The sequence below is a fragment of the Variovorax sp. GW460-12-1-14-LB1 genome (assembly GCF_059423605.1).
This window is the reverse complement of record NZ_JBWKYF010000033.1, coordinates 1-52,282: the sequence shown is the minus strand read 5'-3', so window position 1 is coordinate 52,282 and position 52,282 is coordinate 1. Positions and strand designations below refer to the sequence as shown.

Here is a 52,282-nt window from a genome sequence, read left to right as displayed (position 1 = left end):
CCGCGAGGAAGCCGCGCGCTGGGGCCGCCTGGCCTACGAAGCCGCGCTGCGTTCGGGCCAGCCGCCGAAGCCGAAGAAACCCAAACCCAAGACAACCCCCAAGGCCGCGAAAGCGAAGACCCGGTGAACGCCCCCCACAACAACAGCCACCGGCTCCCTCCGCTTCCCGAGCGCGAACAAATCGCACTGCTCGACCCCTTCGACAGCCTCGACCTGAAAGACATCGTGGTCGTCAGCTCGCTCGCCGAAGCCGAGCGCGCCGCGGACGAATTGCTCGACGCCGGCGTGGCGGGCTTCGACACCGAGTCGCGCCCCACCTTCGCGAAGAACGAAGTCTCGACCGGCCCGCACGTGGTGCAGTTCGCCACGCGCGACACGGCCTGGCTGTTCCAGCTGCACCGCGACGAATGCAACCCCGTGGTCGCGGGCCTGCTCGCGTCCACCGAACTGCGCAAGGTCGGCTTCGGCCTGTCGAGCGACCTGTCGCTGATTCGCCTGCGGCTGGCGATTGCGCCGCAGGCCGTGTTCGACATCGACGACGAGTTCCGCCGGCGCGGCTACCGCCGCTCGGTGGGCGTGAAGACGGCGGTGGCGCTGATGTTCAACCGCCGCTTCGCCAAGTCGCGCAAGGCGACCACCTCGAACTGGGCGCACAAGCAGCTCACCGAATCGCAGATCCGCTACGCGGCCAACGACGCCTATGCGTCGCTGCGCGTGTTCGACGCGCTCTTTCCCAACGGCTGACCGGGCGCCTTCCGTCAGTCGCGCCCCGCTTCGAGGATCGCCTGCGCCAGCCGCTGCGGGTTCGAGAAGAACATCTCGTGGCTGCCCGGGCACTCCACGAGCCGGAACAACCCCAGCCGCTCCGACAGCCGCGGATGCCACGGCAGGCTGTGCGGCAGCGCCGTGTCCTGCTGGCAGTTGACGTACGACTTGCCCAGCGCCAGCGCCGCCAGCGGCTGCTTCAGCTGGATCTTGTCGGTGAAGGTGCGGTACGGGTGCGGGTTGAGCTTGTCGTAGGCCGACTGCGCCAGCGCCAGGTCGGCGTCGTTGATGAAGGCCTCGCGCCAGATCTCGAAGGGCAGCATCACGGCGTTCTTGTTGGCGGCCGCCACCGCGTCGAACATGGTCACGTAATGCGGCGGCACCATGTCGTTGAGCGCCTCGCCATCGAGCGGCACGAAGGCGTTGATGTAGACCAGCCGCCGCAGCCGCGCCGCGATGCGGTCGGCCACGCCCGAGATCACCATGCCGCCGTAGCTGTGGCCCACGAGCCGCACCTGCGTGAGGTCCTTGGCCTCGATGAAGCGGACCACCGAGGCGATGGCGTCGGCCAGGCCGGTGCCCGCACGGTCGTCGCCGGGGTTGTTGCCTGCCACGGTGGGGCAATGCACGGTGTGGCCGGCCGCGCGCAGGCCGTCGGCCACGGCCTCCATTTCGGCGCCGGTGTGCCAGGCGCCGTGAACCAGAACATAGGTGTCGGACATGGATGTCTCCTTCGTTGGATGCGTCGTTGGGGAATGAACCGAGGGCGACTGTAGAAAAAGCGTTGCGTCGCGGATGGCCGCTGCCTGCCAGGGCGATGGCCGATTCGTGCCACCGGTCTTTTTGCGCCGAGGGTTGCCTCGATTCAATAATTCAAAGATACTTGAATAATGGAAGAAAACGATGTGGTCCGCGCCTTGGGCGCACTCGCGCAACCCGTGCGCCTGCGGGTGTTCCGTGCCTTGGTGGTCGCGGGGCCCGACGGGCTGACGCCGGGTGCGCTGACCGAAGCGCTGGCGGTTTCGGCCACCGGGCTGTCCTTTCACCTCAAGGAGCTGGTGAACGCGAGTCTCGTCTCGCAGGAGCGCCAGGGGCGCAACCTCATCTACCGCGCGTCGTTCGAGCGGATGAACGGCCTGCTCGGCTACCTCACCGAGAACTGCTGCCAAGGCGAGCCCTGTCTTCCGGCGACCACCTGCGACTGCTGACATGAAAGCCTGTGCTGTTGCACGCAGCGTGCGAGCGCTCTGGCGTGCTCCCGCCGACGGGGCACCTTGCTCCGCGAATGTCCCCCGGGGCTTCGCCCCTCCTCCTTTATTTCGCTGCGCAAGGCACCCCATCGACGTGAGCGTGTTCAGAGCGGTCGTTGATCGCCTGCACACCACCGCCGCGTCCCGTGCACAGGACACCGGGTGCTTCCCGCAGCGAAATCAAGGAGGAGGCCGCAGGCCGGGGGACATTCGCGGAGGGAAGTACCCGGTGGCCTGTGCACACGCCCTGAACAGAAGAACATGATCCCCGCCCTCCTCATCTTCATCTTCACGCTCGTGCTCGTCATCTGGCAACCACGCGGCCTGGGCATCGGCTGGAGCGCCTCGCTGGGCGCCGTCATCGCCCTGCTCTTCGGCGTGGTGCAGCTCACCGACATCCCCGTCGTCTGGGCCATCGTCTGGAACGCCACCGCGACCTTCATCGCCGTCATCCTCATCAGCCTGCTGCTCGACGAAGCCGGCTTCTTCGAATGGGCTGCCCTGCACGTGGCCCGTTGGGGGCGCGGCAACGGCCGGCGGCTGTTCGCCTTCATCGTGCTGCTGGGCGCCGCGGTCTCGGCCCTCTTTGCCAACGACGGCGCGGCGCTGATCCTCACGCCCATCGTGATGGCCATGCTCGTGGCGCTCGGCTTCACGCCGGCGACCACCCTGGCCTTCGTCATGGCGGCGGGCTTCATTGCCGACACGGCCAGCCTGCCGCTCATCGTGTCGAACCTCGTGAACATCGTGTCGGCCGACTTCTTCGGCATCGGTTTCAACGCCTACGCCTCGGTGATGGTGCCGGTCAACGTCGCGGCCGTGCTCGCGAGCCTGGGCGTGCTGCTGTGGTGCTTCCGGCGCGACATTCCCGCGCACTACGACATGGCCCGCCTCAAGAATCCCGCCGACGCGATCCGCGACCGCGACACCTTCCGCGCCGGCTGGGTCGTGCTCGCGCTGCTGCTCGTGGGCTTCTTCGGCCTGGAGCCGCTGGGCGTGCCGGTGAGCGCCGTGGCCGCCTTCGGCGCGGTGATCCTGCTCGCGGTGGCGGCACGCGGCCCGGCGATCGGCACGCGCCAGGTGCTGCGCGGCGCGCCCTGGCAGATCGTCGTCTTCTCGCTGGGCATGTACCTCGTGGTCTACGGGCTGCGCAACGCCGGACTCACCGGCCAGATCGCCACGCTGCTGAACCTGTTCGCGCAAGGCGGCGTCTGGGGCGCGGCCATGGGCACCGGTTTTCTCGCGGCGGTGCTCTCCTCGGTCATGAACAACATGCCGACCGTGCTGGTCGGCGCGCTGTCGATCGAGGCCTCGGGCGCGGTGGGCCTCGTGAAGGAGGCCATGGTCTATGCCAACGTGATCGGCTGCGACCTCGGGCCGAAGATCACGCCCATCGGCAGCCTCGCCACGCTGCTGTGGCTGCACGTGCTCGCCAGGAAGGGCATGACCATCACCTGGGGCCACTACTTCCGCATCGGCATCGTGCTGACCCTGCCCGTGCTGGCCGCGACGCTCGCCGCGCTGGCGCTGCGGCTCAGCCTGGGCTGATCCATTTTTCTTTCTTCTTCTCTCAACGAGCCTGCCATGAGCGACATCACGATCTATCACAACCCCGCCTGCGGCACCTCACGCAACGTGCTCGCGCTGATCCGCAACACGGGCGACGAACCCACCGTCATCGAGTACCTGAAGACCCCACCCGACCGCGCCACGCTCACGCAGCTGATCGCGGCGATGGGCGTGCCCGTGCGCGACGTGCTGCGCCAGAAGGGCACGCCGTACGACGAGCTGGGCCTCGGTGATCCGAAGTGGAGCGACGAACAGCTCATCGACTTCATGTTGCAGCACCCGATCCTCATCAACCGCCCCATCGTCGTCACGCCGCTGGGTACGCGCCTGTGCCGCCCTTCGGAAGCCGTGCTCGACATCCTGCCCAGGCCGCAGCAAGGCGCGTTCGCCAAGGAAGACGGCGAAGCCGTGATCGACGCGAAAGGCCAGCGTGTCGCCAAGCCCTGATCTGCCACACGTCGACGCCGATGCGTTCCAGGTTCCCCGCCTGCAGGAGCTTCTGCCCGCCGCACGCGCCACGCATGCACCACGCATCCTGCTGCTGTACGGATCGCTGCGCGAGCGCTCCTACAGCCGCCTGCTGACCGAAGAAGCCGCGCGCCTGCTGCGCGCGATGGGCGCCGAGCCCCGCATCTACGACCCGCGCGGCCTGCCGCTGCCCGACGGCGAACCCGAAGACCATCCGAAGGTGCAAGAGCTGCGCGATCTCGCGCAGTGGGCCGAGGGCATGGTGTGGACCTCGCCCGAACGCCACGGCGCGATGACCGGGATCATGAAGGCGCAGATCGACTGGATTCCGCTGGCCGTCGGCTCAGTGCGGCCCACGCAGGGCAAGACGCTCGCGGTGATGGAAGTGTCGGGCGGCTCGCAGTCGTTCAACGCGGTGAACCAGCTGCGCGTGCTGGGCCGATGGATGCGCATGATCACCATCCCCAACCAGTCGTCGGTGGCCAAGGCCTTCCTCGAGTTCGACGACGCGGGCCGCATGAAGCCCTCGCCCTACTACGAGCGCGTGGTCGACGTGATGGAAGAGCTGGTGAAGTTCACACTGCTCACGCGCGACTGCGCGGACCACCTGGTCGATCGCTACAGCGAGCGGCGCGAGAGTGCGGAAGCGCTGTCGAAGCGGGTCAACCTGCGCAGCATCTAGGGCCTGTTCACCCTATTTCTGGCGTCGCGAAGGTCTGCCACGGCGGGCCAATCAAGGCGCGTGACGCCGCGTGTGCATGCGCACACGCAAGGAGCGCAACGCCGAGTGGCCCGCCGTGGCAGACCTTCCCTTCGGGTTGGCCGGCAAAGGGGCCGTCTGCGGCGTTGCCCGCGCTTGCAAGGCAGAAGCCTTGCTGCGCACGGGCGCCTTGCAGCCAGCCCCTTTGCCGGCCAACGCGACGCCAGAAATAGGGTGAACAGGCCCTGGACACAAGCCAGGCAGGCTTCTTGCAACGGGGACGCCCGTTGCCCGGGCAACTCCCATGGCGGCGCGCGGCGCACCCACGTAGATTCCAGCGTAGAAAAAAGCGTCCGTTTCCGTCGCTTTCCCCACTTTGGCCCCGCAGGAGTGTCCATGGACGCATGGTCGAGTCAGCAACTGTCCCCGCTGTACAGGCGCGAGGTCTTCCGCTCGCGCGAGGCCGAAGAGACAGACGCGCGCGTGGCGCGCGAACTGAAGCCGCACCGCAGCGCGTGGGGCGCGGGCGATGTCGATGCCGTCTTCTGTCGCGCCGAGATGAGCGCACTGTCGCTGTGCATCCTGCGCTACGGCTGCGACGTCGACATCGAGCCCGACGCGCTCGGCAACTTCGTGCTGGTGCAGATGCCGCTGCGCGGCCGCGCCGACATCCACACCGGCGGACAGACGCTGCAGATCCACCCCGGCCAGGGCGCCATCATTTCCGCCCACAAGCCGGTGCGCCTGCGCTGGCACGCCGACTGCGAACAGCTGATGCTGAAGATCGAACTCAGCCGACTGCAGGAGGTGGCGCGCCATGCCTTCGCGCTGCGCGGCGGCGACACCGTGGGCGAGATCGATTTCGACATGCCCCTGCGCCTGGACGACGCGGCGGGCACGCAGTGGTGCCGCATGGTGGCAAGCCTGGCCTCGCTGCTGCCGCCCACGGAGTTCGAGCACTACGACCCGCGCTGGCTCGCGCACTGCGAAGACAACCTCATGCTCTACCTGCTGTGCCACCGGCCGAATTCGGTGCTGCAGCGGCATGCCGACGCGCAGCGCGGCACCGAGGAAACCAGCCTGCGGCAACTGCGGCGGGCCGAAGAATTCATGCGCGAGCGGCTCGACTCGCTGCTCTCGCTCGAAGAGGTGGCGCAGGCCGCGGGCGTCACGCGCCGCGGCCTCGCCCTGCTCTTCAGGCGCCACCGCGACCTCTCGCCCGGCGAAGTGCTGCGCAACATGCGGCTCGATGCCGCGCACGCGCAACTGGCGCGGCACGACGGCGCCAGCGTCACCGAGGTGGCGCTGAACTGCGGCTTCTCGCACCTGAGCCGCTTTGCCGCCTGCTACCGCGAGCGCTTCGGGCAATTGCCGCGCGACACCTCGCGCGACCCCGCGCGGCTGCCTGCCGCGCGGCACTGAACACACCTCCTCAGGACTTCATCGCGCACTGCACAGCCGTGCGGTCCTGGTAGCGCTCCAGCACGGTGCCGATCACCTTGTTGGCGATGCGCCCGCTGCCGTCCTTGGCGACCACGCGCAGGTAGTAGTTCTGGATCGGGAAGTTGTTGGGGCCGTAGCGGAAATCGCCGCGCACCGACTTGTAGTTGGCCGCCTTGATCGCCTTGAGCAGCGCAGGCTTGTCGGCCACCTTGCCGCCGACGTCGCGCACGGCCGCATCCATCGCCATCAGCACGTCGTAGGCCTGGCCGGCATAGAACGAGGGGTTGCGCCCGTTGTTCTGCTGGCGGAACGCGGCCACGAAGCGCTGGTTGGCCGGGTTGTCGAGGTCGAACGACCAGTGCGCGGTGTTGAACAGGCCCAGCATCGGCTCGCCGACAGCGGGGATCATGTCCTCGTCGGCCGAGAAGGCGGTGGAGATCAGTGCCACGTCCTTCGACAGCCCCGCGCCGACGAACTGCTTGATGAAGCTCACGCCCATCGCGCCGGGCAAAAAGAAGTACAGCGCATCGGGCTTCGACGCGCGGATCTGCGCCAGCTCCGCCGAGTAGTCGAGCTGCCCGAGCTTGGTGTACAGCTCGTCGCCCACGGCGCCCTTGAAGGTGTGCTTGAAGCCGTTGATGGCGTCCTTGCCGCCGGGGTAGCTGGGCGCGATCATCGCGACCTTCTTGAAGCCCTTGTCGCTCGCGAACTTGCCGGCCGACTCGTAGTACGCGTCGTTCGGGTACGAGGCACCGAAGAAGTACGGATTGCAGCGCGCACCCGAATAGTCGCTCGGGCCGGTGTTGCTCGACAGGTAGGGCACCTTGGCGGCGAAGAGCGGCGGGCCGACGGCCAGCGCGACCGACGAGCCGACGGGCCCGGTGAACAAATCGATCTTGTCGCGCAACAGCATGCGCTCGACCACCTGGCGCGCCATCTCGGGGTTGCCTGCCGTGTCGGCCTCGACGAACTCCACCGGCACGCCGCCGAGCTTGCCGCCCAGCTGCTTCATGGCCACGGCAAAGCCGGCCTTGGCCTCGGCGCCGCCGACGGCAAACGGGCCGGACAGGTCCATCGCCAGGCCGACTTTCACGGTCTGCGCCTGCGCGGGTAAAGCCAGCGCGCCCACCAGGACGGTGAGCGCGCACAAGACGGATCGGGGCGTGGCCTGCGACATGAAAGGTCTCCTCGGGGTGAGTTCGTTGAACGTGGGGGGCAGCAAATGCAGGGCGCAGTCTCTGTGCCGCGGCGGCGCCCCGCTATCCGTTTCGTGCGACCGAAACCGCTGCACGAAATGGACAGACAACGCCCCGGCGCGCTCCACAGAATCGCCGCCGACCCCACCACTTCAAGAGACGAACCGATGAGCAACACCATCGACATTCCCACCGGCGACGGCACCCAGACCTTTCGCGGCTACCTGGCCCTGCCGGCCTCGGGGCGCGGCCCCGGCATCGTGCTGTGCCAGGAGATCTTCGGCGTCAATGCCTACGTGCGCGAGGTGGCCGACCTCTATGCGCAGGAAGGCTACGTGGTGCTCGCGCCCGACCTGTTCTGGCGCATGGAGCCCGGTGTCGATCTGGGCTACTCGCCCGAAGACTGGCAGCGCGCTTTCGGCTTCTTCCAGAAGTTCGACATCGAAGCCGGCGTGGCCGACGTCACGGCGAGCGTGAAGGCGCTGCGCGCGCACCCGGCCTGCACCGGCAAGGTCGGCGCACTGGGCTTCTGCCTCGGCGGCAAGCTGGCCTACCTGGCCGCCGCGCATTCGGGCGTGGACGCGGCCGTGGGCTACTACGGCGTGGGCATCGAGGGCGCGCTCGACCTCGTGCCGCAAATCAAATGCCCGATCGCCCTGCACTTTGCGGAGCTCGACCAGTTCTGCCCGCCCGAGGCCCGCGCCCAGGTGCTCGAAGCCTTCGCCGGCCGGCCCGATGCGCAGATGTACGTGTACCCCGGCGTCGACCATGCGTTTGCGCGCACCGGCGGCGACCATTTCGACAAGCCCTCCACGCTCATGGCGCACCAGCGCTCGATGGCGCTGTTCAAGGACGCGATCGGCCCGGTGTACGACCTCTCTGCGCTGTGGGACAAGCATTGCGAGTACGAATTCGCCACGCGCGACGTGGTCGCCACCATGGCCACGATGGTGAGCGAGCCCTACGTGAACCACATCCCGACCATGACCGGCGGCGTGGGCGCCAAGGAGCTGTCGCGCTTCTACAAGCACCACTTCATTCCGAGCACGCCGCCCGACACGCGGCTCACGCCCATCTCGCGCACCGTGGGCGCTACGCAGATCGTGGACGAGATGCTGTTCTGCTTCACCCACACGGTCGAGATCGACTGGCTGCTCCCGGGCATCGCGCCCACCGGCAAGCCGGTGGAGATTCCGCTCGTGGCCATCGTGAAGTTCCGCGGCGACAAGCTGTACCACGAGCACATCTACTGGGACCAGGCCAGCGTGCTGGTGCAGATCGGCCTGCTCGATCCGAAGGGCCTGCCGGTGGCCGGCGCCGAGACGGCGCGCAAGCTGGTCGACGAGACGCAGCCGTCGAACACGCTGATGCCGCGCTGGGAAAAATCGACCGGCCTCACCATCGCCGATCCGGCGCTGCCCTTGGGATGAACGGCGCCTCCGACATGCTGGCGCTGGTCGTGGACGCGGTCACGCCGCTCACGCCGGCCATCAAGGCCTTCGTGCTGCGCTCGGCCAGCGGCGAGCCGCTGCCGCCGTTCGCGCCGGGCGCGCACCTGGGCGTGCAGGTGGTACAGGCCAACGGCCACACGGGTCAGCGCGCCTACTCGCTCGCCCGGCCGCACGACGGCTCCGACCGCTGCGAAATCGCGGTGCTGTGCGAACCGCAGGGCGCGGGTGGCTCGGCCTGGATGCACGCGCTGCAACCCGGCACCGCGCTGGCCGCGCACGCACCGCGCAACGACTTCGCGCTGCACGCGGGCAGCGCGCCGCCGCTGCTCATCGCGGGCGGCATCGGCATCACGCCGCTGCTGTGCATGGCGCGGTCGCTCGCGGCCGAAGCGCGCCCCTTCGACTTCGTCTACGCCACGCGCAGCGAAGAAGCCACGGCCTACCTGCATGAGGTGCGCGCGCTCGGCGGCACGGTGGTGCACGACGGCGGCGTCCCCGCACGCGGCCTCGACCTGCGCGCGCTGCTGGCCGCGCCCGTGCCCGGTCGCCACCTGCATGTGTGCGGCCCGCGCGGCATGGTGCAGGCCGTGGTCGACACCGCCCGCGCGCTCGGCTGGCCCGACGACCACGTGCACTTCGAACTCTTCGCCGGCGCCATCGAGCAGGCAGGCGACGCGCCCTTCGAGGTGCGCACGCTGCGCTCGGGCAAGACGCTGACCGTGGCGCCCGACCAGAGCCTGCTCGACGTGCTCATCGCCGCCGGCCTGGACCCGCTGTACGACTGCCGCCAGGGCGACTGCGGCGTGTGCGTGGTGGACGTGGTCGAGGGCGTGCCCGACCACCGCGACCACAACCTCAGTCCGCGCGAGAAGGCGGACGGCAAGACCCTGTGCACCTGCGTGTCGCGCGCCAAGACGCCGCACCTGGTGCTCGACATCTGATGACGTTTCAGGAGACCCACCCGATGAATTCCGTGATCCCCATCATCCCCATCGCGGCGACAAGCCCGATCGACATCCAGTCGCTCGTGCAGCCCGACCGCGTGCACAAGCGCGTCTACACCGACCCCGCCATCTTCGAGCTGGAAATGGACCGCGTGTTCGGCCAGGCCTGGATCTACATCGGCCACGAAAGCCAGGTGCCCAAGCCCGGTGACTACTTCACCACCCGCCTGGGCCGCGAGCCCGTGGTGATGGTGCGCCACACCGACGGCCAGGTGCACGTGATGTTCAACCGCTGCCCGCACAAGGGCGCCAAGCTCGTGCCCGACGGCAGCGGCAGTGCCGGCAAGTTCCTGCGCTGCCTGTACCACGGCTGGACCTTCAAGTGCGATGGCAGCCTGCTGTCGGTGCCGCTGCGCAGCGGCTACGAATGCACCGCGCTCGACCTGAAAGACCCGCAGTACGGCGTGCGCAAGGTGGCGCGCGTGGCTTCGCACCGCGGCTTCGTGTTCGCCAGCCTGTCGGAAGACGGGCCCGAGCTGAAGGAATTTCTGGGCGGCGTGGCCACTTCGCTCGACAACTTCTGCGACCGTGCGCCCGAGGGCGAAGTGGAAGTGGCCGGCGGCGTGCAGCGCGTGATCCAGCGCAACAACTGGAAGATCTTTTTCGAGAACCTGCACGACACCATCCACGCCGTGGCCACGCACGAGTCGTCGTGGCGCGCGGCCAAGGAAGAGCACGAGGCCATGCCGGCCGGCACGCCCAAGCCCTTCGAGGTGGTGATCGTCGACGGCAACGGCGAGCCGCTGGAGTTCTGGGAGAAGCTGGAGCTCAAGGGCTACGACCACGGCCACGGCTTCATGGAAGGCATCTTCGTGCCGCCCACCGACCCGGTGAGCCTGGCCTACGTGGCCTCGCTCGAGGCCGCGAAGGGCGCCGAACAGGCCGACGCGATCCTGCGCGTGAACCGGCACAACACCATCGTGTACCCGAGCTGCTCGCCGCACACCTCCTTCCAGCAGATCCGCGTGATCCGGCCGCTGTCGGTGGACCGCACGCTGGTCGAGATCTTCAGCTTCCGGCTCAAGGGCGCGCCCGAGGCCACTTTCCAGCGCACGCTCAAGTACACCAACATCGTCAACTCGCCCTCGTCGAACGTGATGCCCGACGACCTGGAGGCCTACAACCGCGTGCAGGAAGGCCTGGGCTCGGACGGCGGCGACTGGGTCAGCATGCACCGCGCCGCCGGGCGCGACCAGCCGCTGCCGGGCGGGCGCGCGTCCAACGGCAACAGCGAGATGCCCTCGCGCAACATGTTCGCGGCGTGGGCCGGGTACATGGGCGTCGACACGGGTGTCAAGACGAACGAACAGACCGGGAGCGCCGAATGAACTTCCGCGACTGGAACGAACAGCAGGACCTCACGCAGTTCCTGCACCACGAGGCGCGCCTGCTCGACGAGCACCGCTGGGACGAATGGCAGAAGCTCTTCACGCCCGACGGCCTGTACTGGGTGCCGCTGGTGCACGGCCAGGCCGACCACCTCAACCACGCCTCGCTGTTCTGCGAGGACGCCCTGCTGCGCTCGATGCGCGCGCGGCGGCTCGAGCAGGCGCGCGCCTATTCGCAGCAGCCGCCCACGCGCACCGTGCACGTGCTGGGCAACATCGCGCTCGAGTCTCGCGACGACGACGCGGGCTGCACCGTGCGCTCGACCTTCCTGCTGCTGGAGTGGCGCAAGACCGAGCAGCGCACCTTCGGCGGCAGCGTGCTGCACACGCTGCGCCGCGCCGACGACGGCTGGCGCATCCAGACCAAGCGCATCGACCTCGTGAACTGCGACGCGCCGCACGAAGCCCTGCAGGTGTTCCTGTGAAGGCCGCACTGCTGGCGATGCACTACCAGAACGACGTGCTGCACGCCGACGGCAAGGTGCGCGTGGGCGTGGCCGCCGACGACCCGGCGCGCCCGCGCCTCATCGCGTCGGCCGCGCGGCTCATCGCCGGGGCACGCGCGAACGGCGTGCCGGTGATCTTCGTGCGCATCGCCTTCGCGCCGGACTACGCGGACTGCCTGCGCAACTGCACGCTGTTCCGCCGCGTGGCCGAGAGCGGCGCGGTGCAGGAAGGCAGCTGGGGCGCGGGCTTCTACGACGAGCTCGCGCCGCGGCCGGGCGAGGCCGTCGTCACCCACAAGCGCAACAACCCCTTCTGGGCCAGCGGGCTCGAAGAGGCGGTGCGCGCCACCGGCGCCAGCCGCCTGTACGTGGCTGGCATCGCCACCAACCACGTCGTCGAGCACGGCGCGCGCCATGCGAGCGACCTGGGCTACGACGTGGCCGTGGTCGCCGACGCCTGCAGCACCGCGCAGGCGCACCTGCAGGCAGCCAGCCTGGAAACCCTGGCGATGCTCGCGGACGTGGTGCGCGTGGACGACGCCGTCGCGCAGATGGAAGGCCGGCCATGACGACGCTGCAAGGCAAGGTCGCGATCGTGACCGGCGCCGCCGCGCTGCTGGGCAGCGCCATCGTGCGCGCCTTCGTGCAGGCCGGCGCGCGCGTGGTGGCGGTCGACATCGACACCGCGCGCGGCGCCGCCTTGGCGGCCGACGTGGGCGCGGGCTGCCGCTTCGTCGCCTGCGACATCGCCTCGGACGACGCGCTCGATGCGCTCGTGGCCGGCACGCTGCGCTCCGAAGGCCGCATCGACTTTCTCATCAACAACGCCGTGGTCTACGGCGATGCGGGGCTGGACGCCGCACGCGCCGACTGGCTGGGCGCGCTGAACGTCAACCTGGTCTCGGGCGCGATGCTGGTGCAGAAGACCGCCGACGCACTGGCCACACACGGCGGCGCCATCGTGAACATGGGCAGCGTCGGCGGCAAGTTCGGCGCGGCGGGCCGGGCGCTGTACCCGGCGGCCAAGGCCGCCATCCTGCAGCTCACGCGCAACCAGGCCGCCACGCTGGCGCCGCGGGGCGTGCGGGTGAACTCGGTGTCGCCGGGCTGGACCTGGTCGGACGCGCTGTCGCGCATGACGAACGGCGACCGCGCACGGGCCGACCGCGTCGGCGCGCCGATGCACCCGCTGGGCCGCGTGGGCGACGGCGACGACGTGGCGCAGGTGGTGCTGTTCCTGTGTTCGGACGCGGCGCGCTTCGTCACCGGCGCGGACATCCCGGTCGACGGCGGCTTCTCGATGCTGGGGCCCGACCAGGGCCGCTCGGCGCGCGACTGGTTCGGGGCCTAGCCGGCGTTCAGCCGCGCGACTGCCGCAGCGCGCCCGGCGTGCCGCCCAGGTGCCGGCGGCACAGGCGCACGAAGTGCGAGGCGTCGGCCAGCCCGACGCGCAGGCCGATCTGCGCCACGCTCAGGCGGTCGAAGCGCGCATCGGCCAGCATGCGCTGCGCCACCTGCATGCGGCAGGCGGCCAGCGCGTTGGCGAAGGTGGTGGCGCTGTGCCCTGCCCCGCCGCCTTCGGCCAGGCAGCGATGCAGGCTGCGCTCCGAGATGCCGAGCCCCTGCGCCACAGCCGCGGCCGTGAGGCCCGGCTCGGCATGGCGCTCGCGGGTGGCGTCGAGCACGCGCTGGCGCAAGGCGGCGCGGCCGCACGGGTCGGGCATGGCCGCGCCGCCGGTCGGGCCAAGCGCCAGGGCCAGCAGGCCGCCTAGCTGGTCGGCGAGCAGCGCCGCCGGCAGCGGCGGCCGCAGGGCCACCTCGGGCGACAGCGCCTGCGCGAAGCCGCTGAGCGCCGCGCCCCAGCCGCTGTGCCCGTCGATGCGGCGCGCCACGTGGTCGCCGGCGTCGGGCAGCCACGACTCGACCCACGCGGTCGGCAGCTCGATCGACACCGTGTCGGCCGACTGCTGCAGGTGAAAGGCGTAGCAGCGCCGCGAGTCGACCAGCACCGCGTCGCCGGGCAGCAGGCGCGCCGAGCGCTCTTCCTGCACCGCGACCCAGGGTGAGTCGGCCTTGCACAGCAGGTAGTAGAAGTTGTGGCGGCTGTGGGCGATGGCGCGGCGCGTGCGGTACACGTCCTGTGCGCTGCCGCGCACCCGGTTCACGTGCAGCGGCCCGAGCGGCGCGGATTCGAGCGAGGCGCCGAAGCGGCCGGCCAGCGGGCTGGTCACGTCCATCTCGAGAAAGCCTTCGCAGACCGCGCCGATCCAGTAGTCCAGCCGCTGCGGCGGCGGCACGGTGTCGGTCGACCAGGTGTGGATCGCAGCAGGGGCTGCGGGCATGGCGGCGGAAGTCATCCCGCCAACATAGCCAGCCCGGGCCCGTTTGCCAAGCGGGTATAGACGCCCTCCGACGCCGCGGCGCGCGGGTGCCCGGCACAATGGCCCGCTTCATCCACCGCACACGCACGAAGGGCCCGGCACACATGAGCAAGCAAAGCGATTTCGGACTGATCGGCCTGGCCGTGATGGGACAGAACCTGGTGCTGAACGTGGAAAGCCGCGGCTTCCAGGTCAGCGTCTACAACCGCACCGAGGCCACCACCGAGGCCTTCCTTGCCGCCCACCCCGGCAAGCAGCTGGTGGGCGCGAAGACGCTCGAAGAGTTCGTCCAGAGCCTGGCCCGACCCCGCAAGATCCAGATCATGGTCAAGGCCGGCGCGCCGGTGGACCAGGTGATCGAACAACTCATTCCGCTGCTGGACAAGGACGACATCGTCATCGACGGCGGCAACAGCCTGTACACCGACACCGAACGCCGCGACGCCTACCTGGCGAGCAAGGGCCTGCGCTTCATCGGCGCAGGCGTGTCGGGCGGCGAGGAAGGCGCGCGCAAGGGGCCGTCGATCATGCCGGGCGGCCCGGCGTCGACCTGGGAGGTGATGAAGCCGATCTTCGAGAGCATCGCGGCCAAGGTGGACGGCGAGCCCTGCGTGATCCACATCGGCCCGGGCGGCGCGGGCCACTACGTGAAGATGGTGCACAACGGCATCGAGTACGGCGACATGCAGCTGATCTGCGAGGCCTACAGCCTGTTCAAGGCGGCCGGCTTCACGACCGACGAGATGGCCGCGATCTTCAACGAATGGAACGAGGGCGAGCTGCAGAGCTACCTGATCCAGATCACCGCCAAGGCGCTCGAACAGAAAGACCCCGAAACCGGCCAGCCGGTGGTCGACCTCATCCTGGACAAGGCCGGCCAGAAAGGCACGGGCCAGTGGACGCTGCTGAACGCGGCCGAGAACGCGGTGGTCATCAGCACCATCAACGCCGCCGTCGAGGCGCGCGTGCTGTCGTCGCAGAAGAAGCAGCGCGTGGCGGCCAGCCAGCTGCTGCAGGGGCCGAAGATCGAACTGTCGCTGGAGAAAAAAGCGCTGGTGGCCAAGGTGCACGACGCGCTCTACGCCTCGAAGGTCATCAGCTACACGCAGGGCTTCGACCTGATCCAGACGATGGGCGAGAAGAAAGGCTGGCAGCTCGACCTGGGCGGCATCGCCTCGATCTGGCGCGGCGGCTGCATCATCCGCGCGCGCTTTTTGAACCGCATCACCGACGCCTTCCGCCGCGACCCGGCGCTGGGCAACCTGATGCTCGACCCGTTCTTTCAAGACCTGCTGAACCGCACGCAGCAGAACTGGCGCGAGGTGGTGGCGCTGGCGGTGAGCAACGGCATTCCGGTGCCGGCCTTCAGCGCCTCGCTGGCCTACTACGACAGCTACCGCACAGCGCGCCTGAGCGCGAACCTGCTGCAGGCGCAGCGCGACTTCTTCGGGGCGCACACGTACGAGCGGGTCGACAAGCCGGAGGGCCAGTTCTTCCACACCGACTGGCCCGAAGTCATCGAATAAATAAGTTGGGCTCGCCCCCAGGCTTCGCGCACTTCGTGTCGCTTTGCCAACCCCCTACCGGGGGCAACACCAGCGGCCCGGCAAAGCCGGTTCCGCGGTGTTTCTGGTGAATGCCCGCTCGCCGCCTCTTCAGGTGATGCGACTCAGCCGGCGTCGGCCAGCCAGTCGCGCACCACGCCGACCGACTGCGCCAGCGGCGCCGTCGCATCCACCGCCAGCACGCCGGCCTCGCCCACCGGCGATTCGAGCGTGGCGAACTGGTTGTCCACGAGGCTGGCCGGGAACATGTGCAGCCCGGCGCCCGCGCGCACAGCCACGCGGCGCTCGGCTTCAGCGCGGTCGATCTGCATGAACACGAAGCGCAGGCCCGGCGCGGCGGCGCGCAGCTGGTCGCGGTAGCTGCGCTTGAGCGCGGAGCAGGTCATGACGGCGCCTTGCGGCGCGTCGGCCAGGGCGCGGCCCAGCGTGGCCAGCCAGCCGGCGCGGTCGGCGTCGGTGAGCGCGATGCCGCGGCTCATCTTGTCGACGTTGGCGGGCGGATGGTGGTCGTCGCCCTCGATCAGCGGCAGCCCGAGCGCGGTGGCCAGCGCCGCGCCCATGCTGGACTTGCCGCAGCCCGAAACCCCCATCACCACGAGCCAGACCCTGTTCATGCGCGCCCTTGACCTTGTTTGAAGCAGCCGATGCCGAATGCGTGCCGAAGCCGGCACGGCCACGAATCTACCGCGTCGGCGCGATGTTCAGAACAGGCTGCCCTGCCCCACGGCGCCGGGCGGGCGAAAGGCCCCGGTGTCCAGCGCGATCCGCTCGCGGTTGAAGCCCAGCCGGTGCGTCGCCTTCTGGAAGCGCTGGTGGATCAGGTCGGCCCACAGGCCGCTGCCCTTCATGCGCGTGGCGAAGTCGGCGTCGTAGTCCTTGCCGCCGCGCATCTCGTGGATGCGCGCCATCACGCGATCGGCGCGCTGTGGGTAGTGCAGCTCGAGCCATTCCTTGAAGAGCGGCGCCACCTCCCACGGCAGCCGCACCACCGTGTAGAAGGCGCTGCGCGCGCCGGCCTCCCAGGCGGCTTCGAGCACCTGCTCCATGTCCTCGGTGATGAACGGAATCTGCGGCGCCACGCTCACGCCGACCGGCACGCCGGCCTCGGCCAGGGTGCGGATGGTGCGCAGCCGCCGGTGCGGCGCGGCGGCGCGCGGCTCGAGCTTGCGCGCCAGCTCGCCGTCGAGCGTGGTCACGGTCACGTACACGGCCGCGAGCCGGTCGGCGGCCATGGGCGCGATCAGGTCGAGGTCGCGCTCGACCGCGCTCGACTTGGTGACCAGCGCGAACGGATGCCGCACCTCGCTCAGCAGCTCGATCACGCCGCGCGTGAGCCGCAGTTCGCGCTCGATGGGCTGGTAGCAGTCGGTGGCGGTGCCGATGGCGAGGTTGCTGGGGCGGTAGCCCTTGCGCCCGAGTTCGGCGCGCAGCACCTCGACGAGGTTGCGCTTGGCGATCAGCTTGGTCTCGAAGTCCAGCCCGGGCGAGAGGTTCAGGTAGCTGTGCGTGGGCCGCGCAAAGCAGTAGATGCAGCCGTGCTCGCAGCCGCGGTACGGGTTGAGCGAACGGTCGAAGGGGATGTCGGGCGACTCGTTGCTGCTGAGCACCGACTTCACGTCCTCGAAGCGCACCTCGGTGGCCAGTGGCAACAACCCGGCGGCTTCGGCTTCGCCGTCTTCCAGCGTGCCCCAGCCGTCGTCGAAGGCGTCGCGCTCGTCCTTGGAGAACCGGTGCGCGAGCCGCGTGGCCGCGCCTCGGCCCTTGATGATGTGGATGGGAACCTGGGCGGCGGGCATGGCGAGTCCTTGGAAGGAAACAGGAAACAAGTCGAATAACTGTTTATTCATACAGTATTTCACTTTTGCGGCCGACATGCAGCGTTTTTTATTTCTGTATTGACAGAAATTCAGGAATTCCTAAACTCGGTGCCATGGAACTCACCGACATTCAACGCAAGTTCGTCCTGCACTGGGGCGAGATGGGCTCCATGTGGGGCGTGAACCGCACGGTCTCGCAGATCCACGCCCTACTCTTCGCGCACGGCAAGCCGATGCACGCCGAAGAGCTGTCGGAAACGCTGGGCGTGGCCCGCTCCAACGTCAGCAACAGCCTGAAGGAACTGCAGGCCTGGAACCTCGTGCGCGTCACCCACACGCTGGGCGACCGGCGCGACTACTTCGAGACCAGCGTCGACGTGTGGGAGCTGTTCCGCACCGTGGTGCGCGAGCGCAAGGAGCGCGAGTTCGACCCCACCATCCGCGTGCTGCGCGAGATCGTCGCCAGCCCCGATTTCCAGAAGGAGCCGCCCGATGCGCAGGACCGTATCCGCTCCACCATGGACCTCATGACCAAGCTCGCCACCTGGGCCGACGAGATGCTGCGGCTGTCGCCCGGCACGCTCGACAAGGTGCTCACGCTGGGCGCCAGCGTGCAGAAGTTCGTGCGCGGCGACAGCCCACCGCCCCCCGCCCCTCCTGGCGCGGGCAAGGGCGACGACCCCGACGCGCACCACGCCAGCCTGCCCATGATCTGAGAAAGGCCACGTCCTTTTTTTGCCTTTCTATTTCTGTTTTGACTGAAATATCGAGAACCAAAAGCACCATGACCCGCTTCGCCCCCGCCACCTACCCGCTCACCGTCTATTTCGACGCCACCTGCCCGCTGTGCACGGCCGAGATGGGCGCCATGCAGGCGCGCGACAGCGCAAAGCGGCTGCGCCTGGTCGACTGCTCGCCCATCGGTTTCGCGGACGGCCCGGCACCGCGCGAGGCGCTGATGCGTTCGCTGCACGCGGTCGATGCCGCAGGCCGGCTGCGCGTGGGCGTGGATGCGATCCGCGCCTGCCGCGCGGCGGTGGGCCTGCCGGCCGGCGGCGCCGTGCTCGACCTGCCGGTGGTCGGCCGGCTGGCCGATCGCGCCTACGCGGTGCTGGCGCGCAACCGCTACCGGCTGCCGCGCTGGCTGGTCCTGCGGCTCGCGGGGCACGGTGCGATCGCACCGACCACTTGTGCCGACGACCACTGCAAGCTCTAAAAAAACCACTCACGCTGTCACACCCCACCCGCTCACGTCCGAAGGAGTTTTCGATGCCCGACGTCTTCCAGCCCGACTTCCGCCTGCCCGGCACCGCGCGGCCTGCGCCGCCCGCCGTCGAAGGCCACGTGAGCCGCGAGGACACGCAGGACTATTTCACCGAGGTCGCCGACGACTACCGCGCCTGGAGCCCCAGCTACAACATGCACTTCGGCTTCTGGCGCCTGGGCCTGAACCCGCTGCGCCGCGAGGGCATGCTGATCGAGATGAACCGCACCGTCGGCCGAGCACTGCAACTCGACACCACCACCCATGCCCCGCGCTGCGTGGTCGACCTGGGCTGCGGCGCCGGCGCCACCTCGCGCACGCTGGTCGGCGACGACCCGGCGCTGCATGCGGTCACCGTGACCAACGTGCCGGTGCAGAACGGCATCGCCGCGCGGCTCGATGCCCGCGCCGGCGTGGCCGACCGCGTCGCGCACGTCGAGGCCGACTACACGCGCACCGGCCTGCCCGCCGCCCAGGCCGACGGTGCCTGGGCGCTCGAAAGCGCCTGCTACGCCGAGGGCACCGCCAAGGCCGACTTCGTGCGCGAGGCCGCGCGGCTGCTCAAGCCCGGCGCGCGGCTGGTGGTGGTCGACGGCTTCCTGCTGCGCCGCCGGCCGGGCCGGCTCGCGGGCTGGCTGCACCGCCTGTGGGCCGACAGCTGGGCCGTGCCCACGCTGGCCCAGCGCGAGGACTTCACGGCCGCGCTGCGCGCACACGGCTTCGAGGACGTCGAGTTCACCTCGCTGCGCTGGCGCGTGGCGCCGAGCGCGCTGCACATCCCGGTGCTGGCCACGCGCTTCACGCTGGCCGAACTGTGGAAGGCCCGCGGCAGGCTCAGCCCCTGGCGCCGCAAGCACATCGTGGCCAGCTACTGCGCACTCGCACTGGGCATGTTCTGGCGCGACTTCGACTACGCCATGGTGACGGCCCGGCGCAGCGCCAGCTGAGACATCACAAAAAGAGGAGAAGAGATTTCCATGCGCACCGAGCCCGAAGAAAGCACACTCGCCGACCTGCCGGCCAACGACGACGTGCCGGCCCCCAAGCCCGTGCGCGGCATGCCCTTCGGCTGGTTCTGGCCCATGTTCGCCGGCGCGGCGCTGGCGCTCGTGCTGCGCCTCGTCTTCAGCGGCGGCCCCGGCCAGCCCTTCTCGGCCATGCTGGGCTCCTTCGTCTACTTCGCGCCCGCGGCGTGCGGCGCGGTCACGGTGTATATGGCCGAGCGCATCGAGCGGCGCAGCTGGGGCTACTACCTCTGGGCGCCGTGGGTGGCCACTGCGCTGTTCGTCGGCGGCACGCTGATGGTGTTCATCGAGGGCATCATCTGCGCCGCCTTCATCGTGCCGCTGTTCGCGGTGATGGGCAGCGTCGGCGGGCTGGCCATGGGCATCGTGTGCCGCATCACCAACTGGCCCAAGCCCGCGCTCTACAGCTTTGCCCTGGTACCGCTGCTGCTCGGCGGCATCGAGCCTCAATGGCCCAACCCCGACCAGTTCTCGAACACCTCGCGCACGCTCTTCATCGCGGCGCCGGCCGGGCGCGTGTGGCACGAGCTCAACGCCGCGCGCGACATCCGCCCCAGCGAAGTCGGCGATGCATGGGCCTACCGCGTCGGCGTGCCGATGCCGGTGTCGGGCGTGACCGTCGACACACCCGAGGGCCGCGTGCGCCAGGTGCAGTGGCAGAAGAACGTGCATTTCGAAGAGGTCGTCACCGAGTGGCAGCCCGATCGCCTGCTGAAGTGGCGCTTCCGCTTCACGCCCGACTCCTTCCCCGCCGGCGCGCTCGACGACCACGTGATGATCGGCGGCCAGTACTTCGACCTGCGCGACGCCACCTACACCCTGACCCCGCGCGACGGTGGCACCGAGCTGCGCGTCGCGGTGTCGTGGCGGCTGAGCACGCGCTTCAACTGGTATGCGGATCCGGTCATGCAGTTCCTGCTTGGCGACGCCTCCGAGAACATCCTGCGCTTTTACAAGGCGCGCAGCGAAGCCACCCAGGCGGTGGCGGGATGAGCGCACCACCCGTCTTCCAGCAGGCGCTCGGCCCCGCATGGGACCGGCTCGGCGACATCATCCGCCGCCACTACACGATGGCGCCGTTCTCCGACGACTACGTCTGCGTGCGCGGCACGATGAGCGAGGTCTGGCACGCCCCCTGGGCCGCGCTGCTGATGCCCTTCGGCCGGCTGTTCGGCGCACTGGTTCCGCACCAGGGTACCCACGTGCCGATCGAGGTGCACTACCGCTGCCACCCCGGCAACGCCCATCTCTACTGGGACCGCGTCTTCCACTTCCCGGGCAGGCCGCCTTTTCATTTCCGCTCGCACATGGAGCACGACGCGGCGCAAGGCAGCGAGGTGATCGAATACGTGCGCTTCGGCATCGGCATGCGCCTGGCGGTGAGCGCGGAAGACGGCGCGCTCGTGTTCCGCGACAAGGGCTACATCTGGCGCCTCGCGGGGCTGCGCATTCCGCTGCCGCTGGGCCTCTTTCCCGGCACCGCCTACGTCGAGGAACGGCCCGATCCGTCCGACCCCGACCACTTCACGATGAAGATGCTGCTGCGCCACCGCTGGTTCGGCGACGTGATTCGCTACAGCGGACGCTTCCGCCTCGGTTCACAATGAGCCCACCATGCCGCGCCGCCCCGAAAACCTCTACGCCCAGTACCACGCCCACATCTACTTCGCCCCCGCCACGCTGGCGCAGGCGCGCGAGCTCAGCGAGCGCGCCGGCCGCGAGCTGATGGTGGTGGTGGGCCGGGTGCACGAACGCCTCGTCGGCCCGCACCCGCACTGGAGCTGCCAGCTGGCTTTCGACGCCGCCGAGTTCGACGAGGTCATCGGCTGGCTCGACGCCAACCGCAACGGCCTGGACGTGTTCGTGCACGGCGTGACCGGTGACGACTTCGCGGACCACACAGCCCATGCGATGTGGTTGGGCGAAGAAAGCGCGCTCGATCTGCGGATGTTCAGGCGGTAGCAGAAAAGAAGCCTCCTGTCCTCCCGAGAACATCTGACGGCCCGCTGTTCTCAAAGCGTCCGGCGCGGCGCATCATCGTTGTGGCCTCCGCACTGCTCGCTCGAAGCGTCAGGCGAGAAGGTCGCCAACGAGGAGGAACACCATGGTTTCGTTGCGACGGATCGGCACCTGTGGGGTGCTGCTGGGTATTGCGTGCCTGCTCTCGGCATGCTCGACGATAGAGAGCATGTCCCGGCTCAAGTCCGGTCCCGGCGTCGACATTGCACCCACCGAAGTGGCGGCCTTTGCGCGAGACCAGGCCCTTGTACAAACCACATTGCGATCACTGGCCTTGCAAGGCAGTGCGGCCAACAGCACCGCGGACTGGGACCAGATCATCGAAGCCGGCATGGGCTACGCCGACTCTCGCTGCGAGGCCTACATGCAGTCCCTGTTTCGCTTGAACCGCAACCGCCACACCGTCGTCGCGGAAATTGGCCTGCTCGGGGGCGCGGCGGCAGGCCTCATGGCCGCGGCCAAGTCCGCGGCCAAGGACGTCTCGATGGTCGCCATCGCCTTCGGCCTCGCGGGCTCGTCGGTGGACACGCTCAGCAGCAATCTGCTGTATGACCTCGATCCGTCGTCGGTGCGCGCCCTGGTAAAGGAGCTTCAGAGCAAGTTTCGCCAGGCCAACCCGAAGGGCTACACCAACTGGCCGGCGGCTTCCGCCGTGATCCGGAGCTACTCGGTGCTGTGCGTTCCCGCCAACATCGAAGCCGAGGTCAATCTCTCGGTCAAGAAGGCGGTCCCCGGCACCACCGCGGCCGACCCCGCCAAGGGACAGCCGCCCGCCGTGACCAACGCGATCCCCGCCGCGGCGCCCAGCGGCCGCTTCGGCAGCGACAACAGTTCTGACGTGCTGCGCACATTCGCGTTGCCCGGAGGCGTTGCGAATGCCGCGAACCGCAAGCGCCTCGAAGCCTATCTGCAAGCACGCCAGATCAAGGTCAGCATCGCCAGCTTCCTGAACGACGCCGCCTTCGCAGATGAGCGCCAGCGCGCCATCGCGTTTCTGAGCCTTCCCCTCTAGGAGCCGCCATGAGCACGCAAGAGCAACTTCGAGACATCCCGTTCAACAAGCTTGAACAGGTGCGACAAGACTTCCATGCGTTGGGTGCCACCACCCAGGTCGTTCCCCAGGGCGGGAACATGTTCACGGTGATCGCGACCTTCGACCAGCCGGTGCATCTTTCGCCATTCGCCACGCAGGACCCTGCGGAAGTCACCGCCGCCGTTGCGGCCATCGCGCCGTCCACGGCCATGCCGCCGCCCCGGAATTCGACCGCGTTCGCAGAACTGTCGGGCGAGTATCTGGCCTACTTCGAAAGCTGCGCGATCCGCCCCGACAAGCGCCTGCTCGTCGACGCGCGCCTGCAGAAGCTGCGGGCGGGGGAAGCCATCTACAGGGCGGTGGGCAACGCGCTGGGAGGCGTCCCCTGGTTCTTCATCGGGATCATCCATTCGCTGGAGTCGAACTTCCACTTCGGCAAGCACCTGCATAACGGCGATCCCCTCACCCAGCGAACGGTCCGCGTGCCAGCCGGCCGCCCGGTGCAGGGAGACCCTCCGTTTTCCTGGGAAGCCAGCGCCAAGGATGCGCTGCGCATGAAGGGCTTCGACCAGCAGTCCGACTGGAGCACGGCCCGCATGCTTTACCGCTGGGAGGCCTACAACGGCTTCGGCTACCGGCCCCGTGGTGTCCCGTCCGCGTACCTCTGGAGCTTCTCGACTCACTACACCAAGGGTCGTTTCGTCGAAGACCACGTGTTCGATCCGAACAGCGTCTCTCAGCAATGCGGTGCCGCCGTGATGCTGAAGGCCTTGCAAGCCACACTCTGATTCAAGGTTCGCCGCGCGCCTGCGCGAGCAGCGCGCAGACCTCCTCATCCGTCGTCTGCGAGAAGTCTTCATACCAGGCACCAACCGCGCGAAACACCGTGGGGCAGCGCACGCACAGCACGTCGTCGGCTTCGCGCTGCAAGGCCTCGCAGGCCTCGGGCGACGCCACGGGCACGGCGGCGATGACGCTGCCGGCGCCCTGTCGCCGCAGTCCGCGAACCGCAGCACGCATGGTGGCGCCGGTGGCAAGTCCGTCGTCGATCACGAGCACCGTGCGGCCTTGCACCTCGCACGCCGGGCGATCACCGCGATAGACCTGCGTGCGGCGCGCCAACTCGGCGAGTTCAGCACGGACCACGGCATCGATCTCCGAAGGCCGCAGGTCCAGCGTGCGCACCAGGTGTTCGTCGATCTCGGGCAAGCCATCGCCCGCGAGCGCGCCGAAGGCGTACTCGGGTTGTTCGGGCAGGCCCAGCTTGCGCACCACCAGCACGTCGAGTGGCAGCCGCAGCGCGCGGGCCACCTCGAAGGCCACCGGCACGCCGCCGCGCGGCAGCGCCAGCACCACGGCGTCCGCAAAGCCGCCCCTTCGCCGCAACAACGCAGCGAGCTGGCGGCCGGCCTGTGCGCGATCACGAAACTTCACGGCGTGTGCTCCCGACCTGGGATGTTCACACGCTGTTCGCGTCGAGGCGAGCCCCGGCGCAAAGACCCGGATCGCGGCGTGCGTTACGCAGCCTCTTGCGTTTCCACCTCGGTGTCCGATGTGCCGCCGTGCACCTTGAAGAACTGCGCCCCTTCGACCTTCTGCCCGATGGCCTGCTCATACGCCGCGCGCACATCGTCGGGCTGCCCGGCCTGCCCGAAGAAGTCCTTCAGGTACGGCCCCAGCAGCGGATGCGCGGCCAGCTCCTCGCGCGGCAGGCCGTGCAGCATCTCGTCGCGGCAGGCCGAGGGCAGGAACACGTCGCGGTTCTTCCCGGGGTCGCGGATCAGGCCCTTGGGCTCATGCGACGGGTCGGCCTGCATCGACTCGAGTTCTTCAAAGAAGCGCCGGCGCATCATCACGATGCCCTTGTCGCTCTGGCCCAGCTTCTCGCGCGTGCGGTCGGTCACGGTGCCCTGCCCCACCCAGACCACGAAGTCCTGGTTGGCGACGTGGCTGGTGATCCAGCGGCCCGTGGCCGGGTCCTTGATGGGGCCGTACCACGAGGGAATGCGCTCCTGCACATAGGGCTCCTGTTCGGTCGGCACGCGGCTGAGCACCCACAGCACGCTCAGCGTGTGGTGATCGTCGATGGGCACGCGCCACTCGAAGTGGTGGCCCAGGAAGAAGCCGTTGGGCCACAGCGTGACGCGGCCGGTGGTCCACATCACGTTGTCTTCGCGCTCGCCGCCGCGCAGGCGCTTGTAGACGAAGCCGTGCTCGAACTCCTCGAAAGCGAGCTTGAGGTGCGTGGGCACGTAGGGGCCTTCGTCGCCCTGCAGGCGCGTGGTCCAGTTGTTGTGCGTCCACTCGAAATGCACGGGGTCGATGGAGTTCTCCTGGCACTGGAACCAGTTGCAGGGAATCTCGGCGAACACGGCCTGCGCGAAACCGTTCTTGCAATTGAAGAGCTCCCAGTCGGGCAGCAGCGGCGCGGGCTGCGGGCCCATGTAGGCCCACAGCAGGCCGGCCTTTTCCTGCACGGGGTAGGCCTTGATCTTCGTGTTCTTGCGCATGCGCGCGTCGGGGTCCAGCGTTTCTTCAAACGGCTGGTGGATGCACTGGCCGCTGGTGTCGTACTGCCAGCCGTGGTAGCTGCAGCGCAGGCCGCACTTCTCCACATAGCCGTACGACATGTCGGCGTTGCGGTGCGGGCAGCGGCGGTCGACCAGGCCGTAGTTGCCGCTCAGGTCCTTGTAGAGCACGAGGTCCTCGCCGAGGATGCGCAGCGGCTTCACGGCCTTGTCGTCGAACTCGCTGGCGCCGGCGATCGGGTGCCAGTAGCGGCGCAGGTAATCGCCCATGGGCTTGCCCGGACCCACTTCGGTCAGCAGGCGGTTCTTTTCTTCGCTCAACATGCATCGTCTCCTTGTCTGCGGGTGTGTGTGTCGTCAGTCGGCGCGGATGCCAAACTCGCGCACCAGCTTGCCGAAGCGCTGGTCGTCGTCGGCGATCTGGCGGGCCAGCACGGCCGGCTCGCCGCCCACGGGCTCGATGCCCAGCGCGGCCATGCGGGCCTGCACGTCGGGCATCTTCAGGATCTCGTTGACGTGGCGGTTGAGCGTCTGCACGACCTCGGCCGGCATCGCTTTCGGCCCGAGCAGGCCCATCCAGGCGCTCACGTCCATGTCGCGGTAGCCCAGCTCCAGGAAGGTGGGCACGTTGGGCATGAGCTTCGTGCGCTGGCGCTCGGCCACGGCCAGCGGCACCAGCTTGCCGACGGCAATGTGGCCCGCCACCGCGCCGGGCGTGATCCAGCCCACGCTCACGTGGCCGCCCAGCGTGTCGTTGACCACCGGCGCCACGCCGCGGTACGGCGCGTGTGCAATGGCCACGCCGGCGTCCTTGTTGAAGAGCTCGCCCGCGATGTGCATCGGCGAACCCGCGCCCGGCGTGCCGTAGGTGAAGGCCTTGCCGGCCTTGGCGCCGGCCACGAGCTGCGCCACGGTCTGGATGCCGCTCGTGGGCGCCGTGACCATCAGCACCGGGATGTTGCCGGTCTTGACGATGGGGGTGAAGTCTTTCACCACGTCGTGTGCCACGCCAGGACCGGCCTTGAGCACGTGCTGCGCGATGGGGAAGGTGCTGGGCGTGAAGAGCAGCGTGTAGCCGTCCGCCGGCGCCTTGGCGACCCAGGCGTTGCCGATCATGCCGCTGGCGCCGGGGCGGTTGTCGACCAGCACCGGCTGGCCCAGGCGCTGCGCGAGCTTCTCGGCGTAGGTGCGCGCGATGGCGTCGGTGTCGCCGCCGGCCGGGTAGGCGACGACCAGGGTGACCGGCTTCGCGGGCCACGATTGCGCCAGCGCCGCTGTCGCGGCGCACAGCAAAAGAATGGCTCCTGCAGCGGCACGGACCATGTTTCGTTGGTGGAACATCTTGCGTTTTCCTTCTCGGTGGGACGACATGGGGGTGTCGTCGGACTGTAGGAACGGCGCCGCGCGGCCAGAAGATATAGTTTCACTGAGTGAACCTTTTTTCTTCGGAGGCGGCATGTCGGACACCAGCGGCGCGCACAGCGTGAAGTCGATCGACGCATTGCGCCGCGGGCTCGACGTGATGCTGGCCATCCAGCGTTCGTCGGCCGTCACGCTGCAGGAGCTGCACCGGCAGACCGGCCTGTCGAAGGCCACGCTGCTGCGCATCCTGAAGACGCTGCAGCAGGCCGGCTGGGTGGAACGCAACGAGCTGGAGAAGCGCTACGTGCCCACCTCGGCCACCGGCCAGTCAGGGGCTGCAGCAGCGTGGCGCACGCGGCTCACGGCCCTGGCGGCGTCGCCGCGCGCCACGCTGCAGCGGCTGGTGCCATGGCCCATCGACCTCGGCGTGCGCGACGGCACGGCGATGCTCATCCTCGACACTGACCGGCCGCGCAACGGCCTGGCGGTCAACTACCGCGCGCTGGGCTTTCGTCCGCCGATGCTGCTGTCGTCGCTCGGGCGCTGCTACCTCGCGTTCTGCCCCGAAGAGGAGCGCCGAGAAATCGTTGCCGCACTGGCGCGTTCACCGAACGATTTCGACCGCGGCGCGCGGCGCCCCGACAGCATCCGCCGCATGGTGGCGCATGCGCGCGACCAGGGCTACGCGGCGCGCGACCCCACGTCCACCAGCCTCGATTCGCCCGACCGCTTCGGCGCGGTGTCGGTGCCGGTGCGGCTGGGCGATCAGGTGGTGGGCTGCCTCAGCTGCGCGTGGCTGCCGGCGGTGAAGAGCGAGCGCGAGATCGTGACGGCGCACTTGGGCGACCTGCAGCAGGCCGCGCAAAGCATCGAGCGCCGGCTGCGGCAGGACGGCCTCGGCCTGCCGCCCGCAAGCGCGTGAGGAAGCAGCGTCAGAACTCCGCGTCGAGTTCGTCGATCTCGTCGGGCTCCTGCAGCGCGGCGGCCACCCATTCCTTCATGGCGGGCAGCTCCATCACGCGCTTGCCGTACGCGGCGCACACGCTGTCGAGCGCCACGTCGTAGCTCAGGAAGCGCGTGACCACGGGCGCGTACATCGCGTCGGCCATGCCGGGCTGCTTGCCGAACAGGAATGGACCGCCGTAGGCTTTCAGACACTCGCGCCAGATGGCGACGATGCGGTCGATGTCGCCCTGCGCGCGCGACCACACCTTGAAGTTCTTGAAGCGGGCCTTGATGTTCATCGGCAGCGCGCCGCGCATCGAGGCGAAGCCCGAGTGCATCTCGCCGCAGATGGCGCGGCAGTGCGCACGCGCCGCGGCGTCGGCGGGCAGCAGGCCGGCCTTGGGCTTGATCTCGTTGAGGTACTCGCCGATGGCCAGCGTGTCCCACACCTTGATGCCGCCATGCTGCAGCGAAGGCACCAGCATCGACGACGACAGCAACAGCATCTCGGCCTTCATGGCCGGGTCGTCGGGCGGGATGACCTTCTCGCTGAAGTCCAGCCCCGCGAGCCTGCACATCAGCCAGCCGCGCAGCGACCAGGCGCCGTAGTTCTTGCTGCTGATCGTGAGAACGGGTTTGGCCATCGCGACACTCCTTGGACGATGCGGGGTGTGTGCAAGCGCCGTGCCACGAGTTGCCGTGCTTGTTGGCCCGCAACTTGCCTGCAACCCGTGCATGCTGTACCGCGCTTACCAGAACCAGGCCGACCTGCTCTCGCCATGGCGGCTCACCGCGCAGTACCTGGGCCGCGCCCTCTGGCAGGACGGCACCGAGCGCACCGCGCTGCGGCGCATGGCCGCGCGCTGCGAGGTCTTCTCGCGCATGCGGCTCACCCACACGCGGCCGGCCTACGGCATCGACAGCGTGGTGGTCGACGGCGCCGACGTGCCCGTGCACGAAGAGGCCGCGCTGGTCTCGCCCTTCGGCACCTTGCTGCACTTTCGCAAGGCACACACCGAAGCGGTGCACCCGCGCGTGCTGCTGGTCGCACCACTGTCGGGCCATTTCGCCACGCTACTGCGCGAAACCGTGCGCACCCTGCTGCGCGACCACGACGTGTACCTGACCGACTGGCACAACGCGCGCGACGTGCCGCTGTGGCAGGGCCGCTTCGGGCTGGACGACTACACGCTGCAGCTGATGCGCTTCGTCGAGGCCGTGGGCCCAGGGGCGCACATGGTGGCCGTGTGCCAGCCCTGCGTGGCCGCGCTGGCCGCGACCGCGCTCATGGCGGAAGACGACCACCCGGCCACGCCGCGCAGCCTCACGCTCATGGCGGGGCCGGTCGATTGCCGCATCAACCCGACCGGCGTGAACGTGCTCGCGACCAGCAAGCCCATCGACTGGTTCCGCCGCAACCTCATCAGCCATGTGCCGTGGCCGCACGCGGGCGCGATGCGGCGCGTGTACCCCGGCTTCCTGCAGCTCACGGCCTTCATGAGCATGAACCCCGAGCGCCACAAGAAGCAGTTCGAGGACATGGAGCGCCTGCTGGTCGAAGGCGAACTCGACAAGGCCCGCACCATCGCCGAGTTCTACGACGAGTACCTGGCGGTGAACGACCTGCCGGCCGAGTTCTACCTGGAGACCGTCGAGCGCGTGTTCCAGACCTACGACCTGCCGCGCGGCGTGCTCACCGTGGCCGGGCGCACCGTGAACCCCGCGGCCATCCGGCGCACCGCGCTGCTCACGGTGGAAGGCGAGCGCGACGACATCTGCGCGGTCGGCCAGACCGTGGCCGCACAAGACCTGTGCAGCAGCATCCGCCCGTACCTCAAGACGCACCACCTGCAGGCCGGCGTGGGGCACTACGGCGTGTTCAGCGGCAGCAAATGGAACACGCAGATCTACCCGCGCGTGCGCGAGACGATCCACGCGGCCGACGAACTGCACTGAGCGCAACCCGCGTTCAATCTGGCAGAGACCGCGGGGACTTTGGTTGCCCGAACACCCCCGGCTTCCTACAATCGACCCTATGAACGTCATGGTTTTCATCCCCGGTTTCGATCGCGCGGCGGCCTCTGCGGCCCCGGGCGACGCGCGCGTGCGCGCACCCGCGGCGATGACGGCGAGGTCGCAGCAGACCCTCGCACATCCCTGAGCCCGGCGGTCAGCCTCCTTTTCTCTTCAGCGCACATCGACCGTCGGGCACCCGCCCCGCGCGGTCGCGCGTCCTGGCTTTGATCCGCCCGGGCGACGCACCACTTCCCCCAGCGTCCGACCTTCCTCCCGCCTCCGGCCCCGTGCCGCGCGGAAGGACCTCGCCCGCTTCGCCGTCGTGTTTCGTCGTGAGGATTTCCCCGTGGTGGCTCTTGCCTGCTCCCCTTCCGTTCCTTTTTCGCCTTCGCCTGCCCTGCCGCCCTGGCCCGCCTGGCTGTCGTTCGACGCGCTGCGCCGCCGCCTACTGCGGCCGGCCGAGCTGCGCATCGACGTCGATCCGAAGAAGGGCCGCCCGAGCGAGCCGCTGACGCCCGTGTACGACCGCATGCGCGCCATGGGCGAGCGCGTGCAGGACCTGCCCGCGCTGCGCCTGGACGACCCCGACCTGCGCGCACGCTTTCGCGAGGCCGACGGCGAGACCTACGTGTACATCGAGGACGTGCGCCACCAGCGGCTGGTGGGCTACACCGTGTTCAACCGCCTGATCGAGCTCGACCGCCGCGCCGACCGCCACATCCGCGCACCGCATTCGCAGTACGACCCGGCCTACCAGCGGCGCGGCCTGGCCACGGCCGTGTACCGCTGGGCACTGGGCAGCGGCATGTGCCTGATGAGCGGCGCGCGCCAGTCGCCGGGCGCGCACGCGCTGTGGCTGCGCCTGGGGCGCGACTACACGACGGGTTTTGTCGACCTGCGCGAGAAGCGGCTGAGCTACCTCGGCGACGAAGTGGACGGCGACACGCTGTCGCAGCTGCACACGCGCATGTTCATGCTCGGCGAAGGCTGGACGCTGGAGCGTTTCAGTAGCGAAACGCGCATGGCGATGCTGGAGACTGCCTAGGCCTGCGGCAACCGCTCGCGCAAAAACCCGATGAGCTCCTGCGCCGCCACGTTGCGCATCGGCCCCGGCAGGTAGGCCAGCACCACGCGCCGCTCGATGCGCGGCGCCGACAGCGGCACCACGGCCAGCTCGGGGTCGCGCAGCGACGAGGTGTACAGCTGCGGCATCAGCCCCAGCGCCTGCCCGCTGCGCACCAGCGCGTAGAGCGTTTCGGAATAGCTCACGCGGTACGGCTGCGCGCCCTGCGCGAACTGCGCGCGCGCCGGGTCGCCCAGCGCCGGCATGCTGCCGCTTTCGAACAGCACGAGGCGCTCGCTGCCGATGGCCTCCCAGCGCGCCTCGCCCGCCGCCGCCAGCGCGTGGTCGCTGCGCACCACCAGCACCAGCGGGTCGCGGAACAGGTCGATGCACTCCAGGCCGCCCGGCGGCTCGGTGATCGCGGCCACGGCCATGTCGAGCTGGCCGCTGCGCAGCTCGGCCAGCAGCACCGTGGAGGGCGCGTCGCGCCAGGCCAGCTCCACCTCGCCGCGCTGCTGCAGGAAGCCGGCCGCCGCCGCCGCGACGCGCGCGCTGGTCGAGGGGATCACGCCCACGCGCACGTAGGCGCGGCCGCGCTGCACCGTGCTTTCGATGTCGCGCAGCGCCACCTCGAAGGTGTGGACCAGGAAGTCGGTGCGCGCCAGCACCTCGGCGCCGACGGGCGTGAGTTCGAGCCGGTGGGTGGAGCGGGTCAGCAGCTCGGCGCCGAGCAGCTTCTCCATCTGCTTGATCGCATTGCTCAGCGCGGGCTGCGTGATGGCGAGCCGGCGCGCCGCGCGGCCGAAGTGCCCTTCCTCGACCAGCACCGAGAAACACTGCAGCTGGCGCAGCGTGAGCGCACGCAGGGGCAAGGCGGCCATGGGCGTCCTGGTTATCGATTCAATGAATCAAATTATAGAAATTCAAAATTTTCCTTATGAGCACGCACTGCCTAGACTGCGCCGCATGACCCTTGCCGCGCCTGCGCCCGCCGCCGCTCCTTTCACACTCGAAGCGATGCTGCGCGCGATTCCGAAGGTGGAGCTGCACTGCCACCTCTTCGGCACCGTGCGCCACCACACCTTCCGCCAGCTCAACCAGCGCGCCGGCGCGCCGCTGGCCGATGCGGAAATCGACGGCTTCTACACGCGCGGCGAAAAGCCCGTGGGCGTGCTGCGCGTGCTGCGCGCGCTCGACGCCCAGCTGGTGCGCAGCGCCGACGACCTGTACCAGCTCACGCTCGAATACCTGCAGGACGCGGCCTCGCACCAGGTGCGCTACGCCGAGTTCTTCTGGAACCCGACCGGCACGGTGCACGGCTCGGGCATTGCCTACCCGCTGGCGCAGGGCGCCATCGTCCGCGCGATCCACGATGCGCAGCAGGCGTTCGGCATCACCGGCCGGCTCATTGCCGCCATCGACCGCGAGGCCAGCGCCGAAGCGGCCGTGGAGATGGTCGAGTGGGTCCAGGCCCACCGCTGCGACGAGGTGATCGGCATCGGCATCGACTACCGCGAGAACGACCGGCCGCCCGAGCTCTTCGCCCGCGCGTACGCCGATGCGAAGAAGGCCGGCCTGAAGACCACCGCGCACGCCGGCGAGTTCGGCATGCCCTGGACCAATGTGCGCACCGCGCTCGAGCTGCTGCAGGTCGACCGCATCGACCACGGCTACACGGTGGTCGACCAGCCCGACTTCGCGCGCCAGTGCGCCGAGCGCGGCGTGATCTTCACCGTGGTCCCGACCAACTCCTACTACCTGCGCACGCTGCCGCCCGAGCGCTGGGCACTGGACCACCCCATCCGCCGCATGCCCGGCCTGGGCCTGCGCATCCACCCGAACACCGACGACCCGACGCTGCACCAGGTCACGCCCACGGGCGCCTGGCTGATGATGGTGCGCGACTTCGGCTTCGGCCTGGACGACCTGCGCGGCTTCATGCACAACGGCCTGGACGGCGCGTGGATCGACGACACGCAGCGCCGCCAGTGGCGCGCCGAATGGAGCGCCGACTTCGACGCGCTGCGCGCCCGCCTGCCCTTCGAACCCACGCCTTCCGCCACACCCTTCCCCGGATGAACCCCGCCATGACCACAAACCGCCGCCTGATCCTTGCCGCTGCAGCGCTTTGCGCCGCCCTGCCCACGGGCGCCCTCGCCCAGCCCGCCTGGCCCGCCGCCAAGCCCCTCACGCTGATCGTGCCCTTCACGGCCGGCGGCAGCGTGGACGTCAACGCCCGCCTCGTGGCGCAGCGCCTGGGCGAGCGGCTCAAGCAGTCGGTCGTGATCGAGAACGTGAGTGGCGCGGGCGGCGCCATCGGCGTGGCCAAGGCCGTGAGCGCGGCACCCGACGGCTACACGCTGGTGGTCGGCCCCGACAGCGCCATCGCCATCGGCCGGCTGGTCAACCCCTCGGCCTTCCGCTTCGATCCGCTCAAAGACCTGGCACCCGTCGGCCTGCTCAACACCGCGCCGATGGTGCTGGTGGCGCGCCCCGGCCTGGACGTGCGCAGCTACGCCGACTTCGTGAAGCTCGCCAAGGCCCAGCCCGGCCACTACAACTACGCCACCTCGGGCGTGGGCACCGTGCTGCAGCTGGCGATGGAACTGCTCAAGGAGCGCAGCGGCATCTTCGTGACGCACGTGCCCTACCGCGGCGGCGCACAGATCGCCACCGACGTGATCGGCGACCAGGTCGACCTCGCGATGCTGGTGAGCACCAGCGCCATCCCGCACGTGAACGGCAAGCGCCTGAAGGCCCTGGGCATCACCGGCAGCCAGCGCCTACCGGCGCTCGCGCAGGTGCCCACCTTCAACGAGATGCCCGGCCTCAAGGGCTACGACATGGTGAGCTGGACCGGCATCTTCGCGCCCGCGAAAACGCCGCCGGCCGTGGTGGCGCGGCTCAACCAGGAACTGAATGCGGTGCTGCAGGAAGACGGCGTGCGCGCCAAGCTGGCGGAGCAAGGCGCATTGCCGGGCAGCGGAACGCCGGAGGCGTTCGGGAGGTTCGTGCAGTCGGAGTACGCACGCAACAAGAAGATCGTCGAAACCGCCAACATCAAAGAGTAGGCGGTCCGGCCGGCCGGGCTCAGCCGGCCTTTTCGTTGCTCTCGTCTTCCGGCCAGTCGCGGATGTAGGCCTTGAGCATCTTGTTCTCGAAGTTCTGCGCGTCGACCACGGCCTTGGCCACGTCGTAGAAGCTGATCACGCCCATGAGCATGCGCTTGTCCATCACGGGCATGTAGCGCGCGTGGCGCTCCAGCATGATGCGGCGGATTTCGTCGAGGTCGGTTTCGAGCGTGCAGGTGACGGGCGCGTCGTCCATGGCCTTGCGCACCAGCGTGGTCCCGACCTGGCCGCCGTTGTTGACGACCGCCACGATCACTTCACGGAAGGTGAGCATGCCGACCAGGTCGCCGTGCTCCATGACCACCAGCGAACCGATGTCCTTGTCCGCCATGGTCTTGGCGGCTTCCGCCAGCGGGTCGTCGGGCGTGGTGGTGAAGAGCGTGTTGCCCTTGACGCGAAGAATGTCGCTGACTTTCATGGTGGTGCTCCTCTCGGGGATTCGTCGTTCTCGGCGTCGTGCCGATTTGAATATAGCCCACAATCGACGCCGACCCGAACGCCCCTGTCGCCTGTGCAAGCATTGCCGGTGTCACGGGGCATTGCGAAGAGACAACAGAAAGGCCTTCATGCCCGGTTATTCCGACCCCGGTTTCGACACCCTCGCGCTGCACGCCGGCGCCGCCCCCGACCCCACCACCGGCGCGCGGGCCGTTCCCATCCACCTGACGACCTCCTTCGTCTTCGAATCCAGCGACCACGCCGCCGCGCTGTTCAACCTGGAACGCGCGGGCCACGTGTATTCGCGCATCAGCAACCCGACCAACGCGGTGCTGGAGCAGCGCGTGTCGGCGCTCGAAGGCGGCATCGGCGCCATCGCCACGGCCAGCGGCCAGGCCGCGCTGCACCTGTCGGTGGCCACGCTGATGGGCGCGGGCTCGCACATCGTCGCCAGCACGGCGCTGTACGGCGGCTCGCAGAACCTGCTGCACTACACGATGCGCCGCTTCGGCATCGAGACCACCTTCGTGAAGCCCGGCGACCTCGATGCCTGGCGCGCCGCGGTGCGCCCCGAGACCAAGCTCTTCTTCGGCGAAACCGTGGGCAACCCGGGCCTCGATGTGCTCGACATTCCCGCCGTGAGCGACATCGCCCACGAAGCCGGCGTGCCGCTGCTGGTCGACTCCACGCTCACCTCGCCCTACCTCATCAAGCCCTTCGACTGGGGCGCCGACCTGGTCTACCACTCGGCCACCAAGTTCCTGTCGGGCCACGGCACCGTGATCGGCGGCGTGGTGGTCGACGGCGGCAGCTTCGACTGGGAGAAGTCAGGCAAGTTCGCCGAGCTCACGCAGGCCTACGACGGCTTCCACAACATGGTGTTCAGCGAGGAAAGCACCGTCGGCGCCTTCCTGCTGCGCGCGCGCCGCGAAGGCCTGCGCGACTTCGGCGCCTCGATGAGCCCGCACACGGCGTGGCTCATCCTGCAGGGCATCGAGACGCTGCCGCTGCGCATGGAGCGCCACATCGACAACACGCAGAAGGTGGTCGAGTTCCTGGCCAGCCATCCGTTCGTGTCGCGCGTGGGACATCCGCTGATCGAGTCGCACCCGAGCCATGCGCTCGCGCAGAAGCTGCTGCGCCATGGCGCGCGCGGTGCCGGCGCGGTGTTCAGCTTCGACATCAAGGGCAGCCGCGCGCAGGGCAAGGCCTTCATCGAGGCGCTCAAGCTGTTCAGCCACCTGGCCAACGTGGGCGATTGCCGCAGCCTGGTGATCCACCCGGCCAGCACCACGCACTTCCGCATGACCGACGAGGCACTGGCGGGCGCGGGCATCTCGCAGGGCACCATTCGCCTGTCGATCGGCCTCGAGGACCCGGCCGACCTGATCGACGACCTCAAGCGCGCGCTGAAGGCCGCGGAAAAGGCAGGTGCCTGAGATGAACTACACCGTCAACGGCCACGACACCTACTGCTACACCGCCGGCAAGCCCTTCGATGCGGCCAAGCCGACGGTGGTGTTCATCCACGGCGTGCTCAACGACCACAGCGTGTGGATTTTGCAAAGCCGCTGGTTCGCCAACCACGGCTGGAACGTGCTGGCGGTCGACCTGCCGGGCCACTGCAAGAGCGCCGGCGCGCCGCCGGCCAGCGTGGAAGAGGCGGCGCAGTTCGTCATTGCGCTGCTCGACGCGGCGGGCGTGCACAAGGCCGCGCTGGTCGGCCACAGCTTCGGCTCGCTGATCGCGCTCGAAACCGCGGCACGCGCGCCCGAGCGCATCACGCAGCTGGCGATGGTCGGCACGGCCTACCCGATGGTGGTGTCGCCCGCGTTGCTCGAAAGCTCGGTGAGCGATCCGCAGCGCGCCATCGCGATGGTCAACACCTTCTCGCACTCGCTGCTGGCGCCGCCGCCTTCGTCGCTCGGCCCGGGCACGTGGCTGTACGGCAGCTCGCGCGCGCTGATGCGCCGCGTGCTCGCGAGCAACCGCGAGGCCAATGTGTTCCACATCGGCTTCAAGGCCTGCAACGACTACGCCAACGGCGAAGCCGCGATGGAGAAGGTGCAGTGCCCCGTGCTGTTCCTTTTGGGCGACGCCGACCAGATGACGCCGCCGCGCGCCACCAAGGCGCTGGTGGGCAAGGCGCGCAACGCCAAGGTGGTGACGGTGCATGCCGGCCACGCGCTGATGAGCGAGGCGCCGGACGAGGTGCTGTTCGCTCTGCGCGACTTCGTCGCGGGCTGAAAACTGCGAAGAGCGCCGGGCGGCCTAGCTGCCCAGCGCGTTGATGTCCGCCGGATCGAGCAGCACCTTGCGTGCGCCCCGGCGCGCCACCGCGAGCATCGCGCGGCCCACCTTCTCGGTGGTGGTCACGCGGTCGGGCCACCAGCGGTGGGCCAGCCCGAGCACGGGCTTGAGCACGACGATCGCGGCGTCGTACAGCGGCGTCTTCGAGCGCACGCCGTGCAGCGGCTGGATCATGCCGGGCCGGAACATGTAGGACGCGCGAAACGGCAGGCGCATCAGCGCGTTCTCGGTCGCGCCCTTCACACGCGCCCACATGCGTTCGCCGCGCTCGCTGCTGTCGGTGCCCGCGCCCGTCACGTAGGTGAAGGTCATGCCCGGGTTGAGCCGCGCCAGCACGGTGGCGGCTGCGATCGTCAGGTCGTAGGTGATGCGCTTGTACTCCGGCTCCTTCATGCCGACCGACGACACGCCCAGGCAGAAGAAGCAGGCATCGAAACCCGTCAGCTGCGACTCGATGGCGCGGTAGTCGTACATGTCTTTGTGCACCAGGTCCTGCAGCTTGGGATGCTGCTGCCCGGTGGCACTGCGTCCCACGGCCACCACGCGTTCCACGTCGGGCGCCAGCAGGCACTCGCGCAGCACGCCCTGCCCCACCATGCCGGTGGCGCCAAAGATCAGGATGTTCATGGGAAGGAAGCTCCGAAGCGGTCAGACCGCGAAGGCCGCGGGCTTTTTCTCGAGCACGGCCAGCAGCAGGTCGACGTCGAGGCTGGAAGGCTGCGGCGGCTGCAGCGCGCCGAGCAGGCGCGACAGCGTTTCGATGTGCGGCAGCAGCGGACCGAGAAAGCGCGTGCCGTCGGCGCCCGCTACCAGCAAGGTCGGGAAGGTCTCGACGTCGAAGGCGTCGGCGATCTCGGCGTGGTCCTCGATGTCGACCCAGGCGAAGCGGAACTGTGGGTGCGCCTTTGCCAGCTCAACCAGCAGCGGCCGGTAGTCGCGGCAGGTGCCGCACCATTCGGCGCACAGGCAGACGACCCACAGCGCGTTGGCATCGGCGGAAGAATCGACGGGGACGACGGGAACAGCGCTCAAGGTGGATACGGCGAAGGTGGGATGGCGAACCCGGGTGGTGCGTCCGCGGGGTCGTGGCTATTATCAACAAAGCCCCTGCGGGGCGCAGGAGACCCACGATGAACACCTCCACCCCTGCCGCGCCGGACGCGCCGGCCACGGTCGATCCGCGCCGCTTCACCAGCTTTGCCGAGTTCTATCCCTTCTACCTGACCGAGCACGCCAACGTCACCTGCCGGCGGCTGCATTTCGCGGGCTCGACGATCTCGCTGCTGTGCCTCGTGGCCCTGGTGGTCACGCTCAATCCGTGGTGGCTGCTGGCCGGGCTGGTGGCAGGCTACGGCTTCGCCTGGGTCGGGCACTTCGGCTTCGAGAAGAACAAGCCCGCCTCGTTCAAGCGCCCGCTGTACTCCTTCATGGGCGACTGGACGATGTACCGGGACATCTGGGCCGGCCGCGTCAAGATCTGACGGACCGAACGCCAGGGCACTCCTAGATCAATAGCACGTCACCCAGCCGCAGCGTACGCAGCGGGCCCTTCTGCCACAGGTCTTCCAGCGGCTCGGCGCGCGGCATGAGCAGCTCGCGCAGCAGCGGCTCGATGGGCGTCGACGGGTCGGCCAGCAGCACGTAGCGCGGGTCCTGGTTGGCGGGCTCCTCGGCCAGCGGCGCGATCCAGTCGAGCCGCACCAGCGTCTCGAGCACCGGCGCCAGTTGCAGCCCGTCGACCCGCATGCGCGTCAGCAGTTCGCTCGCGCCCATGCCCTTGGCCGACGTGGCCTGCGCGCGCGCCAGGTGCTGCAGCACTTCCATCGCGAGCTGCATCGGCCAGCCCGCCGCGCCGCCCCGACGCGCCACGCCCGTCAGCAAACTCGGCAGGTAGGCCGCGATGACGGCGCCCAGCAGCACGATCACCCAGGCCACGTAGATCCACACCAGCAGGATCGGGAAGGTGGCGAAGGCGCCGTACAGCACCGAGTAGGTCGGCACCAGGCTCAGGTAGTAGCCCAACACGCGCTTGGCGATCTCGATGGCGGCCGCCACGAAGAGGCCGCCGGCCCAGGCGTGCGACCAGCGCACCGTGGTGTTCGGCACGTAGTGGTACAGCCCGGCCATGCCGGCCGCGAGCAGCAGGAATTCCAGGGTGTCGAAAGCCAGCTTGACGATGCCTCCGCCCACCACGTCACGCGACGCGGCGAACACGTACGAGGTGGTCGACAGGCTCACCGCAAGAATCAGCGGCCCGAGCGTGATGGTGGCCCAGTAGATCAGCACCCGCTGCGCCAACGGCCGCGGCGTGCGCACGCGCCAGATGTTGTTGAGCGTCTTGTCGATGGTGAGGATCAGCGCGATGGCGGTGATCAGCAGCACCACCAGGCCCGCGATGCCCAGCCCGCTGGCCTTGCTCGCGAACTGGTTCAGGTAGCCCAGCACCTGGCGCGCGATGTTGTCGGGAATCAGGCTCTCGATCAGCCAGCGCTGCAGGCGGCCCTGCATGGTGGCGAACATCGGGAACACGGTGAAGAGCGCGAGCGCCACCGTGAAGAACGGCACCATCGCGATGGTGGTGGTGAAGGTCAGGCTGCTGGCCGTGAGGCCGAGGCGGTCTTCGCGGAAACGCTCGCCCAATACCGCTGCGGTGTTGCGCCAAGGAAAGCGCGAAAGATCCCTCCAAAGCTGCCGACGATTCATGCCCGGTATCATAGGAGTTGAACTCTCCCCCAGTCTCCGCGCACTTCGTGTCGCTGCGCCAACCCCCTCACCGGGGGCGATACCAGCGGCCCGGCAAAGCCGGTTCCGCGGTATCCCGCTCATGAATGCCAACCAGCCGCTTCCTCCCTCTTCCGTCCGCGTCACCCGATGGGCCGCCGTGGGCAGCCTCGTCGGCCTGATCGTGCTGGGCCTGGCCTGGGAGCTGTGGCTGGCGCCGCTGCGCCCGGGCGGCTCGCTGCTGGCGCTGAAGGTGCTGCCGCTGGTCATTCCGCTCGCGGGGCTCTACAAGAACCGCATGTACACCTACCGCTGGGTCAGCCTGATGATCTGGCTCTACTTCACCGAAGGCGTGGTGCGCGCCTGGAGCGACACCAACGGCGTGGGGCAGGTCCTCGCGCTCGTCGAGGTGCTGCTGTGCCTCGTGCTCTTCGCGGCCTGCGCGTGGCATGTGCGCCTTCGCCTGCGCCACGCCAAGGCCGCCGCTGCCGCTGCTGCCCGTCCCCTGGAGGCTTCCGCCCAATGACCACCTCTTCTTCCCTCCTCGACCAACTGCGCGCCATCGTCGGCGCCACGCACGTGCTGACCGAGGGCGACCTCGCGGCCTACGAGCAGGACTGGCGCAAGCGCGCGCGCGGCAAGTCGCTCGCCGTAGTGCGCCCGGCCAATGCACAGCAGGTGGCCGACGTGGTCAAGACCTGCGCCGCGGCCGGCACGGCCGTCATTCCGCAGGGCGGCAACACCGGCCTGGCGGTCGGCTCCATTCCCGACGACAGCGGCACGCAGGTGGTGCTGAGCCTGCAGCGACTGAACGCGATCCGCAACATCGACGCCGCCAACCTCACGATGACCGTCGAGGCCGGCTGCATCCTGCAGACGCTGCAAGAGACCGCCGAGAAGGCCGGCTACCTGTTCCCGCTGAGCCTCGCGGCCGAGGGCAGCTGCACCATCGGCGGCAACCTGGCGACCAACGCGGGCGGCACGCAGGTCGTGCGCTACGGCAACACGCGCGACCTGTGCCTGGGCCTGGAAGTGGTCACGCCGCAGGGCGAGATCTGGGAAGGCACGAGCGGCCTGCGCAAGGACAACACGGGCTACGACCTGCGCGACCTGATCGTCGGCAGCGAAGGCACGCTGGGCGTCATCACCGCCGCCACCATGAAGCTGTACCCGCTGCCCGCCGCGCAGCTCACGGCCTGGGCGGCCGTGCCTTCGCTCGACCACGCGGTCACGCTGCTGGGCCTGGCGCACAAGCACCTGGGCTCGGGCCTCACGGGCTTCGAGGTGATGGGCAAGTTCGCGCTGAGCCTGGTCGACAAGCACATGCCGCAGCTGCGCGTGCCCTTCATCGACGACGAGGCCGTGCCGTATTGCGTGCTGCTCGAGAACTCCGACAGCGAGTCCGAGGACCACGCCCGCGCACGCTTCGAGGCGCTGCTCGAAACCGCCTTCGAAGACGGCTGCGTGACCGACGCGGTGGTGGCCGAGAACCTCACGCAGGCGCACCAGCTCTGGCACATCCGCGAGAGCATTCCGCTCGCGCAGGCCGAGGAAGGGCTGAACATCAAGCACGACATCTCGATCCCCGTGTCGCGCATTCCCGCCTTCGTGGAAGCCACCGACGCACTGCTCAAACGCGAGATCGCCGGCGTGCGGCTCGTGAACTTCGGCCACCTGGGCGACGGCAACCTGCACTACAACGTGCAGGCGCCCGAGAACATCGACACCAAGGCCTTCCTGAAGAACGAGGAAGAGCGCATCAACACGCTGGTCTACGACGCGGTCGAGCAGTTCGGCGGCTCGTTCTCGGCCGAGCATGGCGTGGGCTCGTTCAAGGTCGACAAGCTCGAGAAACACAAGTCGCCGGTGGCGCTGGAGATGATGCGGGCGATCAAGCGCGGGCTCGATCCGAAGAACATCCTGAACCCGGGGCGCGTGATCCGCGTCTAGCCCGGAAAGTCCTCGCCGCGCAGCTCAATCGGCTGGCCGTGCGGCGTGCGCTCCGCCGCGTGGTCCCAGGCGTGGCGGTAGCGGGCCAGCTCGTCGCCGGAACTCGCGCCCTTGCGGGCCACGAGGCCTTCGAGCGCGGCGAGCCAGTGGCGGTAGTAGGTGTCGCCCGTGTCCGGGTCGCCCGCGGCCTGCGCGGCGCTGATCTGCGTGGCCAGCGCTTCCGCCCATTCGACCCAGCTGAACAGCCCGCGCTCGTGCAACGCCAGCGTCATCGCGAAAGCCTGCGCCTCCCACGGTTCCCTGAACACCGGCCCGTCGGCGTCGCGCGGCATGCCTGGGGCGAGTGCGAGCGGTGGCATGTCGTTCGCCTTCATGCCGCGGGCTCCAGGTAGCTTTCCCACGCGTCGACCGACACGGCCAGGTTCTGGCGCGGCGCGGCGTCGCCCCACAGTTCGGCTTCATCGAAGACCACGGTGTAGAGCCATTGCGGCTGCTCGCCCAGGCCCTGCGCATTCGCATCGGCGAACACGTGCGCGCCGTGGATGTGCTCGATCGTGCCGCGCTTGCCCTGCACATAGGCCGGCAGGCGCGTGTGGTGGTCGACGCGCCCGAGGTGCATGCGCACGGCCTGCCCGACCGCAAAGCGCGCGGGCGCCGATGCGGGGCGCTCGGTGCCGGAGCCCTTGGCGAGCACGGCGGGCACGTTCGCGGCCTGCAGCACGCGGGCGACCGGTGCGGCCGGATGGTGCATCTGCCCGGATTCGATCTCGTCCGCGAAGACCTGGCCGCGTTGCAGCATCAGCTGCTCCAGCGCGCCGAGCCAGATCTGGTAGTAGCTCAGGTCGCGGTAGTCGGGCAGCGTCTCGCGCGCGGCGCGGCTGGTGTCGATGTTCCAGGAGCCGGTGGCGCCCATGGCCAGCGTGAGCGCCAGCGCGCGCGGCTCCCAGGCGCCATGGAACAGCTCGCCCTCGGGTTCGGGCGTGACGGGGCCGAAGCCGGGTTGTCCGCCGAGGTCGGCATGCGTCGTGTAGGTCATGTCGTGCTCCTTGCCGAAGGCGCCTCAACCACGCGCGTGCCGATCATCGAATCGCGCGAGACCAGCGCGGCGAGTTCGTCTTCGCTCCAGCCCTCGGTGCCCGCCGGGCGCTGCGGGATCACGAGGTAGCGCACCTCGGCGGTCGAGTCCCAGACGCGGATGCGCGTGGTCTCGGCCAAGGTGGTGCCGAAATCGGCCAGCACGCCGCGCGGATCTTTCACGGCGCGCGAGCGGTAGGGCGCGCTCTTGTACCAGGTGGGCGGCAGGCCGAGCACGGGCCAGGGGTAGCAGCTGCACAGGGTGCAGACGACCATGTGGTGCTGGTCGTCGGTGTTGGCCACGGCCACCATGTGCTCGCCCTGGCGGCCCGTATAGCCCAGCGAGGCGATGGCCGCCGTGGCATCGGCCATCAGCCAGTCATGGAACGTCTGGTCGACCCAGGCCCGCGCCACCACCCGTGCGCCGTTGCGCGGGCCGATGCGGGTCTGGTAGGTGTCGATCAGCGCATCGAGCGCGGCGGGGTCGATGTAGCCTTTTTGCGTGAGCACGCTTTCGAGGGCGCGCACGCGCAGGTCCATCTCGCCGAGTTCGCTGTGGTCGTGGGAATGGTCGTGGGAGTGGTCATGGCCGGTCATCGGCCGATGCTAGCGCCGCCCCGTAAAATTCCCAACATGACCCTCCCTGCCCGCCCCGTCCGCTCCCAGTACGAAGATTTCATGCGCCACGTCGACACGCACGGCGTGTTCAAGAGCGACCGCACGGGCACCGGCACCAAGAGCGTGTTCGGCCACCAGATGCGCTTCGACCTGAACGAGGGCTTTCCGCTGGTGACCACGAAGAAGGTGCACCTGAAGTCCATCATCCAGGAACTGCTGTGGTTCCTGACCGGCTCCAGCAACAACAACTGGCTCAAGGAACGCGGCGTCACCATCTGGGACGAATGGGCGCGCGAAGACGGCGACCTGGGCCCGGTGTACGGCGTGCAGTGGCGCAGCTGGCCCACGCCCGACGGCGGCCACATCGACCAGATTTCCGACGTCATCAAGACGCTGAAGACCAACCCCGACTCGCGCCGCATCATCGTGAGCGCCTGGAACGTGGCCGAGCTGTCGAAGATGGCGCTCATGCCCTGCCACGCCTTCTTCCAGTTCTACGTGGCACCGCCGCAGGCCGAGGGCGAACGCGGCAAGCTCAGCTGCCAGCTCTACCAGCGCAGCGCCGACATCTTCCTGGGCGTGCCCTTCAACATCGCCAGCTACGCGCTGCTCACGCACATGGTGGCGCAGCAGTGCGACCTCGATGTGGGCGACTTCATCTGGACCGGCGGCGACTGCCACATCTACAGCAACCACGCCGAACAGGTGAAGCTGCAGCTCAGTCGCACGCCCTTCCCTTACCCCACGCTGAACATCAAGCGCAAGCCCGACTCGATCTTCGACTACCAGTACGAAGACTTCGAAGTGCTCGATTACAAGCACGGCGATCCGATCAAGGCGCCGGTGGCGGTGTGAACGCGATGAGCGCCACCACGCCCCGCATCAACCTGATCTTCGCGCGCGCCGCCAATGGCGTGATCGGCGTGAACAACACCATCCCCTGGCACCTGCCCGAGGACATGGCGCACTTCAAGCAGCAGACCGCGGGCGCGCCCGTGGTGATGGGCCGCAAGACCTGGGACTCGTTGCCCCCGCGCTTTCGTCCGCTGCCGGGCCGCCGGAACATCGTGGTCACGCGACAAACCGACTGGCAAGCCGACGGCGCGCAAGCGGTCGGCAGCCTGCCCGATGCGCTGTCGCTGTGCACGCCGTCGGACTCACCCGAAGTCTGGGTGATCGGCGGCGCACAGATCTATGCCGAAGCCGAGCCGCTGGCCCAGCGCGCCGTGGTCACCGAGATCGCGCGCGACTACGAAGGCGACGCGCACGCCCCCGTGCTCGACGCCGCCGTGTGGCGCGAGACGCAGCGCGAGTCGCACGTCTCGGCCAAGGACGGCCTGCCCTTCAGCTTCGTGACCTACGAACGCGTCACTGCATGACGATCAAGCACCGCGCGCCCGGTACCTCGCCACAACTGTCGCGTCGCACCGTGCTGGCCGGTGCCGCCCTGCTCGCCGGCCTCGCGCCGCTGCAGGCCCTGCAGGCCGCGGGGCCGCTGGAGTCGGACGAAGAGGCGCTGTTCATGCCCGGCACCGCGCGCCCCACGGCCGACGGCCGGCTCGAGGTCGACGTGCATGCCTGGGTGTTCGAGCGCGAGCACCGCTGGGGCCTGGACGCCGCGCTCGCGCGCTACCTTGGCATGAACCTGAAGAAGCTCACGCCGGCCGCGCGGCTGCGCTTCAGCCAGCGCACCGCGCTGTTCCATGCCGAGTCGGAAGAAGACAAGGTGATCGACGTCGTGTTCGACGGCTCGGTCACGCGCCTCACGATGCCGCCCACGGGCGCCGACGGCCGCAGCAACCTGCGCGCGGTCATCGAGGCCTCGCACATCCCGGCGTCGCAGGAGTGGCTGCCCTTCCATGGCGTGACCGGTCCGGGCGAGCTGCTGCCGCGCTTTCGCGGCCGTGCGCAGATCGTGCCGGCGCAGGGCGTGTCGGTCATCTCGGACATCGACGACACCATCAAGCGCACGCAGGTGCGCGACCGGCGCGAGATGCTGCTGAACACCTTCGCGCGCCGCTTCGAGGCCGCGCCGGGCATGGCGGCGCACTACCGCGCGCTGGCGCAGGCGCCCGGCACGCGCTTTCACTACCTCTCGGGCAGCCCGATCCAGCTGTACCCCGCGCTCACCGATTTCATTCGCGACGCCGACTTTCCCGCGGGCAGCATGCACCTGCGCGAGAGCACGACCTGGCGCACGCTGATCCCCAGCGCCGAAGACTCGCGCGCGCACAAGCTCGGCGTGATCGAGCGGCTGCTGGCCGAATTTCCGCAGCGCCGCTTCCTGCTCGTGGGCGATTCGGGCGAGGCCGACCCCGAGATCTATGCGCAGGTGTTCCGCGCGCATCCGCAGCGCATCGACGGCATCGTGATCCGCGACGTGACCGACGAGAACCGGCTGTCCGATCGCTACCGCGCCACCTTCGAAGGCATCGAGCCCGTGGTCTGGCACCTGCTGCGGCCCGACACCACCGCCTGGCCCATTCAACCGGCCAATCGATAGCGGCGGGTCACGCCGCGCGCGCGTCCAGCCAGCGCCGGTAGCGCTTCGTCAGCCGCTTCGTGCGCAGCTGGTCGAGCACCAGGGTCAGGAACGGCGAGTGCGCGGGCGCGCTGTTGCGGCCCGGACGCAGCGTGCGCAGCCGGCGCTTCACCAGCGCCATGCGCGCCAGCGCGGCCATGACCTGGTCCTTCCAGTCGACCTGCGGGCTCTGCGCCGCCGCGTCTTCGCCCGCGCGCCAGCGTGCGGGCAGGTCGGGCGCCACGGCCAGCGCGGTGGCCATGCCCACCACGGCGACGCCTTCTCCCAGCACCCGTTCGGCGACGGCGCGGCGCACGATGCCGCCCGTGGTCATGACCGGCATGCGCGCCTCGGCGGCCAGCTCCCGGGCGAACTCCAGGAAGTAGGCCTCGCGCGCCAGCGTGCGGCCGTCGGCGGTGCGGCCCTGCATCGCCGGGCTCTCGTAGCTGCCGCCCGACAGTTCGACCAGGTCCACGGCCTCGTCGTTGAGCCAGCGGATGACCTGCTTGGCATCGTTCTCCGAGAAGCCGCCGCGCTGGAAGTCGGCGGAGTTGAGCTTCACGGCCACGGCGAAGCCGCGCGCCACGCGGGCCCGCACGGCACGCACCACGTCGAGCAGGAAGCGCGCGCGGTTCTCCAGGCTGCCGCCCCAGGCATCGGTGCGCTGGTTGGTCAGCGGCGACAAGAACTGCGAGAGCAGGTAGCCGTGCGCCGCATGCACCTGCACGCCGGTGAAGCCCGCGCGCTCGGCGGCCTGCGCCGTGGCGGCGAAGCGGTCGACGGTCTCGGCGATCTCCGCCTCGCTCATCGCCTTGGGTTGCACGAAAAGCTTGCTGTGCTTGCCCAGATCGAGCGCCACCGACGACGGCGCCCAGGCCGTGCCGCCCATGCTGATCTGCACCTGCCGGCCCGGATGGTTGATCTGCATCCACACCTGCGCGCCGCCGCTGCGCGCGGCCGTGGCCCATTCGGTGAAGCGCTCGAGCGGCGTGCCGGCTTCGAGCACGACGCCGCCCGGGCCGGTGAGCGCGCGGCCGTCGATCATCACGTTGCCCGTGAGGATCAGGCCCGCCCCGCCCTGCGCCCAGACGCGGTACAGGTCGTGCAGCGCCGCGCCCGGCAACTGCCCGGCATCGGCCATGTTTTCCTCCATGGCGGCCTTGGCCAGGCGGTTGGGCAGGACGCTCCCGTTGGGCAGGGTCAACGGCAGGAAAAGCGGCGAGGAGTTCACGATGAGGACCGGGTGGTGGAGTGGAAAAACCCGATGCTAAGATTCAAGCCAACTTGAAGGTCAAGCGATATGAAGATCGGTGAACTGGCAGACAAGACCGGCATGGCGCCCTCGGCCATCCGCTTCTACGAGCAAAGCGGCCTGCTGCCCGCGCCCGAGCGCGGCGCCAATGGGTACCGCGTCTACACCGAGGCCGCGCTCAAGCGGCTGCAGCTGATCCAGATCGCGCAGAACCTCGGCTTCTCGCTGGACAGCCTGCGCAGCGCCTTCGCAGGCTGCGAGGTCTTTTCGGCCGACGACCTGCTCGAACGGCTCGACGGCCGCGTGCGCGAAATCGACCAGCTCATGGCCGGCCTGCGCGCGCAGCGGCGCGACCTGACCGACCTGCGCACCACCTTGCGCCAGACCTGGGCCGCTGGCGAATGCATGGACCCCGCCACGCTGGCCGAAAGCATGGCTACGACCAGAAACAAAGTGGCACGTCCCTCGCGCCCGCAGAAAGAACTGGAAACTTCGGTACACGCCTCGAAAGGCATGCGCGGCGCAGGGTTTAGACAGCGCTAATTGTTTGTGCGCACAATGTCCGAACCGCCCTCCCCTCAACACAAGGAGACGACCCATGTCCATGGAATTTCTTCGGACCCTCGCCGAGCAGAAATTGCCATACGTCCTCCACACGCCCGCAGACATCGACTGGCTGCGCGTGCTGCGTGCCGCCGACCTCGTGACTGCCTTCATTCCGCCGTCGGAGCACGCGCCCGACGAGCGCGCGATCCATCAGCTGGCCCAGGTGGAATCGATCACCGCGAAGGGCCGCCTGGCCCTGAACAAGGCGACCTCTTCGTTCATCGAACTCTGACGAACCCGAATCGTCAGACCACGCCCTGCGCCAGCATCGCATCGGCCACGCGCACGAAGCCGGCGATGTTCGCGCCATCCACGTAGCTCACGCTGCCGTCGGCGCGCGAACCGTAGTGCAGGCACGACTCGTGGATGCCCTGCATGATCTGCAGCAGGCGCGCATCGACCTCGTCGCGCGTCCATGACAGCCGGGCCGCGTTCTGGCTCATCTCCAGGCCCGACGTGGCCACGCCGCCCGCGTTGCTGGCCTTGCCCGGCGCGTACAGCACGCCGTGGCCTTCGAGCACCTTCACGGCCTCGATGGTCGAGGGCATGTTGGCGCCTTCGGCCACGCACACCACGCCGTTCTTCACCAGCGTGCGCGCGTCTTCCTCGTTGAGCTCGTTCTGCGTGGCGCTGGGCAGTGCCACGTCGACCGGCACGTGCCACGGCGTGGCGCCGGCCACGAAGCGGGTGCCGGTGCGCTCGGCGTAGTCGCTCACGCGGCCGTAGAGGTGGTTCTTCACGTCCATCAGCACGGCCAGCTTCTCGGGCGTGAAGCCTTCCTCGTCGACCACGGTGCCGCTCGAGTCGGACACGGTGACCACCTTGGCGCCCAGCGCCATGGCCTTCTCGATGGTGTACTGCGCCACGTTGCCCGCGCCCGAGACGCTCACGCGCAGGCCGTCGAAGCTGCGGCCCTTGCGCTTGAGCATTTCCTGCGCGAAGTAGACGTTGCCGTAGCCGGTGGCCTCGGGGCGGATGAGCGAGCCGCCGAAGCTCAGGCCCTTGCCGGTGAACACGCAGTCGGCGCGGTTGGTGAGCTTCTTGACCATGCCGGCCATGAAGCCGACCTCGCGCCCGCCCACGCCCACGTCGCCGGCCGGCACGTCGGTGTCGGAGCCCACGTGGCGGAACAGCTCGGTCACCAGGGCCTGGCAGAAGCGCATCACCTCGCCCTGGCTCTTGCCCTTGGGATCGAAGTCGGCACCGCCCTTGCCGCCGCCCATGGGCAGCGTGGTCAGCGCGTTCTTGAAGGTCTGCTCGAAGGCCAGGAACTTGAGGATCGACAGGTTCACCGAGGGATGGAAACGCATGCCGCCCTTGTAGGGGCCGATGGCCAGGCTGTGCTGGATGCGGAAACCGCGGTTGACCTGCACCTCGCCGTGGTCGTCCACCCAGGACACGCGGAACATGATCACGCGCTCGGGCTCCACCAGCCGCTCCAGCAGGCTGTGGCTCGTGTACTTGGGGTGCTTCTCGATGTAGGGCCACAGGCTCTCCATCACTTCGGTCACGGCCTGCAGGTACTCGGGCTGTCCGGGGTTGCGTTGTGCGACGTGTGCGAGGAACCCCCCGACGGATGCGTGCTTCATTCCAATCAATCCTCTGTTTTCCAAAACGGTGCATAACCTTATGCGAATCCTGCATCTTGCCGGATCGGAGAACCAGATTGAGGCGCAAAGCCCTAACAAGGTGCGTTGTTTGGGGCGCGTAGCGTGGTGAGGCCCCAACTTGGAACATCGTCGGGGGCGCACCGGCGCCCGGGAAAAACCGTCAAAATCCCGCCCCGCGCCCTCCCGCACAGCCCGTCTCGGAATTCAAAGATGCAGATCAGCTACCGCTTCCAGTTCTCGCAGGCGCATGTGCTCACCGGCTTCCTGCGCAACCTGCAGCAGGTCTGGTGGGTCCGGTTCAAGTGGCCCTTGGCGCTGCTGTTCGCCCTGGCCCTGGCCATATGCGTCTACGAAGGGTTTCCCGTCCTGGCGGTCGTTTTCGCGGTCGGCATCGCGCTGCTGCTGAGCGCGCCGGCCATCGCCCGGCTGGCCCTCCATCGCTTCAGGAAGAGCCCCTTCTACAACGACGAGATCGACTTCTCGCTGTCGGAGAGCGGCTCCCACGCACGGGGCCGCCACAGCGAGGTGCGCCACGGCTGGGAGGCCTACACCAAGGCCCGCCGCTTCAAGGACGGCCTGCTGCTGTGCCACGGCCCGGACGCCTTCCACTGGTTGCCCGATGCGGCCGCGGCCGATCCGGCGGCCATTGCAGCGGCGCAGCAGCTCGCACGCGCGCGCATCCGGGACTACCGCGAGCTCTGACCGGGAACCGGGGACGATGAAGGCAAGGCGCCCCGGATCAACGGCACGCCCGCCTGCTACTTGCGCGCCTTCTCGATCTCCGCCATCAGCTCCTTGACGGTGGCCTCGCCGACCGAGGCCGTGTACTTGTCGATCACCGGCTTCACCTTGGCGCGCAGCTTCGCCATTTCTTCAGGCGGCAATTCGGAGACCGTCATGCCAGCCTTCTTGAGTGCGTCGAGCGCGCTGTCGGCGGCGCCGCGCGAGGCCTGGCGCTGGAACGTGGTCGCCTCCGCGGCGGCCTCGTTGACGATCTTCTTTTCGTCGGCACTCATGCCGTCCCAGGTCTTGCGGCTGATCAGCAGCGCCTGCGGGTTGTAGATGTGGCGAGTCTGGGTGATGTACTTCTGCACTTCCGCGAACTTGGACGACAGGATGGTCGTGTTCGGGTTCTCCTGGCCGTCGACCGCCTTCTGGTCGAGCGCGGGGTACAGCTCGGGGAACGGCAGCGGCGTGGCGTTGGCGCCCAGTGCGCTGAACATGTCGATGTAGATCGGCGACTGGATCACGCGGATCTTCAGGCCCGCGATGTCGTCGGCCTTGACGATCGGGCGCTTGCTGTTCGTCAGGTTGCGAAAGCCCAGGTCCCAGTAGCCCAGGCCGTGCAGCGCCTTGTCCTCCAGCTTGGCCATCAGCTTCTGGCCGAAGGGGCCGTCGGTGACGACGTCGGCTTCCTTGCCGCTGTTGAAGAGGAACGGGAAGTCGTAGGCCGCGAACTCCTTCACCTGCGCCGACAGGATGCCGGCGTTGAGCACGGTCATCTCCACGGTGCCGCCCTGCAGCGCCGACACCGTCTGCAGGTCGCCGCCCAGCGTGCCGCCGGGGAACAGCTTCACGGTGATCTTGCCGCCCGACTTCGCGGCCACGAGGTCGGCGAACTTCTGCGCGCCCTGCGCCTGCGGATGGCCGGCCTGGTTCTGGAACGCGAACTTGATGGTGCGCTCCTTGAGCTGCGCGAACGCACCAGGGGCCGCGAACGCGAGGGCCGCCGCCACGGCGGCCATCAATAGAGTGCGCTTCGAATGCTTCGTCTTCATGGTGATGTCTCCTTCTCTTTTTGGGGGTGGTGAAACCGGCAGGGCCTACGCCCTCTTCTTGAACAACGCCGAGGCCCCGCTGGCGCGCGCCACCTCTTCGGCGGCCTGGCACAGCGCCGGTCCCAGCGCCTCCATCCGCTGCGGCGTGAGCCGCACCGACGGGCCCGCGATGGTGACGACCCCGATCGCCGTGCCGTCGGCGCCGAACACGGGCGCGGCCATGGCGGTCATCGCGGGGGCGAACACCTCGTTGATCATGCTGAAGCCGCGCTGGCGCGCCGCCTTCACGAAAGCCATCACGGCCTTGAGCGACGTGGGGGCCTTGGGACCGTAGTCCTCGGGCTTGCCCAGCCCCTTCTTGGCGACGAGCGCCATCGCGTCGTCTTCGCCCATGGTCGACAACCACGCATGCCCGGCGGCGCTGCACGAGAGCGCCACCGACAGGCCCATGTCGGGGTCGTAGCGCAAGCCATGCGTGGCGCCTTGGGCCTTCGCGACAAAGGTCAGGTCTTCGCCGTCGACCACCGCCAGGCGCACGAGCTCGCCCGAGGTCGAGGCCAGCTGGTCGAGCAGCGGCTGCGCGATGTCGACGATGCCCGATCGGCTGAGGAACGACAGGCTGATCGAGACCAGCTTGATGGTCAGCACGTAGTGGCCGTCGCGCGCCTCCTGCCGCACGTAGCCGCAGCGGATGAGCTCCGCGAGCAATCGGTGCGATGCACTCAATGGAATCTGCAATTCGCTGGCCAACGCCGACAGCGCGCACCCCTCGGGATGCTCCGCCAGATGTTCCAGCACCTTGAAGCTGCGTTCCAGTATTCCGCTCATTTCGTCCTCCAGATGTCGTCTCGTCAACGCGGGCGATGCGGCCCGCCACTCAGGGTCCGCCAGCGTAGCAGAACTCGGGGAAGGGATTTCCATTATGGAAATTCTTTCCAACAAAAATACGATCGCCTCCGTCCGGCATTTTTTCCTTCCCCCTTTCTTCCTTCCCGCCTGAGGACCCTTCGTGAAACTTCTTCGTATGCTTGCCGTGGCCGGCCTGTGCGCCGGCCTCACCGCCCCGTCGTGGGCGCAGCAGGAGCGCGTGATCCGCTTCGGCCACCTGAACAACGCCGACCACCCCGTGAGCTTCGGCGTCAAGCGCTTTGCCGAACTCCTGTCGGCCAAGAGCGGCGGCAAGATGAAGGTCCAGGAGTTCCCCGCCTCGCAACTGGGCAACGAGATGCAGCAGCAGTCGGCCCTGCAGGGCGGCGTGCAGCAGATGTCGGCGCCGGCCACCACGTCGCTGGCCGGCATCGTCAAGGAGTTCGGCCTCGTCGACTTCCCCTTCTCGGTGAACAACTTCGCGCAGGCCGATGCACTGCTCGACGGCCCGTTGGGCCAGGCGCTGATCGCCAAGCTCCCCGAGAAGGGCCTTGTCGCCCTGGGCTACTGGGACCTCGGGTTTCGCAACGTCACGAACAGCAAGCGTCCGATCACCAAGCCTGAAGACCTTGAAGGTCTGAAGATCCGCGTGATCCCCAACCCCGTGTTCCTCGAGACCTTCAAGGCCTTCAAGGCCAACCCCGTGCC

General features: G+C 68.8%; 60 protein-coding genes (1 of these 60 cut by a window edge). 39 read left to right on the top strand and 21 right to left on the bottom strand.

Features of this window, described 5'->3' with window-relative positions; all coding sequences use genetic code 11:
• On the top strand, window positions 1-127 hold the final stretch of the coding sequence (locus tag AC07Y4_RS17970) for a TfoX/Sxy family protein (protein WP_487849298.1). Its footprint begins 260 nt before the window's first position; the window shows 127 of its 387 coding nt (coding positions 261-387); its start codon lies beyond the left edge, outside the window; its stop codon occupies window positions 125-127.
• A complete protein-coding gene (locus tag AC07Y4_RS17965) occupies window positions 124-744 on the top strand; it encodes a 3'-5' exonuclease (RefSeq protein ID WP_307694277.1) in 621 nt (206 codons plus the stop codon). The genes AC07Y4_RS17970 and AC07Y4_RS17965 overlap by 4 nt, the downstream gene beginning before the upstream one ends.
• A 14-nt stretch (window positions 745-758) precedes the next feature.
• On the opposite strand, the gene AC07Y4_RS17960 is transcribed toward AC07Y4_RS17965, so the two are convergent.
• Entirely contained in the window at window positions 759-1,487 is a 729-nt protein-coding gene (locus AC07Y4_RS17960) for an alpha/beta fold hydrolase (protein WP_487849299.1), read from the bottom strand.
• Window positions 1,488-1,655: 168 nt separating this feature from the next.
• Between AC07Y4_RS17960 and AC07Y4_RS17955 the strand changes: the two genes are divergently transcribed.
• The 5 genes from AC07Y4_RS17955 to AC07Y4_RS17935 all read left to right on the top strand — a co-directional run bounded on the left by AC07Y4_RS17955 (window position 1,656) and on the right by AC07Y4_RS17935 (window position 6,174).
• Window positions 1,656-1,973, top strand: coding sequence for an ArsR/SmtB family transcription factor (locus tag AC07Y4_RS17955; protein WP_095950627.1), 318 nt, complete (start codon window positions 1,656-1,658; stop codon window positions 1,971-1,973).
• A 303-nt stretch (window positions 1,974-2,276) separates the two neighbouring features.
• Window positions 2,277-3,563, top strand: a complete 1,287-nt coding sequence (locus AC07Y4_RS17950; RefSeq protein WP_487849300.1) for an arsenic transporter — start codon at window positions 2,277-2,279, stop codon at window positions 3,561-3,563.
• Between the two features lie 36 nt (window positions 3,564-3,599).
• Window positions 3,600-4,031: an arsenate reductase (glutaredoxin) gene (arsC, locus tag AC07Y4_RS17945; RefSeq protein WP_487849301.1), complete on the top strand. Its 432-nt coding sequence runs from the start codon at window positions 3,600-3,602 to the stop codon at window positions 4,029-4,031.
• A complete protein-coding gene (arsH, locus tag AC07Y4_RS17940) occupies window positions 4,015-4,734 on the top strand; it encodes an arsenical resistance protein ArsH (RefSeq protein WP_487849302.1) in 720 nt (239 codons plus the stop codon). The genes arsC and arsH overlap by 17 nt, the downstream gene beginning before the upstream one ends.
• A gap of 414 nt (window positions 4,735-5,148) precedes the next feature.
• A complete protein-coding gene (locus AC07Y4_RS17935) occupies window positions 5,149-6,174 on the top strand; it encodes an AraC family transcriptional regulator (RefSeq protein WP_487849303.1) in 1,026 nt (341 codons plus the stop codon).
• A gap of 10 nt (window positions 6,175-6,184) precedes the next feature.
• Here the strand turns inward: AC07Y4_RS17935 and AC07Y4_RS17930 are convergent, their stop codons facing one another.
• Complete coding sequence (locus AC07Y4_RS17930; RefSeq protein WP_487849304.1) at window positions 6,185-7,372, bottom strand: ABC transporter substrate-binding protein; 1,188 nt, start codon at window positions 7,370-7,372, stop codon at window positions 6,185-6,187.
• Between the two features lie 186 nt (window positions 7,373-7,558).
• Here AC07Y4_RS17930 and AC07Y4_RS17925 point away from each other — a divergent pair, with 186 nt between their 5' ends.
• Genes AC07Y4_RS17925 through AC07Y4_RS17900 form a run of 6 tightly spaced genes read left to right on the top strand, consistent with a single transcriptional unit; the run spans window position 7,559 to window position 13,031 of the window.
• The gene (locus AC07Y4_RS17925; protein WP_487849305.1) at window positions 7,559-8,821 is read left to right on the top strand and encodes a dienelactone hydrolase family protein; all 1,263 of its coding nucleotides are present in this window, start codon (window positions 7,559-7,561) and stop codon (window positions 8,819-8,821) included.
• Complete coding sequence (locus AC07Y4_RS17920; protein ID WP_487849306.1) at window positions 8,818-9,783, top strand: PDR/VanB family oxidoreductase; 966 nt, start codon at window positions 8,818-8,820, stop codon at window positions 9,781-9,783. The genes AC07Y4_RS17925 and AC07Y4_RS17920 overlap by 4 nt, the downstream gene beginning before the upstream one ends.
• Window positions 9,784-9,806: 23 nt before the next feature.
• Window positions 9,807-11,174: an aromatic ring-hydroxylating dioxygenase subunit alpha gene (locus AC07Y4_RS17915; RefSeq protein WP_487849307.1), complete on the top strand. Its 1,368-nt coding sequence runs from the start codon at window positions 9,807-9,809 to the stop codon at window positions 11,172-11,174.
• Complete coding sequence (locus AC07Y4_RS17910) at window positions 11,171-11,659, top strand: aromatic-ring-hydroxylating dioxygenase subunit beta (protein ID WP_487849308.1); 489 nt, start codon at window positions 11,171-11,173, stop codon at window positions 11,657-11,659. The genes AC07Y4_RS17915 and AC07Y4_RS17910 overlap by 4 nt, the downstream gene beginning before the upstream one ends.
• The gene (locus AC07Y4_RS17905; RefSeq protein WP_487849309.1) at window positions 11,656-12,249 is read left to right on the top strand and encodes a cysteine hydrolase family protein; all 594 of its coding nucleotides are present in this window, start codon (window positions 11,656-11,658) and stop codon (window positions 12,247-12,249) included. The genes AC07Y4_RS17910 and AC07Y4_RS17905 overlap by 4 nt, the downstream gene beginning before the upstream one ends.
• Window positions 12,246-13,031, top strand: coding sequence for an SDR family oxidoreductase (locus AC07Y4_RS17900; RefSeq protein WP_487849310.1), 786 nt, complete (start codon window positions 12,246-12,248; stop codon window positions 13,029-13,031). Before AC07Y4_RS17905 ends, AC07Y4_RS17900 begins: the two co-directional genes overlap by 4 nt.
• A gap of 7 nt (window positions 13,032-13,038) precedes the next feature.
• Here the strand turns inward: AC07Y4_RS17900 and AC07Y4_RS17895 are convergent, their stop codons facing one another.
• Complete coding sequence (locus AC07Y4_RS17895; protein ID WP_487863378.1) at window positions 13,039-14,037, bottom strand: AraC-like ligand-binding domain-containing protein; 999 nt, start codon at window positions 14,035-14,037, stop codon at window positions 13,039-13,041.
• Between the two features lie 128 nt (window positions 14,038-14,165).
• On the opposite strand from AC07Y4_RS17895, the gene gnd reads away from it, so the two are divergent.
• On the top strand, window positions 14,166-15,587 hold the full coding sequence (gene gnd / locus AC07Y4_RS17890) for a decarboxylating NADP(+)-dependent phosphogluconate dehydrogenase (RefSeq protein WP_487849312.1): 1,422 nt from the start codon (window positions 14,166-14,168) through the stop codon (window positions 15,585-15,587).
• A 143-nt stretch (window positions 15,588-15,730) separates the two neighbouring features.
• Here gnd and AC07Y4_RS17885 read toward each other — a convergent pair whose 3' ends face one another.
• Together AC07Y4_RS17885 and AC07Y4_RS17880 are read right to left on the bottom strand one after the other, a co-directional pair.
• Window positions 15,731-16,240: a gluconokinase gene (locus tag AC07Y4_RS17885; RefSeq protein ID WP_487849313.1), complete on the bottom strand. Its 510-nt coding sequence runs from the start codon at window positions 16,238-16,240 to the stop codon at window positions 15,731-15,733.
• Window positions 16,241-16,327: 87 nt separating this feature from the next.
• Window positions 16,328-17,422 carry a PA0069 family radical SAM protein gene (locus AC07Y4_RS17880; protein WP_487849314.1) on the bottom strand — a complete coding sequence of 365 codons (1,095 nt, stop codon included), beginning with the start codon at window positions 17,420-17,422 and terminating at the stop codon, window positions 16,328-16,330.
• Between the two features lie 134 nt (window positions 17,423-17,556).
• Between AC07Y4_RS17880 and AC07Y4_RS17875 the strand changes: the two genes are divergently transcribed.
• The 8 genes from AC07Y4_RS17875 to AC07Y4_RS17840 all read left to right on the top strand — a co-directional run bounded on the left by AC07Y4_RS17875 (window position 17,557) and on the right by AC07Y4_RS17840 (window position 23,572).
• Entirely contained in the window at window positions 17,557-18,159 is a 603-nt protein-coding gene (locus tag AC07Y4_RS17875) for a GbsR/MarR family transcriptional regulator (RefSeq protein WP_354347325.1), read from the top strand.
• A gap of 68 nt (window positions 18,160-18,227) precedes the next feature.
• Window positions 18,228-18,659 (top strand): thiol-disulfide oxidoreductase DCC family protein, encoded by a 432-nt coding sequence (locus AC07Y4_RS17870; RefSeq protein ID WP_487849315.1) that lies wholly within the window; start codon window positions 18,228-18,230, stop codon window positions 18,657-18,659.
• Between the two features lie 53 nt (window positions 18,660-18,712).
• Window positions 18,713-19,654: an SAM-dependent methyltransferase gene (locus tag AC07Y4_RS17865; protein WP_487849316.1), complete on the top strand. Its 942-nt coding sequence runs from the start codon at window positions 18,713-18,715 to the stop codon at window positions 19,652-19,654.
• 30 nt (window positions 19,655-19,684) lie between these two features.
• Window positions 19,685-20,725, top strand: coding sequence for an SRPBCC family protein (locus tag AC07Y4_RS17860; protein WP_487849317.1), 1,041 nt, complete (start codon window positions 19,685-19,687; stop codon window positions 20,723-20,725).
• The gene (locus tag AC07Y4_RS17855) at window positions 20,722-21,339 is read left to right on the top strand and encodes a DUF4166 domain-containing protein (RefSeq protein WP_487849318.1); all 618 of its coding nucleotides are present in this window, start codon (window positions 20,722-20,724) and stop codon (window positions 21,337-21,339) included. Before AC07Y4_RS17860 ends, AC07Y4_RS17855 begins: the two co-directional genes overlap by 4 nt.
• A gap of 7 nt (window positions 21,340-21,346) precedes the next feature.
• Window positions 21,347-21,694 (top strand): DOPA 4,5-dioxygenase family protein, encoded by a 348-nt coding sequence (locus AC07Y4_RS17850; RefSeq protein WP_095744544.1) that lies wholly within the window; start codon window positions 21,347-21,349, stop codon window positions 21,692-21,694.
• A 142-nt stretch (window positions 21,695-21,836) separates the two neighbouring features.
• Window positions 21,837-22,763 carry a hypothetical protein gene (locus tag AC07Y4_RS17845; RefSeq protein WP_487849319.1) on the top strand — a complete coding sequence of 309 codons (927 nt, stop codon included), beginning with the start codon at window positions 21,837-21,839 and terminating at the stop codon, window positions 22,761-22,763.
• An 8-nt stretch (window positions 22,764-22,771) separates the two neighbouring features.
• Complete coding sequence (locus AC07Y4_RS17840) at window positions 22,772-23,572, top strand: hypothetical protein (RefSeq protein WP_487849320.1); 801 nt, start codon at window positions 22,772-22,774, stop codon at window positions 23,570-23,572.
• A 1-nt stretch (window position 23,573) separates the two neighbouring features.
• On the opposite strand, the gene AC07Y4_RS17835 is transcribed toward AC07Y4_RS17840, so the two are convergent.
• The 3 genes from AC07Y4_RS17835 to AC07Y4_RS17825 all read right to left on the bottom strand — a co-directional run bounded on the left by AC07Y4_RS17835 (window position 23,574) and on the right by AC07Y4_RS17825 (window position 26,653).
• Window positions 23,574-24,218 (bottom strand): phosphoribosyltransferase, encoded by a 645-nt coding sequence (locus tag AC07Y4_RS17835; RefSeq protein ID WP_487849321.1) that lies wholly within the window; start codon window positions 24,216-24,218, stop codon window positions 23,574-23,576.
• Window positions 24,219-24,301: 83 nt separating this feature from the next.
• The gene (locus AC07Y4_RS17830; RefSeq protein ID WP_487849322.1) at window positions 24,302-25,636 is read right to left on the bottom strand and encodes a Rieske 2Fe-2S domain-containing protein; all 1,335 of its coding nucleotides are present in this window, start codon (window positions 25,634-25,636) and stop codon (window positions 24,302-24,304) included.
• Window positions 25,637-25,669: 33 nt separating this feature from the next.
• Window positions 25,670-26,653, bottom strand: coding sequence for a tripartite tricarboxylate transporter substrate binding protein (locus tag AC07Y4_RS17825; RefSeq protein WP_495274879.1), 984 nt, complete (start codon window positions 26,651-26,653; stop codon window positions 25,670-25,672).
• 115 nt (window positions 26,654-26,768) lie between these two features.
• On the opposite strand from AC07Y4_RS17825, the gene AC07Y4_RS17820 reads away from it, so the two are divergent.
• Window positions 26,769-27,596: a helix-turn-helix domain-containing protein gene (locus AC07Y4_RS17820; protein ID WP_487849324.1), complete on the top strand. Its 828-nt coding sequence runs from the start codon at window positions 26,769-26,771 to the stop codon at window positions 27,594-27,596.
• 10 nt (window positions 27,597-27,606) lie between these two features.
• Here the strand turns inward: AC07Y4_RS17820 and AC07Y4_RS17815 are convergent, their stop codons facing one another.
• Window positions 27,607-28,263, bottom strand: a complete 657-nt coding sequence (locus tag AC07Y4_RS17815) for a glutathione S-transferase family protein (RefSeq protein ID WP_487849325.1) — start codon at window positions 28,261-28,263, stop codon at window positions 27,607-27,609.
• A 91-nt stretch (window positions 28,264-28,354) separates the two neighbouring features.
• Here AC07Y4_RS17815 and AC07Y4_RS17810 point away from each other — a divergent pair, with 91 nt between their 5' ends.
• Window positions 28,355-29,575: a polyhydroxyalkanoate depolymerase gene (locus AC07Y4_RS17810; protein ID WP_487849326.1), complete on the top strand. Its 1,221-nt coding sequence runs from the start codon at window positions 28,355-28,357 to the stop codon at window positions 29,573-29,575.
• Window positions 29,576-29,981: 406 nt separating this feature from the next.
• Window positions 29,982-30,680 carry an N-acetyltransferase gene (locus AC07Y4_RS17805; RefSeq protein ID WP_487849327.1) on the top strand — a complete coding sequence of 233 codons (699 nt, stop codon included), beginning with the start codon at window positions 29,982-29,984 and terminating at the stop codon, window positions 30,678-30,680.
• On the opposite strand, the gene AC07Y4_RS17800 is transcribed toward AC07Y4_RS17805, so the two are convergent.
• Entirely contained in the window at window positions 30,677-31,579 is a 903-nt protein-coding gene (locus tag AC07Y4_RS17800) for a LysR family transcriptional regulator (RefSeq protein WP_487849328.1), read from the bottom strand. The genes AC07Y4_RS17805 and AC07Y4_RS17800 overlap by 4 nt on opposite strands.
• Before the next feature lie 85 nt (window positions 31,580-31,664).
• Here AC07Y4_RS17800 and AC07Y4_RS17795 point away from each other — a divergent pair, with 85 nt between their 5' ends.
• On the top strand, window positions 31,665-32,777 hold the full coding sequence (locus AC07Y4_RS17795; protein WP_487849329.1) for an adenosine deaminase family protein: 1,113 nt from the start codon (window positions 31,665-31,667) through the stop codon (window positions 32,775-32,777).
• A gap of 8 nt (window positions 32,778-32,785) precedes the next feature.
• On the top strand, window positions 32,786-33,769 hold the full coding sequence (locus tag AC07Y4_RS17790) for a Bug family tripartite tricarboxylate transporter substrate binding protein (RefSeq protein ID WP_487849330.1): 984 nt from the start codon (window positions 32,786-32,788) through the stop codon (window positions 33,767-33,769).
• A 19-nt stretch (window positions 33,770-33,788) separates the two neighbouring features.
• Here the strand turns inward: AC07Y4_RS17790 and AC07Y4_RS17785 are convergent, their stop codons facing one another.
• A complete protein-coding gene (locus AC07Y4_RS17785; RefSeq protein ID WP_062476634.1) occupies window positions 33,789-34,247 on the bottom strand; it encodes a CBS domain-containing protein in 459 nt (152 codons plus the stop codon).
• A gap of 148 nt (window positions 34,248-34,395) precedes the next feature.
• Here AC07Y4_RS17785 and AC07Y4_RS17780 point away from each other — a divergent pair, with 148 nt between their 5' ends.
• Window positions 34,396-35,706 (top strand): O-acetylhomoserine aminocarboxypropyltransferase, encoded by a 1,311-nt coding sequence (locus tag AC07Y4_RS17780; protein ID WP_062476631.1) that lies wholly within the window; start codon window positions 34,396-34,398, stop codon window positions 35,704-35,706.
• A gap of 1 nt (window position 35,707) precedes the next feature.
• A complete protein-coding gene (locus AC07Y4_RS17775; RefSeq protein ID WP_095744534.1) occupies window positions 35,708-36,514 on the top strand; it encodes an alpha/beta fold hydrolase in 807 nt (268 codons plus the stop codon).
• Window positions 36,515-36,538: 24 nt separating this feature from the next.
• On the opposite strand, the gene AC07Y4_RS17770 is transcribed toward AC07Y4_RS17775, so the two are convergent.
• Entirely contained in the window at window positions 36,539-37,204 is a 666-nt protein-coding gene (locus tag AC07Y4_RS17770) for an NAD-dependent epimerase/dehydratase family protein (protein WP_062476626.1), read from the bottom strand.
• A gap of 21 nt (window positions 37,205-37,225) precedes the next feature.
• Window positions 37,226-37,609 (bottom strand): thioredoxin family protein, encoded by a 384-nt coding sequence (locus tag AC07Y4_RS17765; protein ID WP_139705773.1) that lies wholly within the window; start codon window positions 37,607-37,609, stop codon window positions 37,226-37,228.
• A 98-nt stretch (window positions 37,610-37,707) separates the two neighbouring features.
• Here AC07Y4_RS17765 and AC07Y4_RS17760 point away from each other — a divergent pair, with 98 nt between their 5' ends.
• Window positions 37,708-38,058, top strand: a complete 351-nt coding sequence (locus tag AC07Y4_RS17760; RefSeq protein WP_487849331.1) for an Mpo1-like protein — start codon at window positions 37,708-37,710, stop codon at window positions 38,056-38,058.
• Between the two features lie 22 nt (window positions 38,059-38,080).
• Here AC07Y4_RS17760 and AC07Y4_RS17755 read toward each other — a convergent pair whose 3' ends face one another.
• Entirely contained in the window at window positions 38,081-39,292 is a 1,212-nt protein-coding gene (locus tag AC07Y4_RS17755; RefSeq protein WP_062476621.1) for a YihY family inner membrane protein, read from the bottom strand.
• A gap of 109 nt (window positions 39,293-39,401) precedes the next feature.
• Between AC07Y4_RS17755 and AC07Y4_RS17750 the strand changes: the two genes are divergently transcribed.
• Both AC07Y4_RS17750 and AC07Y4_RS17745 read left to right on the top strand, forming a co-directional pair.
• The gene (locus AC07Y4_RS17750; RefSeq protein WP_487849332.1) at window positions 39,402-39,824 is read left to right on the top strand and encodes a DUF2069 domain-containing protein; all 423 of its coding nucleotides are present in this window, start codon (window positions 39,402-39,404) and stop codon (window positions 39,822-39,824) included.
• Window positions 39,821-41,248 (top strand): FAD-binding oxidoreductase, encoded by a 1,428-nt coding sequence (locus AC07Y4_RS17745; RefSeq protein WP_495274878.1) that lies wholly within the window; start codon window positions 39,821-39,823, stop codon window positions 41,246-41,248. The genes AC07Y4_RS17750 and AC07Y4_RS17745 overlap by 4 nt, the downstream gene beginning before the upstream one ends.
• Here the strand turns inward: AC07Y4_RS17745 and AC07Y4_RS17740 are convergent.
• From AC07Y4_RS17740 to nthA, 3 genes are read right to left on the bottom strand one after another with little or no spacing between them, the layout of a single operon-like run.
• Complete coding sequence (locus AC07Y4_RS17740; RefSeq protein WP_095744529.1) at window positions 41,245-41,622, bottom strand: nitrile hydratase accessory protein; 378 nt, start codon at window positions 41,620-41,622, stop codon at window positions 41,245-41,247. The genes AC07Y4_RS17745 and AC07Y4_RS17740 overlap by 4 nt on opposite strands.
• Window positions 41,619-42,284: a nitrile hydratase subunit beta gene (nthB, locus tag AC07Y4_RS17735; RefSeq protein WP_487849334.1), complete on the bottom strand. Its 666-nt coding sequence runs from the start codon at window positions 42,282-42,284 to the stop codon at window positions 41,619-41,621. The genes AC07Y4_RS17740 and nthB overlap by 4 nt, the downstream gene beginning before the upstream one ends.
• Window positions 42,281-42,919, bottom strand: coding sequence for a nitrile hydratase subunit alpha (gene nthA, locus AC07Y4_RS17730; RefSeq protein WP_487849335.1), 639 nt, complete (start codon window positions 42,917-42,919; stop codon window positions 42,281-42,283). Before nthA ends, nthB begins: the two co-directional genes overlap by 4 nt.
• A 36-nt stretch (window positions 42,920-42,955) precedes the next feature.
• Here nthA and AC07Y4_RS17725 point away from each other — a divergent pair, with 36 nt between their 5' ends.
• Genes AC07Y4_RS17725 through AC07Y4_RS17715 form a run of 3 tightly spaced genes read left to right on the top strand, consistent with a single transcriptional unit; the run spans window position 42,956 to window position 45,443 of the window.
• A complete protein-coding gene (locus AC07Y4_RS17725; protein ID WP_070059729.1) occupies window positions 42,956-43,795 on the top strand; it encodes a thymidylate synthase in 840 nt (279 codons plus the stop codon).
• Window positions 43,796-43,800: 5 nt separating this feature from the next.
• Complete coding sequence (locus AC07Y4_RS17720) at window positions 43,801-44,319, top strand: dihydrofolate reductase (protein WP_487849336.1); 519 nt, start codon at window positions 43,801-43,803, stop codon at window positions 44,317-44,319.
• On the top strand, window positions 44,316-45,443 hold the full coding sequence (locus AC07Y4_RS17715) for a phosphatidate phosphatase App1 family protein (RefSeq protein WP_487849337.1): 1,128 nt from the start codon (window positions 44,316-44,318) through the stop codon (window positions 45,441-45,443). The genes AC07Y4_RS17720 and AC07Y4_RS17715 overlap by 4 nt, the downstream gene beginning before the upstream one ends.
• A gap of 7 nt (window positions 45,444-45,450) precedes the next feature.
• Here AC07Y4_RS17715 and AC07Y4_RS17710 read toward each other — a convergent pair whose 3' ends face one another.
• Window positions 45,451-46,692: an NADH:flavin oxidoreductase/NADH oxidase family protein gene (locus AC07Y4_RS17710; RefSeq protein ID WP_487849338.1), complete on the bottom strand. Its 1,242-nt coding sequence runs from the start codon at window positions 46,690-46,692 to the stop codon at window positions 45,451-45,453.
• A gap of 69 nt (window positions 46,693-46,761) precedes the next feature.
• On the opposite strand from AC07Y4_RS17710, the gene AC07Y4_RS17705 reads away from it, so the two are divergent.
• Together AC07Y4_RS17705 and AC07Y4_RS17700 are read left to right on the top strand one after the other, a co-directional pair.
• Window positions 46,762-47,256, top strand: coding sequence for a MerR family transcriptional regulator (locus AC07Y4_RS17705; RefSeq protein ID WP_070059732.1), 495 nt, complete (start codon window positions 46,762-46,764; stop codon window positions 47,254-47,256).
• A 55-nt stretch (window positions 47,257-47,311) separates the two neighbouring features.
• Entirely contained in the window at window positions 47,312-47,551 is a 240-nt protein-coding gene (locus AC07Y4_RS17700) for a hypothetical protein (protein WP_495274877.1), read from the top strand.
• A 13-nt stretch (window positions 47,552-47,564) separates the two neighbouring features.
• Here AC07Y4_RS17700 and gdhA read toward each other — a convergent pair whose 3' ends face one another.
• Window positions 47,565-48,908: an NADP-specific glutamate dehydrogenase gene (gene gdhA, locus AC07Y4_RS17695; RefSeq protein WP_070059733.1), complete on the bottom strand. Its 1,344-nt coding sequence runs from the start codon at window positions 48,906-48,908 to the stop codon at window positions 47,565-47,567.
• 231 nt (window positions 48,909-49,139) lie between these two features.
• Between gdhA and AC07Y4_RS17690 the strand changes: the two genes are divergently transcribed.
• Window positions 49,140-49,631, top strand: a complete 492-nt coding sequence (locus AC07Y4_RS17690; RefSeq protein WP_487849339.1) for a hypothetical protein — start codon at window positions 49,140-49,142, stop codon at window positions 49,629-49,631.
• Window positions 49,632-49,687: 56 nt separating this feature from the next.
• Here the strand turns inward: AC07Y4_RS17690 and AC07Y4_RS17685 are convergent, their stop codons facing one another.
• Together AC07Y4_RS17685 and AC07Y4_RS17680 are read right to left on the bottom strand one after the other, a co-directional pair.
• Window positions 49,688-50,707: a TRAP transporter substrate-binding protein gene (locus AC07Y4_RS17685; RefSeq protein WP_095951067.1), complete on the bottom strand. Its 1,020-nt coding sequence runs from the start codon at window positions 50,705-50,707 to the stop codon at window positions 49,688-49,690.
• A 45-nt stretch (window positions 50,708-50,752) separates the two neighbouring features.
• A complete protein-coding gene (locus AC07Y4_RS17680; RefSeq protein ID WP_062476577.1) occupies window positions 50,753-51,535 on the bottom strand; it encodes an IclR family transcriptional regulator in 783 nt (260 codons plus the stop codon).
• Window positions 51,536-51,731: 196 nt separating this feature from the next.
• Between AC07Y4_RS17680 and dctP the strand changes: the two genes are divergently transcribed.
• The coding region (gene dctP, locus AC07Y4_RS17675; RefSeq protein WP_487849346.1) for a TRAP transporter substrate-binding protein DctP at window positions 51,732-52,282 on the top strand (551 nt) is incomplete at its 3' end.

What these genes read in the sequence shown, in the direction of transcription:
- AC07Y4_RS17775 (WP_095744534.1), top strand. Translation starts at nt 35,708, where the DNA reads ATGAACTACACCGTCAACGGCCACGACACCTACTGCTACACCGCCGGC.
- AC07Y4_RS17845 (WP_487849319.1), top strand. Translation starts at nt 21,837, where the DNA reads ATGGTTTCGTTGCGACGGATCGGCACCTGTGGGGTGCTGCTGGGTATT.
- AC07Y4_RS17795 (WP_487849329.1), top strand. Translation starts at nt 31,665, where the DNA reads ATGACCCTTGCCGCGCCTGCGCCCGCCGCCGCTCCTTTCACACTCGAA.
- AC07Y4_RS17685 (WP_095951067.1), bottom strand. Translation starts at nt 50,707, where the DNA reads ATGAAGACGAAGCATTCGAAGCGCACTCTATTGATGGCCGCCGTGGCG.
- nthA (WP_487849335.1), bottom strand. Translation starts at nt 42,919, where the DNA reads ATGACCGGCCATGACCACTCCCACGACCATTCCCACGACCACAGCGAA.
- AC07Y4_RS17770 (WP_062476626.1), bottom strand. Translation starts at nt 37,204, where the DNA reads ATGAACATCCTGATCTTTGGCGCCACCGGCATGGTGGGGCAGGGCGTG.
- gnd (WP_487849312.1), top strand. Translation starts at nt 14,166, where the DNA reads ATGAGCAAGCAAAGCGATTTCGGACTGATCGGCCTGGCCGTGATGGGA.
- AC07Y4_RS17755 (WP_062476621.1), bottom strand. Translation starts at nt 39,292, where the DNA reads ATGATACCGGGCATGAATCGTCGGCAGCTTTGGAGGGATCTTTCGCGC.
- AC07Y4_RS17855 (WP_487849318.1), top strand. Translation starts at nt 20,722, where the DNA reads ATGAGCGCACCACCCGTCTTCCAGCAGGCGCTCGGCCCCGCATGGGAC.
- AC07Y4_RS17745 (WP_495274878.1), top strand. Translation starts at nt 39,821, where the DNA reads ATGACCACCTCTTCTTCCCTCCTCGACCAACTGCGCGCCATCGTCGGC.
- AC07Y4_RS17870 (WP_487849315.1), top strand. Translation starts at nt 18,228, where the DNA reads ATGACCCGCTTCGCCCCCGCCACCTACCCGCTCACCGTCTATTTCGAC.
- AC07Y4_RS17810 (WP_487849326.1), top strand. Translation starts at nt 28,355, where the DNA reads ATGCTGTACCGCGCTTACCAGAACCAGGCCGACCTGCTCTCGCCATGG.
- AC07Y4_RS17705 (WP_070059732.1), top strand. Translation starts at nt 46,762, where the DNA reads ATGAAGATCGGTGAACTGGCAGACAAGACCGGCATGGCGCCCTCGGCC.
- AC07Y4_RS17740 (WP_095744529.1), bottom strand. Translation starts at nt 41,622, where the DNA reads ATGAAGGCGAACGACATGCCACCGCTCGCACTCGCCCCAGGCATGCCG.
- AC07Y4_RS17910 (WP_487849308.1), top strand. Translation starts at nt 11,171, where the DNA reads ATGAACTTCCGCGACTGGAACGAACAGCAGGACCTCACGCAGTTCCTG.
- AC07Y4_RS17750 (WP_487849332.1), top strand. Translation starts at nt 39,402, where the DNA reads ATGAATGCCAACCAGCCGCTTCCTCCCTCTTCCGTCCGCGTCACCCGA.
- AC07Y4_RS17860 (WP_487849317.1), top strand. Translation starts at nt 19,685, where the DNA reads ATGCGCACCGAGCCCGAAGAAAGCACACTCGCCGACCTGCCGGCCAAC.
- AC07Y4_RS17830 (WP_487849322.1), bottom strand. Translation starts at nt 25,636, where the DNA reads ATGTTGAGCGAAGAAAAGAACCGCCTGCTGACCGAAGTGGGTCCGGGC.
- AC07Y4_RS17725 (WP_070059729.1), top strand. Translation starts at nt 42,956, where the DNA reads ATGACCCTCCCTGCCCGCCCCGTCCGCTCCCAGTACGAAGATTTCATG.
- AC07Y4_RS17715 (WP_487849337.1), top strand. Translation starts at nt 44,316, where the DNA reads ATGACGATCAAGCACCGCGCGCCCGGTACCTCGCCACAACTGTCGCGT.
- AC07Y4_RS17720 (WP_487849336.1), top strand. Translation starts at nt 43,801, where the DNA reads ATGAGCGCCACCACGCCCCGCATCAACCTGATCTTCGCGCGCGCCGCC.
- AC07Y4_RS17780 (WP_062476631.1), top strand. Translation starts at nt 34,396, where the DNA reads ATGCCCGGTTATTCCGACCCCGGTTTCGACACCCTCGCGCTGCACGCC.
- AC07Y4_RS17955 (WP_095950627.1), top strand. Translation starts at nt 1,656, where the DNA reads ATGGAAGAAAACGATGTGGTCCGCGCCTTGGGCGCACTCGCGCAACCC.
- AC07Y4_RS17785 (WP_062476634.1), bottom strand. Translation starts at nt 34,247, where the DNA reads ATGAAAGTCAGCGACATTCTTCGCGTCAAGGGCAACACGCTCTTCACC.
- AC07Y4_RS17950 (WP_487849300.1), top strand. Translation starts at nt 2,277, where the DNA reads ATGATCCCCGCCCTCCTCATCTTCATCTTCACGCTCGTGCTCGTCATC.
- AC07Y4_RS17790 (WP_487849330.1), top strand. Translation starts at nt 32,786, where the DNA reads ATGACCACAAACCGCCGCCTGATCCTTGCCGCTGCAGCGCTTTGCGCC.
- AC07Y4_RS17925 (WP_487849305.1), top strand. Translation starts at nt 7,559, where the DNA reads ATGAGCAACACCATCGACATTCCCACCGGCGACGGCACCCAGACCTTT.
- AC07Y4_RS17915 (WP_487849307.1), top strand. Translation starts at nt 9,807, where the DNA reads ATGAATTCCGTGATCCCCATCATCCCCATCGCGGCGACAAGCCCGATC.
- AC07Y4_RS17930 (WP_487849304.1), bottom strand. Translation starts at nt 7,372, where the DNA reads ATGTCGCAGGCCACGCCCCGATCCGTCTTGTGCGCGCTCACCGTCCTG.
- gdhA (WP_070059733.1), bottom strand. Translation starts at nt 48,908, where the DNA reads ATGAAGCACGCATCCGTCGGGGGGTTCCTCGCACACGTCGCACAACGC.
- AC07Y4_RS17700 (WP_495274877.1), top strand. Translation starts at nt 47,312, where the DNA reads ATGTCCATGGAATTTCTTCGGACCCTCGCCGAGCAGAAATTGCCATAC.
- AC07Y4_RS17865 (WP_487849316.1), top strand. Translation starts at nt 18,713, where the DNA reads ATGCCCGACGTCTTCCAGCCCGACTTCCGCCTGCCCGGCACCGCGCGG.
- AC07Y4_RS17885 (WP_487849313.1), bottom strand. Translation starts at nt 16,240, where the DNA reads ATGAACAGGGTCTGGCTCGTGGTGATGGGGGTTTCGGGCTGCGGCAAG.
- AC07Y4_RS17815 (WP_487849325.1), bottom strand. Translation starts at nt 28,263, where the DNA reads ATGGCCAAACCCGTTCTCACGATCAGCAGCAAGAACTACGGCGCCTGG.
- nthB (WP_487849334.1), bottom strand. Translation starts at nt 42,284, where the DNA reads ATGACCTACACGACGCATGCCGACCTCGGCGGACAACCCGGCTTCGGC.
- AC07Y4_RS17880 (WP_487849314.1), bottom strand. Translation starts at nt 17,422, where the DNA reads ATGCCCGCCGCCCAGGTTCCCATCCACATCATCAAGGGCCGAGGCGCG.
- AC07Y4_RS17800 (WP_487849328.1), bottom strand. Translation starts at nt 31,579, where the DNA reads ATGGCCGCCTTGCCCCTGCGTGCGCTCACGCTGCGCCAGCTGCAGTGT.
- AC07Y4_RS17900 (WP_487849310.1), top strand. Translation starts at nt 12,246, where the DNA reads ATGACGACGCTGCAAGGCAAGGTCGCGATCGTGACCGGCGCCGCCGCG.
- arsC (WP_487849301.1), top strand. Translation starts at nt 3,600, where the DNA reads ATGAGCGACATCACGATCTATCACAACCCCGCCTGCGGCACCTCACGC.
- AC07Y4_RS17840 (WP_487849320.1), top strand. Translation starts at nt 22,772, where the DNA reads ATGAGCACGCAAGAGCAACTTCGAGACATCCCGTTCAACAAGCTTGAA.
- AC07Y4_RS17825 (WP_495274879.1), bottom strand. Translation starts at nt 26,653, where the DNA reads ATGTTCCACCAACGAAACATGGTCCGTGCCGCTGCAGGAGCCATTCTT.
- AC07Y4_RS17935 (WP_487849303.1), top strand. Translation starts at nt 5,149, where the DNA reads ATGGACGCATGGTCGAGTCAGCAACTGTCCCCGCTGTACAGGCGCGAG.
- AC07Y4_RS17875 (WP_354347325.1), top strand. Translation starts at nt 17,557, where the DNA reads ATGGAACTCACCGACATTCAACGCAAGTTCGTCCTGCACTGGGGCGAG.
- AC07Y4_RS17690 (WP_487849339.1), top strand. Translation starts at nt 49,140, where the DNA reads ATGCAGATCAGCTACCGCTTCCAGTTCTCGCAGGCGCATGTGCTCACC.
- AC07Y4_RS17920 (WP_487849306.1), top strand. Translation starts at nt 8,818, where the DNA reads ATGAACGGCGCCTCCGACATGCTGGCGCTGGTCGTGGACGCGGTCACG.
- AC07Y4_RS17680 (WP_062476577.1), bottom strand. Translation starts at nt 51,535, where the DNA reads ATGAGCGGAATACTGGAACGCAGCTTCAAGGTGCTGGAACATCTGGCG.
- AC07Y4_RS17760 (WP_487849331.1), top strand. Translation starts at nt 37,708, where the DNA reads ATGAACACCTCCACCCCTGCCGCGCCGGACGCGCCGGCCACGGTCGAT.
- AC07Y4_RS17850 (WP_095744544.1), top strand. Translation starts at nt 21,347, where the DNA reads ATGCCGCGCCGCCCCGAAAACCTCTACGCCCAGTACCACGCCCACATC.
- AC07Y4_RS17960 (WP_487849299.1), bottom strand. Translation starts at nt 1,487, where the DNA reads ATGTCCGACACCTATGTTCTGGTTCACGGCGCCTGGCACACCGGCGCC.
- AC07Y4_RS17820 (WP_487849324.1), top strand. Translation starts at nt 26,769, where the DNA reads ATGTCGGACACCAGCGGCGCGCACAGCGTGAAGTCGATCGACGCATTG.
- AC07Y4_RS17895 (WP_487863378.1), bottom strand. Translation starts at nt 14,037, where the DNA reads ATGACTTCCGCCGCCATGCCCGCAGCCCCTGCTGCGATCCACACCTGG.